Source organism: Bacillus carboniphilus (assembly GCF_020524035.2).
Lineage (GTDB): Bacteria > Bacillota > Bacilli > Bacillales > JAIVKR01 > Bacillus_CC.
Genome location: NZ_CP129013.1, coordinates 3,038,014 through 3,095,000 on the forward strand (window position 1 = coordinate 3,038,014; position 56,987 = coordinate 3,095,000).

The 56,987-nt window shown below is 35.4% G+C and carries 65 protein-coding genes, 4 pseudogenes and 2 riboswitches (1 of these 71 running past the window's edge); of the genes and pseudogenes, 54 read left to right on the forward strand and 15 right to left on the reverse strand.

Features of this window, described 5'->3' with window-relative positions; translation table 11 throughout:
* On the reverse strand, positions 1-78 hold the 5' end (the start) of the coding sequence (locus tag LC087_RS15735; RefSeq protein WP_226543271.1) for a DUF817 domain-containing protein. Its footprint begins 696 nt before the window's first position; the window shows 78 of its 774 coding nt (coding positions 1-78); it begins with the start codon at positions 76-78; its stop codon lies beyond the left edge, outside the window.
* A gap of 189 nt (positions 79-267) precedes the next feature.
* Here LC087_RS15735 and LC087_RS15740 point away from each other — a divergent pair, with 189 nt between their 5' ends.
* On the forward strand, positions 268-2,091 hold the full coding sequence (locus LC087_RS15740) for a terpene cyclase/mutase family protein (protein ID WP_226543270.1): 1,824 nt from the start codon (positions 268-270) through the stop codon (positions 2,089-2,091).
* Position 2,092: 1 nt separating this feature from the next.
* Here LC087_RS15740 and LC087_RS15745 read toward each other — a convergent pair whose 3' ends face one another.
* Positions 2,093-2,851, reverse strand: a complete 759-nt coding sequence (locus tag LC087_RS15745; RefSeq protein ID WP_226543268.1) for a class I SAM-dependent methyltransferase — start codon at positions 2,849-2,851, stop codon at positions 2,093-2,095.
* Positions 2,848-3,225, reverse strand: coding sequence for a nucleoside 2-deoxyribosyltransferase (locus LC087_RS15750; RefSeq protein WP_226543267.1), 378 nt, complete (start codon positions 3,223-3,225; stop codon positions 2,848-2,850). The genes LC087_RS15745 and LC087_RS15750 overlap by 4 nt, the downstream gene beginning before the upstream one ends.
* Positions 3,226-3,294: 69 nt before the next feature.
* Here LC087_RS15750 and LC087_RS15755 point away from each other — a divergent pair, with 69 nt between their 5' ends.
* Positions 3,295-3,486: a DUF3885 domain-containing protein gene (locus LC087_RS15755; protein WP_226543266.1), complete on the forward strand. Its 192-nt coding sequence runs from the start codon at positions 3,295-3,297 to the stop codon at positions 3,484-3,486.
* Positions 3,487-3,611: 125 nt separating this feature from the next.
* Here LC087_RS15755 and LC087_RS15760 read toward each other — a convergent pair whose 3' ends face one another.
* Positions 3,612-3,959, reverse strand: coding sequence for a hypothetical protein (locus LC087_RS15760; RefSeq protein WP_306019627.1), 348 nt, complete (start codon positions 3,957-3,959; stop codon positions 3,612-3,614).
* Positions 3,956-4,870 carry an IS4 family transposase gene (locus LC087_RS15765; RefSeq protein ID WP_306019628.1) on the reverse strand — a complete coding sequence of 305 codons (915 nt, stop codon included), beginning with the start codon at positions 4,868-4,870 and terminating at the stop codon, positions 3,956-3,958. The genes LC087_RS15760 and LC087_RS15765 overlap by 4 nt, the downstream gene beginning before the upstream one ends.
* 455 nt (positions 4,871-5,325) lie before the next feature.
* On the opposite strand from LC087_RS15765, the gene LC087_RS15770 reads away from it, so the two are divergent.
* The 3 genes from LC087_RS15770 to LC087_RS15780 all read left to right on the forward strand — a co-directional run bounded on the left by LC087_RS15770 (position 5,326) and on the right by LC087_RS15780 (position 6,988).
* On the forward strand, positions 5,326-5,721 hold the full coding sequence (locus LC087_RS15770) for a DUF3885 domain-containing protein (protein WP_443111816.1): 396 nt from the start codon (positions 5,326-5,328) through the stop codon (positions 5,719-5,721).
* Positions 5,722-5,783: 62 nt separating this feature from the next.
* The gene (locus tag LC087_RS15775) at positions 5,784-6,242 is read left to right on the forward strand and encodes a MarR family winged helix-turn-helix transcriptional regulator (protein ID WP_226542780.1); all 459 of its coding nucleotides are present in this window, start codon (positions 5,784-5,786) and stop codon (positions 6,240-6,242) included.
* A gap of 110 nt (positions 6,243-6,352) precedes the next feature.
* Complete coding sequence (locus tag LC087_RS15780) at positions 6,353-6,988, forward strand: FMN-dependent NADH-azoreductase (RefSeq protein WP_226542778.1); 636 nt, start codon at positions 6,353-6,355, stop codon at positions 6,986-6,988.
* A 51-nt stretch (positions 6,989-7,039) separates the two neighbouring features.
* Here LC087_RS15780 and LC087_RS15785 read toward each other — a convergent pair whose 3' ends face one another.
* A complete protein-coding gene (locus tag LC087_RS15785; RefSeq protein WP_226542776.1) occupies positions 7,040-7,432 on the reverse strand; it encodes a VOC family protein in 393 nt (130 codons plus the stop codon).
* A 68-nt stretch (positions 7,433-7,500) separates the two neighbouring features.
* Positions 7,501-10,524, reverse strand: coding sequence for an efflux RND transporter permease subunit (locus LC087_RS15790; RefSeq protein WP_226542774.1), 3,024 nt, complete (start codon positions 10,522-10,524; stop codon positions 7,501-7,503).
* 269 nt (positions 10,525-10,793) lie between these two features.
* Here LC087_RS15790 and LC087_RS15795 point away from each other — a divergent pair, with 269 nt between their 5' ends.
* From LC087_RS15795 to LC087_RS15815, 5 genes are all read left to right on the forward strand, one after another.
* A complete protein-coding gene (locus tag LC087_RS15795) occupies positions 10,794-12,560 on the forward strand; it encodes an ABC transporter ATP-binding protein (protein WP_226542772.1) in 1,767 nt (588 codons plus the stop codon).
* Position 12,561: 1 nt separating this feature from the next.
* Positions 12,562-13,122 (forward strand): GNAT family N-acetyltransferase, encoded by a 561-nt coding sequence (locus LC087_RS15800; protein WP_226542770.1) that lies wholly within the window; start codon positions 12,562-12,564, stop codon positions 13,120-13,122.
* Between the two features lie 125 nt (positions 13,123-13,247).
* Positions 13,248-14,264, forward strand: coding sequence for a serine hydrolase domain-containing protein (locus LC087_RS15805; protein ID WP_226542768.1), 1,017 nt, complete (start codon positions 13,248-13,250; stop codon positions 14,262-14,264).
* A gap of 73 nt (positions 14,265-14,337) precedes the next feature.
* On the forward strand, positions 14,338-14,553 hold the full coding sequence (locus tag LC087_RS15810; protein WP_226542766.1) for a hypothetical protein: 216 nt from the start codon (positions 14,338-14,340) through the stop codon (positions 14,551-14,553).
* 178 nt (positions 14,554-14,731) lie between these two features.
* On the forward strand, positions 14,732-15,043 hold the full coding sequence (locus tag LC087_RS15815; protein ID WP_226542763.1) for a hypothetical protein: 312 nt from the start codon (positions 14,732-14,734) through the stop codon (positions 15,041-15,043).
* A 500-nt stretch (positions 15,044-15,543) separates the two neighbouring features.
* Here the strand turns inward: LC087_RS15815 and LC087_RS15820 are convergent, their stop codons facing one another.
* Entirely contained in the window at positions 15,544-17,718 is a 2,175-nt protein-coding gene (locus tag LC087_RS15820) for a malate synthase G (RefSeq protein WP_226542761.1), read from the reverse strand.
* A 167-nt stretch (positions 17,719-17,885) separates the two neighbouring features.
* On the opposite strand from LC087_RS15820, the gene LC087_RS15825 reads away from it, so the two are divergent.
* From LC087_RS15825 to LC087_RS15860, 8 genes are all read left to right on the forward strand, one after another.
* Positions 17,886-18,773: a LysR family transcriptional regulator gene (locus LC087_RS15825; RefSeq protein WP_226542759.1), complete on the forward strand. Its 888-nt coding sequence runs from the start codon at positions 17,886-17,888 to the stop codon at positions 18,771-18,773.
* A gap of 116 nt (positions 18,774-18,889) precedes the next feature.
* Positions 18,890-19,264, forward strand: a complete 375-nt coding sequence (locus LC087_RS15830) for a nuclear transport factor 2 family protein (protein ID WP_226542757.1) — start codon at positions 18,890-18,892, stop codon at positions 19,262-19,264.
* A gap of 289 nt (positions 19,265-19,553) precedes the next feature.
* Positions 19,554-19,784 (forward strand): hypothetical protein, encoded by a 231-nt coding sequence (locus LC087_RS15835; protein ID WP_226542756.1) that lies wholly within the window; start codon positions 19,554-19,556, stop codon positions 19,782-19,784.
* A gap of 13 nt (positions 19,785-19,797) precedes the next feature.
* Positions 19,798-20,568, forward strand: coding sequence for an alpha/beta hydrolase family protein (locus tag LC087_RS15840; protein ID WP_226542754.1), 771 nt, complete (start codon positions 19,798-19,800; stop codon positions 20,566-20,568).
* 425 nt (positions 20,569-20,993) lie between these two features.
* Complete coding sequence (locus tag LC087_RS15845) at positions 20,994-21,743, forward strand: GNAT family N-acetyltransferase (RefSeq protein WP_264190012.1); 750 nt, start codon at positions 20,994-20,996, stop codon at positions 21,741-21,743.
* A gap of 20 nt (positions 21,744-21,763) precedes the next feature.
* Complete coding sequence (locus tag LC087_RS15850; protein WP_226542752.1) at positions 21,764-22,552, forward strand: class I SAM-dependent methyltransferase; 789 nt, start codon at positions 21,764-21,766, stop codon at positions 22,550-22,552.
* Positions 22,553-22,766: 214 nt separating this feature from the next.
* Positions 22,767-22,937: an NUDIX hydrolase gene (locus tag LC087_RS15855; protein ID WP_226542751.1), complete on the forward strand. Its 171-nt coding sequence runs from the start codon at positions 22,767-22,769 to the stop codon at positions 22,935-22,937.
* Positions 22,938-23,118: 181 nt separating this feature from the next.
* The gene (locus LC087_RS15860) at positions 23,119-23,628 is read left to right on the forward strand and encodes a 2'-5' RNA ligase family protein (RefSeq protein ID WP_226542750.1); all 510 of its coding nucleotides are present in this window, start codon (positions 23,119-23,121) and stop codon (positions 23,626-23,628) included.
* Between the two features lie 267 nt (positions 23,629-23,895).
* Here the strand turns inward: LC087_RS15860 and LC087_RS15865 are convergent, their stop codons facing one another.
* The gene (locus tag LC087_RS15865) at positions 23,896-24,405 is read right to left on the reverse strand and encodes a hypothetical protein (protein ID WP_226542749.1); all 510 of its coding nucleotides are present in this window, start codon (positions 24,403-24,405) and stop codon (positions 23,896-23,898) included.
* A 142-nt stretch (positions 24,406-24,547) separates the two neighbouring features.
* On the opposite strand from LC087_RS15865, the gene LC087_RS15870 reads away from it, so the two are divergent.
* Positions 24,548-25,297, forward strand: coding sequence for a hypothetical protein (locus tag LC087_RS15870; RefSeq protein WP_226542748.1), 750 nt, complete (start codon positions 24,548-24,550; stop codon positions 25,295-25,297).
* 146 nt (positions 25,298-25,443) lie between these two features.
* Here LC087_RS15870 and LC087_RS15875 read toward each other — a convergent pair whose 3' ends face one another.
* Together LC087_RS15875 and LC087_RS15880 are read right to left on the reverse strand one after the other, a co-directional pair.
* Positions 25,444-25,641 carry a hypothetical protein gene (locus LC087_RS15875; RefSeq protein ID WP_226542747.1) on the reverse strand — a complete coding sequence of 66 codons (198 nt, stop codon included), beginning with the start codon at positions 25,639-25,641 and terminating at the stop codon, positions 25,444-25,446.
* An 11-nt stretch (positions 25,642-25,652) separates the two neighbouring features.
* A complete protein-coding gene (locus tag LC087_RS15880) occupies positions 25,653-25,877 on the reverse strand; it encodes a hypothetical protein (RefSeq protein WP_226542746.1) in 225 nt (74 codons plus the stop codon).
* A gap of 255 nt (positions 25,878-26,132) precedes the next feature.
* Here LC087_RS15880 and LC087_RS15885 point away from each other — a divergent pair, with 255 nt between their 5' ends.
* From LC087_RS15885 to LC087_RS15920, 8 genes are all read left to right on the forward strand, one after another.
* Positions 26,133-26,690, forward strand: a complete 558-nt coding sequence (locus LC087_RS15885) for a cysteine hydrolase family protein (RefSeq protein ID WP_226542745.1) — start codon at positions 26,133-26,135, stop codon at positions 26,688-26,690.
* Between the two features lie 358 nt (positions 26,691-27,048).
* The gene (locus tag LC087_RS15890; protein ID WP_226542744.1) at positions 27,049-27,561 is read left to right on the forward strand and encodes a GNAT family N-acetyltransferase; all 513 of its coding nucleotides are present in this window, start codon (positions 27,049-27,051) and stop codon (positions 27,559-27,561) included.
* Between the two features lie 85 nt (positions 27,562-27,646).
* On the forward strand, positions 27,647-27,874 hold the full coding sequence (locus LC087_RS15895) for a hypothetical protein (protein WP_226542742.1): 228 nt from the start codon (positions 27,647-27,649) through the stop codon (positions 27,872-27,874).
* A 198-nt stretch (positions 27,875-28,072) separates the two neighbouring features.
* Positions 28,073-28,813, forward strand: a complete 741-nt coding sequence (locus LC087_RS15900) for a metallophosphoesterase family protein (protein ID WP_226542740.1) — start codon at positions 28,073-28,075, stop codon at positions 28,811-28,813.
* Positions 28,814-28,830: 17 nt separating this feature from the next.
* Complete coding sequence (locus LC087_RS15905) at positions 28,831-29,637, forward strand: DUF6544 family protein (protein ID WP_226542738.1); 807 nt, start codon at positions 28,831-28,833, stop codon at positions 29,635-29,637.
* Between the two features lie 127 nt (positions 29,638-29,764).
* On the forward strand, positions 29,765-30,898 hold the full coding sequence (locus tag LC087_RS15910; RefSeq protein WP_226542736.1) for a serine hydrolase domain-containing protein: 1,134 nt from the start codon (positions 29,765-29,767) through the stop codon (positions 30,896-30,898).
* Positions 30,899-30,970: 72 nt separating this feature from the next.
* Positions 30,971-31,429 carry an NUDIX hydrolase gene (locus LC087_RS15915; RefSeq protein ID WP_226542734.1) on the forward strand — a complete coding sequence of 153 codons (459 nt, stop codon included), beginning with the start codon at positions 30,971-30,973 and terminating at the stop codon, positions 31,427-31,429.
* Between the two features lie 87 nt (positions 31,430-31,516).
* Positions 31,517-32,332 (forward strand): hypothetical protein, encoded by an 816-nt coding sequence (locus LC087_RS15920; protein WP_226542733.1) that lies wholly within the window; start codon positions 31,517-31,519, stop codon positions 32,330-32,332.
* 119 nt (positions 32,333-32,451) lie between these two features.
* Here LC087_RS15920 and LC087_RS15925 read toward each other — a convergent pair whose 3' ends face one another.
* Both LC087_RS15925 and LC087_RS15930 read right to left on the reverse strand, forming a co-directional pair.
* Entirely contained in the window at positions 32,452-32,712 is a 261-nt protein-coding gene (locus LC087_RS15925) for a cytotoxin (RefSeq protein WP_226542732.1), read from the reverse strand.
* A gap of 5 nt (positions 32,713-32,717) precedes the next feature.
* Positions 32,718-33,035 (reverse strand): AbrB/MazE/SpoVT family DNA-binding domain-containing protein, encoded by a 318-nt coding sequence (locus tag LC087_RS15930; protein WP_226542731.1) that lies wholly within the window; start codon positions 33,033-33,035, stop codon positions 32,718-32,720.
* A 324-nt stretch (positions 33,036-33,359) separates the two neighbouring features.
* Here LC087_RS15930 and LC087_RS15935 point away from each other — a divergent pair, with 324 nt between their 5' ends.
* The 12 genes and pseudogenes from LC087_RS15935 to LC087_RS15990 all read left to right on the forward strand — a co-directional run bounded on the left by LC087_RS15935 (position 33,360) and on the right by LC087_RS15990 (position 40,028).
* Complete coding sequence (locus tag LC087_RS15935) at positions 33,360-33,524, forward strand: hypothetical protein (protein WP_226542730.1); 165 nt, start codon at positions 33,360-33,362, stop codon at positions 33,522-33,524.
* A 216-nt stretch (positions 33,525-33,740) separates the two neighbouring features.
* Positions 33,741-33,962 carry a hypothetical protein gene (locus LC087_RS15940; protein ID WP_226542729.1) on the forward strand — a complete coding sequence of 74 codons (222 nt, stop codon included), beginning with the start codon at positions 33,741-33,743 and terminating at the stop codon, positions 33,960-33,962.
* Positions 33,963-34,054: 92 nt separating this feature from the next.
* On the forward strand, positions 34,055-34,411 hold the full coding sequence (locus LC087_RS15945) for an alpha/beta fold hydrolase (RefSeq protein ID WP_306019694.1): 357 nt from the start codon (positions 34,055-34,057) through the stop codon (positions 34,409-34,411).
* A 26-nt stretch (positions 34,412-34,437) separates the two neighbouring features.
* Positions 34,438-34,759: pseudogene (locus tag LC087_RS15950) on the forward strand (NUDIX domain-containing protein); the annotation flags it as partial.
* A 196-nt stretch (positions 34,760-34,955) separates the two neighbouring features.
* Positions 34,956-35,456 (forward strand): GNAT family N-acetyltransferase, encoded by a 501-nt coding sequence (locus LC087_RS15955; protein ID WP_371932707.1) that lies wholly within the window; start codon positions 34,956-34,958, stop codon positions 35,454-35,456.
* 44 nt (positions 35,457-35,500) lie between these two features.
* A complete protein-coding gene (locus tag LC087_RS15960; RefSeq protein ID WP_226542725.1) occupies positions 35,501-36,601 on the forward strand; it encodes a hypothetical protein in 1,101 nt (366 codons plus the stop codon).
* A gap of 35 nt (positions 36,602-36,636) precedes the next feature.
* Positions 36,637-37,158: a GNAT family N-acetyltransferase gene (locus LC087_RS15965; RefSeq protein WP_371932613.1), complete on the forward strand. Its 522-nt coding sequence runs from the start codon at positions 36,637-36,639 to the stop codon at positions 37,156-37,158.
* A gap of 173 nt (positions 37,159-37,331) precedes the next feature.
* Positions 37,332-38,078 carry a hypothetical protein gene (locus LC087_RS15970; RefSeq protein ID WP_306019695.1) on the forward strand — a complete coding sequence of 249 codons (747 nt, stop codon included), beginning with the start codon at positions 37,332-37,334 and terminating at the stop codon, positions 38,076-38,078.
* Between the two features lie 89 nt (positions 38,079-38,167).
* A complete protein-coding gene (locus LC087_RS15975) occupies positions 38,168-38,518 on the forward strand; it encodes a transposase (RefSeq protein WP_306019696.1) in 351 nt (116 codons plus the stop codon).
* A gap of 209 nt (positions 38,519-38,727) precedes the next feature.
* A complete protein-coding gene (locus tag LC087_RS15980; RefSeq protein ID WP_226543320.1) occupies positions 38,728-39,267 on the forward strand; it encodes a GNAT family N-acetyltransferase in 540 nt (179 codons plus the stop codon).
* Between the two features lie 2 nt (positions 39,268-39,269).
* Complete coding sequence (locus LC087_RS15985) at positions 39,270-39,776, forward strand: NUDIX domain-containing protein (protein ID WP_226543321.1); 507 nt, start codon at positions 39,270-39,272, stop codon at positions 39,774-39,776.
* 54 nt (positions 39,777-39,830) lie between these two features.
* Complete coding sequence (locus LC087_RS15990; RefSeq protein ID WP_226543322.1) at positions 39,831-40,028, forward strand: hypothetical protein; 198 nt, start codon at positions 39,831-39,833, stop codon at positions 40,026-40,028.
* A gap of 15 nt (positions 40,029-40,043) precedes the next feature.
* Here LC087_RS15990 and LC087_RS15995 read toward each other — a convergent pair whose 3' ends face one another.
* Entirely contained in the window at positions 40,044-41,279 is a 1,236-nt protein-coding gene (locus tag LC087_RS15995) for an MDR family MFS transporter (protein ID WP_226543323.1), read from the reverse strand.
* Positions 41,280-41,382: 103 nt separating this feature from the next.
* On the opposite strand from LC087_RS15995, the pseudogene LC087_RS16000 reads away from it, so the two are divergent.
* From LC087_RS16000 to LC087_RS16015, 4 genes and pseudogenes are all read left to right on the forward strand, one after another.
* Positions 41,383-41,835, forward strand: a pseudogene (locus LC087_RS16000) (GNAT family N-acetyltransferase).
* Positions 41,836-41,970: 135 nt separating this feature from the next.
* Entirely contained in the window at positions 41,971-42,294 is a 324-nt protein-coding gene (locus tag LC087_RS16005) for a hypothetical protein (RefSeq protein WP_226543324.1), read from the forward strand.
* A 118-nt stretch (positions 42,295-42,412) separates the two neighbouring features.
* Positions 42,413-42,982 (forward strand): amidohydrolase, encoded by a 570-nt coding sequence (locus LC087_RS16010; RefSeq protein WP_306019697.1) that lies wholly within the window; start codon positions 42,413-42,415, stop codon positions 42,980-42,982.
* Entirely contained in the window at positions 42,939-43,520 is a 582-nt protein-coding gene (locus LC087_RS16015) for a M20/M25/M40 family metallo-hydrolase (RefSeq protein WP_306019698.1), read from the forward strand. Before LC087_RS16010 ends, LC087_RS16015 begins: the two co-directional genes overlap by 44 nt.
* A gap of 150 nt (positions 43,521-43,670) precedes the next feature.
* Here LC087_RS16015 and LC087_RS16020 read toward each other — a convergent pair whose 3' ends face one another.
* Positions 43,671-44,024, reverse strand: coding sequence for a hypothetical protein (locus LC087_RS16020; RefSeq protein WP_226543328.1), 354 nt, complete (start codon positions 44,022-44,024; stop codon positions 43,671-43,673).
* A 361-nt stretch (positions 44,025-44,385) separates the two neighbouring features.
* Between LC087_RS16020 and LC087_RS16025 the strand changes: the two genes are divergently transcribed.
* From LC087_RS16025 to LC087_RS16075, 11 genes and pseudogenes are all read left to right on the forward strand, one after another.
* Positions 44,386-44,577 carry a helix-turn-helix transcriptional regulator gene (locus tag LC087_RS16025; RefSeq protein WP_226543330.1) on the forward strand — a complete coding sequence of 64 codons (192 nt, stop codon included), beginning with the start codon at positions 44,386-44,388 and terminating at the stop codon, positions 44,575-44,577.
* A 5-nt stretch (positions 44,578-44,582) separates the two neighbouring features.
* The gene (locus tag LC087_RS16030) at positions 44,583-45,056 is read left to right on the forward strand and encodes a DUF6773 family protein (RefSeq protein ID WP_226543333.1); all 474 of its coding nucleotides are present in this window, start codon (positions 44,583-44,585) and stop codon (positions 45,054-45,056) included.
* 98 nt (positions 45,057-45,154) lie between these two features.
* Positions 45,155-45,478: a LapA family protein gene (locus LC087_RS16035; RefSeq protein WP_226543335.1), complete on the forward strand. Its 324-nt coding sequence runs from the start codon at positions 45,155-45,157 to the stop codon at positions 45,476-45,478.
* A gap of 132 nt (positions 45,479-45,610) precedes the next feature.
* Positions 45,611-46,312: a DsbA family protein gene (locus LC087_RS16040; RefSeq protein WP_226543336.1), complete on the forward strand. Its 702-nt coding sequence runs from the start codon at positions 45,611-45,613 to the stop codon at positions 46,310-46,312.
* A 513-nt stretch (positions 46,313-46,825) separates the two neighbouring features.
* The gene (locus LC087_RS16045) at positions 46,826-47,938 is read left to right on the forward strand and encodes an RNA-guided endonuclease TnpB family protein (RefSeq protein WP_306019699.1); all 1,113 of its coding nucleotides are present in this window, start codon (positions 46,826-46,828) and stop codon (positions 47,936-47,938) included.
* A gap of 201 nt (positions 47,939-48,139) precedes the next feature.
* Positions 48,140-49,102, forward strand: coding sequence for an AAA family ATPase (locus LC087_RS16050; RefSeq protein WP_226543319.1), 963 nt, complete (start codon positions 48,140-48,142; stop codon positions 49,100-49,102).
* Entirely contained in the window at positions 49,099-50,289 is a 1,191-nt protein-coding gene (locus LC087_RS16055) for a DUF58 domain-containing protein (RefSeq protein ID WP_226543317.1), read from the forward strand. Before LC087_RS16050 ends, LC087_RS16055 begins: the two co-directional genes overlap by 4 nt.
* On the forward strand, positions 50,286-52,457 hold the full coding sequence (locus LC087_RS16060) for a transglutaminase TgpA family protein (RefSeq protein ID WP_226543315.1): 2,172 nt from the start codon (positions 50,286-50,288) through the stop codon (positions 52,455-52,457). Before LC087_RS16055 ends, LC087_RS16060 begins: the two co-directional genes overlap by 4 nt.
* A gap of 40 nt (positions 52,458-52,497) precedes the next feature.
* Positions 52,498-52,599, forward strand: a riboswitch (purine riboswitch).
* A 91-nt stretch (positions 52,600-52,690) separates the two neighbouring features.
* Positions 52,691-54,227, forward strand: a pseudogene (guaA, locus tag LC087_RS16065) (glutamine-hydrolyzing GMP synthase).
* Positions 54,228-54,314: 87 nt separating this feature from the next.
* Positions 54,315-54,416: riboswitch (purine riboswitch) on the forward strand.
* A 120-nt stretch (positions 54,417-54,536) separates the two neighbouring features.
* Positions 54,537-55,857: pseudogene (locus LC087_RS16070) on the forward strand (NCS2 family permease).
* A 350-nt stretch (positions 55,858-56,207) separates the two neighbouring features.
* Positions 56,208-56,954, forward strand: coding sequence for a creatininase family protein (locus tag LC087_RS16075; protein ID WP_226543308.1), 747 nt, complete (start codon positions 56,208-56,210; stop codon positions 56,952-56,954).
* Positions 56,955-56,987: the final 33 nt, after the last annotated feature.

Here is a 56,987-nt window from a genome sequence, read left to right on the forward strand (position 1 = left end):
TGCAAGGGTCAGGAAAATGACGACTGGAAAAAGACAAGATTTTGCTTGCTCAATGCCAAAAATAATAAAAGACTTCATAAATTCACCCTTATAATTTTTTATTATAAGTGTCAAATTATATAGCTTATTTGATTTGATAAAGTAACAAAATAGATACAAAACAGAAAGTCCTTTGTAGTTACAGGGTAAATCTGAAATTGATATAAAAGAACAACTCACAGCAAACCCCCATAACATAAAGAAAAGCGAAAGAAATGGGGGATGAAATTGATCGATCAAGATAGATTACTTGTGGAGATGAGAAGACGTGTGAAAGAGATCCAAAGTAAACAGTCATCCAATGGTGCATGGTATTTATGTTGTGATTCGGGTGTATTGTATAACGCGTTTTTTCTTATCACCCTTCGGTCGGTACGTGATCAGGATGAGAAGTTTATAAAAAATTTGGCAGAATATATTTATAGCAAGCAAAATGATAATGGAGCTTGGAAGCTTTATGAGGATGAAAGCCCTGGTAATATTACGACAACGGCTTCAGCATATAATGCCCTTTTATATTCAGGTTACTTTAAAAAAAGTGATCTCAATATGAAAAAAGCGGAACAGCAAATCTTATCAATGGGTGGAATAGAAAAGGTTCATTTTTTAGCAAAAGGCTTGTTTTCGGTAAATGGACAATATAATTGGAAACTGCCTGTCCCGATCTATACCATTCTCCTACCTCAATATGCACCGCTAAACTTTTTTGATTTAAGCTGCTATGCAAGAGTTCACTTTGCTCCATTAATGGTCTTTGCAAACTTAAACTACTCTATACAAACGGAGTTCACTCCAGATTTATCAAACTTAATCATATCTTCTAGGAATATAAAAAAGTCTTCCCCATCTAATATTAAACGATTGAAAAATCCCATTCGAAAAAAAGCTCTTCTACAATTAGAAAAGTTCATGATAGACAGAACAGAGGAAGATGGTACGCTTTATAATTACGCTTCTGCGACAATTTTAATGATTTATAGTTTGTTAGCACTCGGTTATCATCGAAAGGATCGTATTATCCGAAAACCAATCGAATCCTTGAAAAAATACGCTTGTGATTTAAAGGGTTATAAAGTGATTCAAAATACGCCATCTACTAATTGGGATACAGCATTACTATCCTATAGTTTACAAGAATTGGCTGTACCTGAGGCTGATTTGACTATAAAAAAATCAGTGGACTACTTAGTCAACCAGCAACATATGAAAAAGACGGATTGGTCTATTCATAATCAAAATGTCCTTCCAGGAGGATGGGGGTTTGCAGAAGAGAATACGAAGCATCCAGATATTGATGATACGACAGCTGCACTACGCGCTCTAAACCATCAATCAAAAAAAGACCCGGAAATCGATCGAATATGGAAAAAAGGGTTGCATTGGGTCATCTCGATGCAAAATGACGATGGAGGATGGGCTGCTTTTGAAAAAAATGTGGATCACTTTTTCATCGCCCGCCTACCAATTGAAAATGTGAAAGATGGGGCATTAGATGCTTCTTCGGCTGATTTAACGGGGAGAACGCTAGAGTTTTTAGGAAATTATGCAGGCTATAAAAAGGATGATTTCCCCATAATGAAAGCCATTAAGTGGTTAATACGGAACCAAGAAAAGGATGGTTCTTGGTATGGGAAATGGGGAGTTAGTTATATTTATGGAACCTGGACTGCAATAACCGGGTTATGTGCAGTCGGCATGTCTATTGACAATCCTTGCGTAAGAAAAGCAAACGATTGGCTTTTGTCTATCCAACAAACGGATGGTGGTTGGGGTGAATCTTGTTCTTCTTCTGTTAATAGGAAATATAAAAGCCTTTCAAATAGTACAGTGTCACAGACTGCATGGGCATTAGACAGTTTAATCGCGATTCACCCTACTCCAACGAATGAAATTGAAAAAGGAATCCAGCTTTTATTAAGGAACACCTTGAATAACAGTTATCCAACAGGTACTGGCTTTCCGAATCTAACGTATTTCAGGTATTATAGTTATCAAGAAATCTATCCTTTATTAACCTTAAGTCATTATTATCATAAATACATTAAACCTTAATTTATGATTCAGGAGTGCAAACGTAAATCATATTGTGGCTTTCTTTTTCCAAAGGTCTCTTATCCCAATCACCATAGCAATGAAGAATGTTGAATCCATTATGTTTTAATGTACGTTCCATTTCTTGTGGGAAGACATAACGTAAACGAATTGCTTTTGTTCTTTGGAAACCCCGATCATTTTTATGTTTTTCTTCACATGTTTGAATTTGTGTTAATGGGTCATATGAATCTGTCGTATATACCTCCACTTTTTGTTTCGTCTTTGAGTCGATGTAAGAACGCCAATACTCTTCCTTATTACTTGATGGGAGAAGCTCCTCTGCATTTGGGAAACGGGTGCCGAAAATGAAAACTCCCCCACTTGCTAAATGTTTTCGAACCGATGTTAATAGTTCGTTTTGGGCTTGATTCGTTAAAAAATGTTGAAATGAGTTTCCAACCATATAGATAAGAGGACTTTTCAGCTTTAAATGTAGCTTTGTGCAATCTTGTTCTATCCATTGAATGGATAGATTTGCTTTCTTTGCTTTCTGATTAGCAAAGCCCAGCATTCCTTGATGAATATCAACACCGATTAACTCGTAGCCTTGCTTGGCTAACGGGATGGTTACTCTTCCCGTTCCACATGCTAGGTCGATTATGGGACCTTTTTTGATTTTTTGTCCCCATTCTTCTATAAGAGGAATGTCTTTTGTATATTGATTGTTTTCATCGTCGTATTGAATTGGATCTTCGTAAACTTGTAAGTTATTATTCATTTAAACCTCCTAATAAACTCATGAAAAGGACCTGTAACGATTTGAACACCTTGATCATGATAAAAGGTAGTCGTATTTTCAAAATCAAAGTATTCTTGTGAAGGTGCATAAATGTAAATAGTCTTCTTTAGAGCGAGAGCCATTCCTAGTTCAACGTGGCTGCCAATTCCACCAGGAAGGAGTAGAATAAACAGGTCACAATCAAGAACTGCCTGCTTTTCTGCTTCTCCTATTTCTGTTAAGGCTTTTAACGAGTTGGCCCGCTGATTTTTTGTCCAGTCGTACGTATGAAAATGACCGTTCTCTTTAAGGATAGAAGAAAGCTCTATCACTTGTTGTTTATTTTGAAAGCTAGATGCGATGTAAAACTTCATCAAAATCACCTCTACCTATAAAATATAGTAAAATTACTAGTAATGTCCATAGGAAAGAAGGAACAGTTAATGACCATAAAGGAATTGAATTATTTTTTGAATAATCACTTTGATGATTTAGTCCTCCGTCCACCATTGTTTCATCTTTGGGACATTGGAATTCGCTTCGATATTGCTGATTCTTCCTTAGATTTTTTTGAAGAAAAAAATATCTCTCAAATGTATAAAAGAACATTAACGTTGCATAAAACTTCACAATAAAAATCAAGCAGCTTTTGATTCGCAAATACTATTAATAACTGAATTTTCCGTCTTTTTAAAATTAAAAAAAGATAACCTCTGCATCAAGTAGCCTTTATCCATATTTTTAAATAATTATACTTTTATTATGAAAAATGCACAAAAAGAGGTTCGCCTGTTGGCTCGTCTAAAAAGTCCACCTCCCCTCTAAGTACTTGTTGCTCGAGCATCCTGTATTCTACTTCCCAATTTTGCTTCCTTCGTCCTATGGAGGTTCTGGTTTTTTCTTTGAACAGCGCTTTAACAAATGTATGAAACGGCTGATATAATAAGGTTTCCAGTCTTCTCTTAAAGGTTAGTAGCGAACCGTCATCATTTAAGGAAAGCTTCAGTAATACCTCTAGGCAATACGTAATAAGAGCGATCCAAATTTGATTATAAACGGCGTTTGGACTCTTTCCATAAAAAGAGGTGATGTTAAGATGTTGCTTCATCCATTTGAAAAAGTTTCGATTTTCCAACGATATCGATAAAGGTCACCGATTTCTTTTGCGGTTAAGTCAAAACAACTTGTAATGAGGATAACTTCATTACCTTCACGATCCTTTGTTTTGATTAAACGAACCGTGTGCATCATCTTTGTCCCTGTTTGTTCACCGCCAAGATACACTTCAGCGTCTTGAAAAATGAGATTTTCGGGATCCGGCACTTGTTCATTTAAATACTCGATTTTGGCGTTCTTCTTTAACCTTGTAATAAATCGAATGTCTTTAAAACAATAGTGATCAAGCTGTTTATAATCCATATACCCACGATCAAAAAGATAAAGGCAATCAGGGTCTAATTCCACTAACGAATCCATCTTAGAACGATCAGAATGGTTCGCAGGAGATAACACGACCTCATCTGGAATGGTCATTTCTTTTGTCACAACGACTTTAAGATGCAGCTTAATACCGGCTTTTGTTTTTCGAAACGTGGCCCATGGATACTGAGATAGAGACATGGTCATCGTAGAAGAATCGATCACATGTAAACGACTGATCTCTCGAATAATAGGCTTGTTTTTTAATCGAGAGTGAATTTTCATCAAAAGGTGGCGAAAAACCTTTTCAAAAACAGAAGAAGGAATGGCTTTAAGCCTTCTGGATAATTGAGAAGTACTAATGGAATCAAGTTTGATCATTTCCTGCAGTTGTTTCTCGTCTTCTAAATAAAGAGAAACATGGGTTAAACTTTCAATCTCTCGAATATGAGCAACAATGGAAATCTGAAATAAACAGTAGGTCGTCAGTTTCTTTATGTACTTATCTAAATTGTGAACGTTGGTTATTTTTTTAAACGTATCTTCATCTAAAAATTCTAGTAGTTTATTTAAAGTAGGATGTGTGCTACAATTGTCCATGCTTGTTTCCTTTATAGTTTGGATTTGGACATGTGCTACTTGTTCTCCAAATTATAAAGGATTTTTTTATACCTAAAAAGACTTGTATTTTCCATAATTTCAATAATATTTAAGTTTTTTCTTTCAATAAAGGTATTGACATTTTGAAAAATAGTTAATGCAAAGCTAATGATAAAAGAAGAATGCAGTTATTTCATCAATCATTTTCCAATGAGGATCAAATTTTGTTTGTAACAGATGTTCATAGTGAAGAAGCTATTCCTCTAAAAAAACCATTAAATGTTTACAGAAAATATATAAGTGCGTGTTCAAAAAGTAGGGAAAAAGGACGCTGAAGAACGAGGCGGTGTAGCTTTGAGCACTCACAGTGTACGTTCTTGGTACATGAGGAGCGGAAAAGCAAACCAACAAAGTTATTCAACCGACATTTTTTTAGGACTTTTTGAACAACCTCTATAAAAGATAAAAATTTGCTATATGGGTTACAACATACACATATACCAAGTGTTTTTCAACATGATAAAGTCGGTTATGAAGATTATTGGACGAACCGATTTGTTCTTCGCTGTCTGAAAGGTGATTTTCGATATGCTCGTCTTTTGGAAGCTATTTGCTATAAAGATTTTGGATTCAATCATCGAATATTGAAATCAGTACCAAAACATAGTTGTTCCTCTTATGATGTTTATTTCATTAATCTAAGTAAAAAACGAATCTTTCATCTTTATGACGATCGTGGTTGTGACATCATCGCAACGAATACGGGGGCAATCAGGCCAATTTATGTGAAGTTCTATCGTTGGATACACGAATATGATCGAGAAAAAATAGACAATTTGTTTTTAAGTTGACAGAGATCCTGTCATCTTATATAATAATCTTGAATTCAAGATATATATGAAGGGTGTTAAAAATGGACAGAGAGAGAAACATGAAGGATGCCGATTTGGCACTAAAGCTATTTGTTGTCTTTTTTCGATCGAATAAAGCAGTTGCCCAAACAGTTGCCGAAGACGTTCGGTCCAGCGGGTTTAATATGACTGAGTTTGCTGTTTTAGAGCTACTTTATCATAAAGGCGATCAGCCAATACAAAAAATTGGTGAACAAATCTTAATTTCAAGTGGAACCATTACTTATGTTGTTGATAAGCTTGAAAAAAAAGGTTTACTTAAGCGTATATCATGCGAGAAAGATCGTCGAGTAACATATGCTTCTATTACAGAACAAGGGGAACAGGTAATGAAAGAAATCTTTCCTAAACACCAACATCTTATTGAACAAATATTTGCAGAACTATCCAATGAAGAGAAAGATACAATGATCGATTTATTAAAGAAAATTGGATATAAAGCGGAAACACTTCAACTCTAACAAAGAAGCCTAGCTTCTTGGACTATATATCTTGAATTTAAGAAATATGTATCAAAGATTTTAGTTAAGAAAACAATAGATAAGAATATATTTGAAAGGGATGTTTTAAAATGGCAAAAGTACTTTATATTACAGCTCACCCGCATGATGATACGCAATCATACAGTATGGCGGTAGGAAAAGCATTTATCGACACATATAAGCAAAAAAATACAAGTGATGAAGTGATCCACTTAGATTTATATAAAGAAGGTGTTCCCGCTATAGATACGGATGTGTTTAGTGGTTGGGGAAAGCTTCAATCTGGTAAAGGTTTTGAAGAATTATCAGAACAAGAAAAAACTAAAGTATCACGCTTAACAGAATTATGTGATCAATTTATTGCTGCTGATAAATATGTATTTGTATCTCCAATGTGGAACTTTTCTTTTCCACCTGTACTGAAAGCTTATATTGATTCTATTAGTATAGCGGGAAAAACCTTCAAGTATACAGAAGAGGGACCGGTTGGGTTGTTGACAGATAAAAAAGCTCTTCATATTCAAGCAAGCGGTGGAGTTTATTCTGAAGGACCTGCGGCTGATATAGAGATGGGTCATCGATACCTAAAAATCATTATGAACTTTTTAGGTGTACCTTCCTTTGAAGGGCTGTTTGTAGAAGGGCAAGCGGCAATGCCTGATAAAGCAGAGCAAATTAAAGAAGACGCGATTAAAAGGGCAAAGGATTTGGCGCATACGTTTTAATGATAAAGGGAAGGCATATGGTTTTTTACCGTATGCCTTCCTCGATTTAGTTTAACTAGCCCCTACTATTTCTTGCATTCTCTTCTTTTCTTCTTCTTTATCCAAGTACTCAAAAAGGCCTATTCGATTTCCCCAAGGGTCTTCAAAAGTTGTCCATTTTACGGGGACTTCCTCTCGAGAAAAGATTTCAAAAGCAGCTAGATTCAATTTATCCATTAGTCGCTCTTTCTCTTTTTCAATATTTGTCACACCTAAACGTAATGGTCCATTCCCTTTTGTTGGGGTTCCTTCTGCTACTTGTAACCAGCAGCCGGGGATGATTTCCCACTCCGCAAAGCCTTCGTGAGGGATAAAATCAGGTTTTTTGTTTAATAATGTTTCATACCATGCATGTCCTTCAGATATATTCGTCACTCGAACTTGAAAAGTCATTTCAAAAATCATGTTTCACACTCCTTTAAAAAAATAGCTCACATGTGTATAGTTTCCACATGTAAGCTAAACCTCGTATTCTATATTTCCAGTTCCTTACTTGCTGTAGGTAAGGTTTTTCGTTTTTCTTTAAAGCTGAATAAACGATAAACGGCTGGAATTAATAATAAGGTAATAAATGTCGCAAACAATAGTCCAGATATAATGACGGTTGCAGTTGGCGCCTGATAATTACCGGAAGTACCTGAAGCTAAGGCAAGCGGTAGCATCCCTCCTGCTGTAGTTAATGTTGTCATAAAAATCGGACGAAGTCGATTTTTTCCTGCCTCAACAAGTGCTTCTTTAACCGTATATTCTTGTTTGCGTAGTTGGTTGGTTCGGTCAATTAAAAGGATGGCATTGTTTAAGACGATCCCGATGAGCATAATCACACCCATTCCAGATAGAATGGTTAGCTCTCGTTGGGTAATTAACAGACCTAAAATGACCCCAACAATCGTCATTGGAATAACAGACATGACAATGAGTGGGTGACCGAGATGATTAAACTGAACAGCCATCACAAAGTAAACTAAGAAGATAGCTACACCTAAAATGATTAGCATTTCAGTAAACAATTCTGTTTGCTGCTCTAAGCTTCCTGATTTGGAGATTTGATAGCCAGCAGGTGTTTCAAAATCCTCAATGATTTCTTGCACGTCACGATTGATCGAGCCTAGATCTCTTCCTTCCACATCAGCCGATATGGTGGTATAGCGATTTCCGTTTGTATGGCCAATTTCAGTTGGTGTGTCAACGCTAGTCAGTTCAATAAAGTTTGAAAGTTTTTTTGTTCCTTCTGCAGTTGGAACACTCAAATCTAAAAGGTCCTCTGTCGTTGTAGTATCTTCTTCCCACTTCACTTTTATTGGGATCTCATGATCTTCTTGTTGAATGGTACTGACTTCAATATTTAAAAAGGACTGTTCGATAAATTGTTTAATTTGTCCTTTTGATAGGTTGGCTTCATCAATTTCATCTTCTTTCAGGGTGATGATTTGTTCTATTGATGTTTTATCAACAGAGTTATTGACTTCAACAATTCCCTCTAGTTCTTCTAATTCCTTCGTGAATTCAGAAGAAATTTTCTTGATTTCTTCAAATTTTTCTCCTTCAATTTGAAGCTGAATCGCCTGAGAAGCGCCAGCGGAGGTTGGTGTTTGGAACCCTTTAATGGAATCGCTATCAATTCCTCGTAAGTTTTTAAGTATCTCCTCGTTAACTTGTTTTTGTTCCATCGTGATGTCATCGTCTTTTGTCATGTTAATCATGACATAAAGGCTTTGACCAAAGTCCATTACATAATTGGTTTCTACATCGTTGATTCCGTTTACGGCCTCGTGGATTTCTTCTGCTAATTCTTCTTTTTCCTCTAGTGTAGCACCTGGTTGTAATTGAACATTAACTTCTGTATAACGGTTGAGCATATCAGGCATGATCGCCATCGGGATCTTTGTGATAAATAATAACGATGTCACTAAAATGGCAATGAATAATCCGATAATTGATAAGCTATAACGTTTCTTTTTGACCGTCCAGGAAACTAATTTTCCGTAAAAGCTTACAATCGGACCTTCTTTCGATTTTTCTCGTTGCTTTTTATGAACTTTCAAAAACTTTTCTGAGAGTGAAGGAATCACTGTGAAAGAAACGAGAACAGAACTGATTAGTGTGATTGCTATGACCACTGAAAACATAATCATAAATTGCCCTGTTTCTCCACCTAAAAGACCAATTGGTAAAAAGACAACAATGGTGGTCAACATGGAGGCAAGAACAGCAGATGAAACTTCCTTCGTTCCTTCTAATACAGCATGTAAATTTGAGAGACCTTGTTCTTTCTTCCGATAGATGGATTCCAATATGACAATCGATGCATCCACCATCATTCCTACTCCTAATCCTAAGGCGATGAGAGTTAAAATGTTAAAACTGTAGTCTAATAACCACATAGTTAAAAAGGTGAGCAGAATGGAAGTCGGAATAGAAATACCAATAATAATAGTGGCGCGGAGATTGCGTAAAAAGATGAACATGATTACAAAGGCAATTACCGCTCCTATTAAAATATTTTTTGTAACACTATCGAGGGAGTCCTGAACATAATCTGCCTGAGCGACTAACTCATTTAAAGTAAACCCGTCAATTAAATTTTCCCCTTTTATGTTTTTAACTTCCTCTCGAATAGCTTCGGCCATTTCGATTTGTGTGACGGTGCTACTACGGGCAATTTGAATAAAGATCAAATCCTTTGCCCCATTTTTCCAAACAAATGCTTGATTTTCAATTGGATCAAGGCTAATCTTTGCAATATCTTTCAGAGTAATAAAGCCCGATTCTGCGGGAATCTTAATGGACTCCACATCTTCAATACTATTCAGTTTTGAGTTCCAGCGAAGCGTAGTTGAGCCCTCTTCTTCACTTAGGTTCCCAATTGTAGATTCAGTATTGACTTGTTGAATAATCGAAATAATATCAGTGATGAGTAACCCTTTCTCTTGGATTTGATCTTGATTAAACGTCACATTCACTTCATTTTCAAATAAACCAGAAAGGTTGACTTCTTTTACTTCAGGAAGTTCTTCTAATCGAGGTTTGAGAATATCTTCAGCAAACGCCGTCATTTTTTCTTGATTGTCACCAGATATATCCATGAAGAATTCATATTCGAGTCCAAACCCGTTGGAGATGACAAAATCTTGAATGCGATCATTTTCTGAAATAAAAGAGTTAATGGTGGCTTCAATGTCTTTTGTTAACTCATCTCCTTTGCCACGTTCAAATGTAAAGTTGAGCATGACATTTCCATTAGACGTGGTAGAATTGATTTCTTCAACGCCTTCCATGTCAATCAGTTGTTTTTCTAAAGGGGTTGTAATGGTCCGTTCAAGTTCAATGGCGGAAAGATCCTCTGTTTGGATGGCAGCAAAGGCCATATCGAAGGAGACATCAGGCATTAATTCTTTATCAAGCTTAAATGTGCTGTATGTACCGACGAAAACAATAAACAAAACCGATAGCATAACTAAAATTTTTCGTTGAACAATAAATTTTAATAGCTTCATATAATCCTCCTTTAAATGTGTGTTCGAAAAGGTAGAAAGTGGGGATTGGATTTAGATATAGTTCTTCGTTTAGACATCCCTCATCATTTGACTTTTTGAACTAAAATGGTCTCAACATATATAGTATACTTGATTAGTAGAGAAAATATGACATAATTAGGTCGTTGTTAATAATTTGTTAATATAAAGGTAATATCTAATTTACAAATAGGTGCTGTGGAAATGGGCATTTATTCCCCATTATGCGATAATGAAGGTAAGTTTTCTACATGAGAGGAACGATGACATTGGAAAAAGCAGCAAATCAACCTATTGGTATTAAACGATTTTGGAACATGATGAATACATTCTTGCCGTCAACATGGTTACTCGTATTCGCGGTCACTTTAGTCATTATCGAGACGTGTCTTTCTTTAATTGTTCCACTCATAACGATGAATTTTATTGATGAAATGAACTTAGACTCTCTTAACCAGCAAACCATAATTTTATTAGCTGTTGTGTTCATTCTTCAACTTTTAATGTCAGGGTTTGCGCTTTATACGATGATTTATATTGGACAGCGTGTCGTTCTTTCGTTACGAGAAGAAGCTTGGAAAAAGATTTTACATTTACCGATTTCGTTTTTTGATCGCCACCCATCTGGTGATACGATGAGTCGAATGACAAATGATACATTAATTATAAAAGACTTCATCACATCTCAGTTGATTCCCTTTATTTCAGGAATTATTTCAATAGTAGGCTCAATTGTATTTTTACTTGTAATTGATTGGAAAATGACGATTTTAATGGTAGTTATCATCCCGGTTGCAGGTTTCATTATGATTCCTTTAGGAAGAAAGATGTATAAAGTGTCACGTGCCCTTCAAAGTGAAACCGCTTCTTTTCAGGGAGATTTAGGTCGTGTGCTTTCGGATATTCGCCTTGTAAAAGCTTCTTTAGCAGAAAATCAAGAAAAGAAAACAGGGTTAAAACGCATGACGCAACTGTTTCAGTTTGGTTTAAAAGAAGGAAGAATTTCAGCGGTCATTCAGCCTTTAACGATGAGTTTAATGTTATTTTTACTTGTTGTGATTTTTGGTTACGGTAGTATTCGCGTTTCAGCTGGAACATTATCGGCTGGTGCTCTAGTTGCGATCATTTTTTATCTTTTTCAAATTTCCATTCCGTTTGCTCAACTGGCCACCTTTTTCACGCAATTTCAAAAAGCGTTAGGAGCGAGTGAGCGTTTAGAACAAATTTTATCAGCAGAGCCTGAACCGAGCGTTGAGAGTACTGACAGTTTAATAAAAGAAGATGATCTTTTATCTTTTCATGATGTTTCCTTTTCTTATTCAGAGAGTAAGCAAATTTTACAGTCTGTGAGTTTTGGGGCGGTTATTGGTGAAATGACAGCTTTTGTTGGTCCAAGTGGGGCTGGGAAAACGACACTCTTCTCATTACTCGAACGATTTTATGAACCGAGTCAAGGCGCTATTACGTATAAAGGAAAATCCATTTATGACATGTCTTTATCCGATTGGCGTCAGAAAATTGCTTATGTTTCCCAAGAATCACCGATCATGTCTGGAACCATTCGATCCAACTTAATTTATGGATTAGAAGATGTTTCTGAATCACGTATAAAGGAAGCTGTAGCAAATGCGAACTTGGAGAGTTTTATCGCTTCTTTAACAGACCAACTTGAAACAGAAGTGGGTGAGCGAGGCATTAGGTTGTCAGGAGGACAACGTCAACGTTTAGCCATTGCAAGGGCCATGATACGTGATCCGGAAATCTTATTGTTAGATGAAGCGACCGCTCACCTTGATAGCACTTCTGAAAAGCTAGTCCAAGAAGCATTGGAGAAGTTGATGCAAGGTAGAACCACACTCGTTATTGCTCATCGGTTAGCGACAGTGAGGAACGCAGACCAGTTAATTGTTCTTGAACAAGGTGAGGTGACAGGTAAAGGGAGTCATCATCAGCTGCTGAAATTCCATTCATTATATAAAGAATTGGTTGAACAGCAGTTATCAGTAGAAGGGAGCTAATATGAAGCCAATATTGATAGATTTTCCAAATGAATTTTATACCGACAGATTACTCATTCGAAGACCCGATCCAGGAGATGGAAAGGTTGTATTTAATGCCATTCAAGCGTCCATTCAAGAGCTTAAACCTTGGATGGAGTTTGCACAAAAACAGCAAACGGAAGAAGATCTTGAAGTGTTTATGAGAGAGGCTCATACTAATTTCATTAATCGTGAAGACTTACACCTTCTTGTCTTTGATCGGAAAACAGGCGATTTTATTGCGTCATCTGGTCTTCATCGAATCAATTGGAGTATTCCTAAGTTTGAAATTGGCTACTGGATTGATTCTAGGAAAAGTGGAAAAGGATATATGACAGAGACAGTAGAAGGAATAACGAACTTCGCTTTTGAGACATTAAAGGCGCGAAGAGTGGAAATACGATGTGATTCTGATAATGAAAGAAGTCGCCGTGTAGCCGAACGTTTAGATTTTCCGCTAGAAGGAATTTTGAAGAATAGTGCACGATCAATGGATAAAAGTGGGTTGAAAGATACGTGTATTTTTGCTAAAGTTAGGTAACTATTAATTCCATAAATTTCTTTGAAGGAGGTGCTCGCAATGATTTTAACTAGAGCATAAAGAGATTGCTAGTCATAGGCAATCTCTAAACAGTAGATAAGAATAAAATGTGAAGGAGATTGACAATGACACTAAATCAACAATTATCGAAAATTCAAAAGGACATCGACTTTTCTGGTTCTATTAAGGTGAATAAATATAAGAAAACCGTTATAGAAGAAAGCTACGGTTTCGCTAATCGTTCTGAACAAATTAAAAATCATCTGCATACCCGTTTTGGAATTGCTTCAGGCTGTAAGCTTTTCACGGCGATTTCTATTTGTCAGCTTGTTGAAGCAGGAAAGCTTACGTTTGAAACGAAACTGAAGAATTGCTTAAATATAGACCTTTCTCATTGGGATGAAGAGATTACGGTTCATCATCTTCTGACGCATACGTCCGGTATTCCAGATTACTTTGATGAAGATGAAATGGATGATTTTGAAGAACTTTGGGTGAAAACGCCGATGTATCATATTAGAAGTTTACAAGATTTCTTGCCCCTTTTTATGAATAAAGGAATGAAATCAAAGGTAGGCGAAAAATTTCATTATAATAATGCGGGCTATATATTACTAGGCTTAGTGGTAGAGCAGGTTAGTGGACAATATTTCACCGATTATATTGAAGAAAATATATTTAGACGAGCTGGGATGAACGATTCTGGTTATTTTGAAATGGATCGCCTTCCGGAAAAAACAGCTTTAGGGTATATTGATTTTCAAGATGGATCTTGGAAGACAAATACTTACTCTCTACCAGTTAAAGGTGGCTCTGATGGAGGAGCTTATGTCACTGCGTGTGATATGATCAGGTTTTGGGAAGCGCTTATTAACCATCAACTGTTAAATAAGTCCATTACTGATTTGTTGCTGAACTCTCATGTACAAGTCAGGGAGGAAGGCTATTATGGATATGGAGTATGGATTAAGAGAAAGAACAATCAACTATTAAAATATCATGTGATGGGATATGATCCAGGAGTGAGTTTTCATTCCGCTTATTATCCTAGTTCTTCTCATACACTTGCTGTCTGTTCAAACAAATCAGATGGAGCATTTGATATGATGAAAGTAATGGAAGAAGAATTAATCGTGAGGTAAAACATTTCATGATAAAATAAGACGAGTGAGGGAATCCTCGCTCGTTTTTTAAAACTTTTAAGGAGTGAAAATAATGGCTAAATCAAAGGCTAAGAAACTACGTGATAAGTTAGGCAAACAAGGAAAAAGAAATCCAGAAACAGGAAGGAGTCCATATGCTTTTACGGATATGAGAACAAGAAAGACGAAAACGAAAAAAGATAAACTGTATGCAAATAAATTTAAAGGACGATCATCTCACACTAATTATGATGGAGATGGTTGTCCTTTTTTAGTGTGTTTTTGTTGAAACGCATTTTTAACAAAAACTATCTTTTCCTTCCCATCATCAATTGTATTTCTCCCTTAAAAATATAGAATTTCCAATATAAATACTAATTAGGAATTTATAGTTTTAAAAAAATGGTAAAATTAAATAGATAATTTACATGAAGTAGTTTTAGGTGAGCTGGATGGAGATGATTGTAATGAAAAAGTTTTTAAATCTATTTTTTGAAGAGGAAAGAAATCAAAGTAAAGGTTATAAAACTCTTGTTTCAATATCTATGGTTTTATTTTCAATAGAGGCTATCAATACATGGGTGCTACATATTCAATGGTTGAGTTCAATTGTTGTATTAATTCTATTTTTATTAGGGGTTGTTTTTGCGATTCTAGCGATAATGGAAAAAGGAAAAAAAATAAGGATAAATGTGATGAAAATCAAGGAATCAACTAAAAATGACCTTTCTCAACTAGCTGGATTAATGGAACAGCTTGCTTGGTTATCCAACGTCTGATAAAGAAATGGCTAAAAGGTTTGATCATTTGAAAGAAAATCCGGACTATTTAACATTAGTAGCTACTGATAATGAATAAGTGATCGGTACGAGTGGGATGGTGCAGAAAATGTTTAGCTGTTATTAATAATTGGGTCTTCGTCATTTAGAATGATCATTTAGGATTTTCAAAAGCGGACAAGGGAATGAGTTCAATTTCTTGCTCAGTATTCTCCACTTGTTACAAGTTGAAAAAACAAGCTCTGTAAGGAAGAATACACTTCTTTATTAATTGAGTTGGTTGGTTTCAGATGTTTTAAGTTAAGCACTTACTTTACACTTTAAGTAGGGAAGAAGCTAATAATTCCTAGTTCTACAAGATTTTCTTTAAAGATAGAAAAAAGAGGAGGTGCGATTCGTATCCCCCTTTTTTCATTGTTGGTGCAAAAAGATAATCCTTTAGTCCTTTTCTTACTTCCTTTTAAAGCTAAACTCATATTTATTAATACTAGCCTTCTTTGTTAGTTAACGTGTGCTTTCGTCTTTGCTTCTTTTCTACGACGATGAAGAATTGGTTCAGTATAACCGTTCGGTTGATTTACACCTTCAAACACTAATTCACATGAAGCTTGGAAGGCAATAGAGTTATCAAAGTCATTTGCCATAGCTCTATAATTAGGATCATGTTGATTTTGTTTATCGACTAATTTGGCCATACGCTTAAACGTTTCTAATACTTGGTCTTCACTCACTACCCCATGGTAAAGCCAATTGGTAATATGTTGACTAGAAATTCTTAAAGTTGCTCGGTCTTCCATTAACTCAATGTTGCTGATATTTGGTACTTTCGAACAACCGATCCCTTGTTGAATCCAGCGAACAACATAGCCAAGAATACTTTGGGCATTATTATCTAATTCTTCTTGGATCTCTTCTGGCGTCCAATCCGTGTTAGGAACCGTTGGAACTTGTAACATGTCGTCTAAATAATCCGGAAGATCTTTACCCATTTCTTCTTGTATGGTTAAAACATCGATGTCTAAGTAATGAAGCGCATGTAAAGTAGCAGCCGTTGGGGAAGGAACCCATGCTGTATTCGCACCTGCTTTTAATTGGCCATCTTTTGTTTTTAGCATTTGTGCCATTAATTCGGGCATTGCCCACATTCCTTTTCCGATTTGAGCTTTACCGGAAAAATCGCTTTCTAGCCCATTTTTCACATTGGATTTTTCGTAGCTAGTAAACCATGTCGAATTTTTCATATCACCTTTTCGAATGACGGGTCCTGTTACCATAGAAGTGTGGATCTCATCTCCTGTTCTATCTAAGAACCCTGTATTAATGAAAGCGACTCGATTTTTAACTTCCTTTATGCACGCTTTCAAATTAAGAGAAGTTCGGCGCTCTTCATCCATCACACCAATTTTTAACGTGTTGCGAGAGTAATCAAATAGATCCTCTACTTGATTAAATAGTTCATTAGCAAAAGCAACTTCTTTTGGACCATGCATTTTTGGTTTTACGATATAAACAGAACCCTTTGTAGAGTTTTGATATTTTCCGTTTTTTAAGACATCTTGTTTGGCAATAAGCCCCGTAACAACTGCATCTAAAATACCTTCTGGAACTTCTTGTCCATTTTTATCTAAAACAGCATCACTAGTCATTAAATGACCGACATTTCGTACAAACATTAACGAACGTCCAGATAATGAAAGTTCCGATCCATTTGGAGCTGTGTACAGACGATCAGGATTTAACGTACGAGTGATTGTTTTGCTTCCTTTTTTGAAGGATACAGAAATATCACCTTTTAGCAGTCCTAAATAATTTCGGTACACATGTACTTTATCTTCTGCGTCTACAGCAGCTACAGAGTCTTCGAAATCCATAATTGTAGTGATCGCTGATTCCACAACAATATCTTTCACGCCTGCTGTATCATTTTTTCCAATAGAATCATTTCGGTCGATTTGGATTTCAACATGGAGACCGTTGTTTTTTAACAATATCGCACTTGGTTTTTCTGGTAGACCATTATAGCCAACAAATTGATCTTCCATTTTTAAGCTAGTGGATGTTCCACCATTTAAAATGATCACTAACTGACCATTTTCTACTTTGTATTCTTGTACTTCTTTATGAGAATTTTCCGTTAGAGGGAAGATCTTATTCAGAATTTGTTTTGTATAAGCAAAAACTTTTTCACCACGAATAGGATTATATCCGTTGCCAGCTTCTGCTCCGTCATCTTCACTAATGACATCTGAACCATATAGGGCATCATAAAGACTTCCCCATCTAGCATTAGCGGCATTAACGGCATATCGTGCATTACTAACTGGAACCACTAATTGAGGTCCTGGTTTTATAGCAATTTCGTCGTCAATGTTTTTAGTATCAATCTCAAAATCTTCAACCTCTGGTTCAATATAATTAATTTCTTTTAAGAAAGATTTATATTTTTGTTGATCATACGTCTTGTTATTGGTGTACCAATCCGTAATGCTTTTCTGCAATTCTTCACGTTTGGACAACAATTCTTTGTTTTTAGGAGATAAATTGTGAATGATTTCATCTAAACCAGCCCAAAATGCTTCACTAGAAACGCCACTATTAAGTATAGCCTCGTTTTCAATGAAGTCATAAAGAGTTGAATCTACTTGGATATTACCGATATTTTTATATTCTTCCATCTTAACACCCTTCCATTTATAAGACGATTTTATAATCGTTTGAAATTTATTCTATTCATAATTTACCTTATACTATAATTAGACATAACAAAAATATATATATTGAATTAATATCATGCACAAATGACATAATCGCTTAGTTTAGCAATTTCCAAGAGGGGGATTCGATGGATATTAGACATTTAGAATATTTTTCAGAAGTTGCAAAGCATTCTAGTTTTACTAAAGCTGCCTTAACTTTACATGTTTCTCAACCTTCTCTCAGTAAGGCTATTAAACAATTAGAAGCTGAGTTAGAAGTACCTTTATTTTATCGTTCAAAAACATTAGAATTAACAGATGCAGGAAAAGCGCTTCTTGTGAATGTGAAAGAAGTATTAAATTCCTTCCACAATCTGAATTCTGAACTTAATAGAGTGATAGACTTGAAAAAGGGAGAAATCAACATAGGGATTCCACCAATTATAGGCGCTTCTTTTTTCTCTAAGTTAATTAGTCAATATGTAGAAGAGTATCCTCTAGTAGACCTGAAATTAGAGGAAGTGGGTTCTAAAATGATTAAACAAGGTGTCGAAGATGGGTCATTAGATATTGGATTGGTATGTAATGTCCCTAGTAGAAATGGTAAATTTGAAATGATGAAGATCGTGGATGACCCTCTAAAACTGGTTGTGAATAAATCAAATCGGTTATCCTTAAAAAATTCGGTCCATATGAAGGATTTACAGCATGAAGGGTTTATTCTTTACAGAGAAGATTTCACTTTACACGATCGCATTATGGAAGAATGTGCTAATCATGGTTTTTATCCTAATGTTGTTTGCCATAGTTCTCAGAGAGATTTTATGATTGAAATGGTCGATGCTAGATTAGGAATTGCGCTATTACCTAGTAAAGTAGCAGATGAAATCATGAATCCTCACATCAAATCAATTCCTTTAGTCAATTCTTCAGCTAGTCTGGAGCTAGGTATGGTTTGGAAGAAAAATAAGTACATACCTCATTCTGTGAGAGAATTTATCAATATGGCCGAAACTCACCTGAGCTATAATTGATCCTTATCGTTCAAGCTGTCAAGTTTAAACAAACGTTTGTTTAAAAGTGTGGTTTCATGTTAAAAGTTCAAATCAAAATCTGTTGTTTTTGTAAAAAGATTAGAAAGGTGATCTATATGGAAAAAATAAAGGAGCTTGAAATTCACCTGCAAGAATTAGAAGAGAAGTTGTTAAGGACGGAAATCCGTTCTTCTCAAATAGAATTAAAGAAATTATTGGCAGATGACTTTTTTGAGATTGGTAGTTCAGGTAGAATACTCTACAAAGGTGAAGAAATCGGTGTTGAAGGAATAGGTGAAGTGAAAATGACGATGAGTGATTTTGAAATCCACCCATTGTCTAGCGATATCATTTTAGCAACATATGTAATTTGCAATGAAATAAAAAAAGAGTACACATTGCGAAGTTCAATTTGGAAGCGTTTTAATGAAGGCTGGAAGATGGTTTTTCACCAAGGAACGAAGACGAATGATCAGAACGTATTTAAATGAATTTGTTTTTTGAGGTTAATAGAGTGAAGGATAAATACAAGAAGAAGGAGAAGAACTATAACATCCATTTATAAACAAACGTTTAATTAACTATAGCAAGTGTGTTGCTGACAAAGACTAAATGGTAGATGATGATAATCAGAAGAACAACCCATATTGTGGAATTAAAATAGAGATTTAGAAGTATCTTTTTTTTAGAAATGTCTATTTTATCAAATTTTGAAACTAAATAAAACCTTGTACGTATAGAACTATATAATCAGCAATGTACATGAAAGGATGGGTAATTATGTTATGGATCGTTACACAAAACAATGATAGCTTCGTAAATGTGAAAGAAGTAACTGTTAAAGGGAAAAACATAATAGGAATTATAGGTAGTGAGGCACTAGATCAATGGAGTAAGACTTTGGGGAAGTATGAATCGAAGGAAAGAGCACTAGAAATTTTGGAAGAATTATTTATGAAAATGGATGAAAATGATGGTTTCTATATAACCTTTACTATGCCTGAAAAATAAGGGGAGAGGTTAGATGTTTAAGGAAATTAACATTCATTATGGAGCACATGAATCTCAATACGGTGTATTACGAATCCCTGAGAATTCGCAATCTTCCCAATTAATCGTTTTAATACACGGGGGGTTCTGGAAAGCACAATATAACTTAGAGGAAAACACGGCGATGGCTGAGGATTTGACAAAAAGAGGATTCACCACTTGGAACATCGAGTACAGGAGGGTTGGTGAGGACCGAAAAGGATGGACGGATTTATTTAATGATGTTATTGATGCAGTTAATCATTTATCCAAGATAGAGGAGTCCTATCCCATAGACATTAGCAATGTAACGGTTATTGGTCATTCTGCAGGTGGACATCTAGCTCTTTGGTTAGGTTCGAGAAATGAAAAGAGTACTAACGATGGAACTTTTCATGAGCTGAGAGTTTGTATAAACAAAGTGATCAGTTTAGCTGGTGTGACGGATTTAGTTAAAATGTGGGAATTTCATGAACAAAAGAAGATGGAAAGTCGTGTAGCTCCTTTATTAGGGGGAAGTCCAAAGGAAGTACCTGAACGATATGCCTGGGCTTCTCCTATTGAACGATTGCCTATGGGAGTGGAGCAAGTTTTAATACATGGGGAGCAAGATCGTCATGTACCAGTTGAGTTAAGCGATAATTATTACCAGAGGGCGATGGAAAAAGGCGATAAGGTTTCGCTAGTTGTTTTATCAGAGATCGAACATTTTAAAGTCATTGATCCAACATCATCAGCATGGAATTCAGTTATAGAATCAATTTAAATTTTATAGTAAATATTCTAGAAGTGCGTGTTCAAAAAGTAGGGAAAAAAGGACGCTGAAGAACGAGGCGGTCTGCTTAATGAACACAGGCTAAGTACAGCCACGTCGCGAGAGCAACGCCTGCGCTAGCCCGTCCTGGGCGTCGAAGCACTCACAGTGTACGTACAGTATGGTTCACGGGCTAAGAACGTCCCCATCCTAGGGACAACACCCGTGCTAGCCAATCCTGGCGTCGGAGTGTCGGAAAAGCAAACCAACAACGTTATTCAACCGACATTTAATGAACATCATCTAAGTACAGCCACGTCCTGTGGCTAACGATGATGCTTGGCCATCCAGGCCATCGTAGGACTTTTTGAACAACCTCTTTTAGTTGAAATTTGATTCAAGCGAGCAGAGACTATACATATTAGGAGAATATAATAATGAAAATCACATTCGAAGATATATACAAGCCGGGAAACATTGTTGCTGAAAATGATCAATATAGACATTATCATTATCCGGAGATGCTCATTCGGTATGATAGTAATTTCTTGCAATTTAAAACAATGCCTTCATTAATAGAATTTAAAAAGGTTGAAAACTATTTAAGAGAATTTCATCTGAAGAACGGACAAAAACATGTGAAATTTGTTTTTCCTGAAAATAAAAAGCCAACAGGAGAACTACTGACACACTTAACTGATAAAGGTTATGATATAGGCTTTTTAGAATTGTATGCTATTGACCCTAAAGACTTTCCTTCAGTGAGAGAAGACGCAAATATACATATTCGAGAAGTGACAACTAAAGATTTAGACACTTTATTGACCATTCAATATCAGCACGACCTAGACTTTGGGATTGAATTTGCGAAACAGAAGAAGGGACTTATAAAACGTCAATTTGAGAATCAAAACATTCGTCAAATTTTAGCTTATTATAAAGGGTCTCCAGCAGGCTATGTAGATGTCATTATCTCTAGTAAAACAGCAGAAATTGATGGCTTAACGGTTGCCGAAACGTTTCGAAATAAAGGGATAGGAAGTAGATTACAAACATTTGTAATGGAGTCATTCCCCGAGAAGACGGTAATTTTAGTGGCTGACGGAGAAGACACGCCTAAAGAAATGTACAAAAGACAAAACTATCAATATCGTGGATTTCAATACGAAGCACTAAAAGTATTCTAACAATAGGAGGAGTCCTAGCTGTGAAAAATGCAAAAGACATTCTAGAACAAAATAAAAAAGGGTGGAATACAGTTTCCCATCACTTCAATGGAAAGGATGCATTGCCTAGTTATGGTCCTTTTGCCCAAACAGAAGACGAGCTACAGCTGTTTGAAAATATAAAAGATAAAAAAGTCCTTGAAATTGGATATGGTAGTGGACACTCTTTAAGGTATATGGCATCTAAAGGAGCAAATGAACTATGGGGTGTTGATTTCTCCCAATCACAAAAAAAAGCTGCGGAAGAACTACTAACAGGTTTGGGTCCTCATTTATTTTGTGCACCTATGGAAAAGGAAATTGGTTTGCCAAAGCAGTATTTTGATTATGTTTATTCCATTTATGCAATTGGGTGGACAATAGATTTATCGACTACTTTTAATCTTATTTACTCTTATTTAAAGGTAGGAGGGACGTTTATATTTAGTTGGGACCACCCTCTATACGCTCATTTACATAATGAAAATGGTAAGATTTATTTGAAAGAGTCTTACCAAGACGAAGGAATTAGAGTCTTTGAAAATTTTAAAGGTGAAAACGTTAGTATGACTATTCATCGACGAAAAATGGCTACCTATATAAATGAGCTAATTAAAGCAGGATTTCAGATTGATTCAGTGATAGAAAGTGACGTATCAACCTGTTATAAAGATGAGGAAGAGGAGATATCAGATCGCTATTATTCTTTATATAAAGCTAAAAATTTTCCTGCAACGATGATTATAAAAGCAACGAAAAGTGTAGAGGAGAAATGGGATCATGCGAGATAGAGGCTCTGTTGTACTTATAGAAAATAAATAAGTAGCCTCATTAAACGAATAAGAAACGATTCTATTTATTACGTTTTTTCCTGGTGGTGGAATAGTAGAGGGAGAAACACCTTAAGAAGCAACAAGAAGGGAAGCCTATGAGGAATTAGGAGTTAAAATAAAAATCAATGAGTGTATCGCAAAAGTTGAATTCAATGGTACTCAATATTTTTTCTTGTCTGAAATGACAAGCGGTGTATTTGGGACAGGTGCGGGTGAAGAATATACAGCGAAAAGGACAGAAAGAGGAACGTACTTGCCTGTGTGGGTAGATGTTAAAGATTTAATCTCTTTTGATGTTAGACCGAGTGAAGTGACCTTGAAACTTCAAAGTTTATTCGGTTAAAGACTTGTCTCAGAGGATTACGAATGGATTGAAAGGGTATAAAGAGGTGAAGGTATTGATTCTTCCTCGCTGTAGTTGTTTACTATGGAAAGGATCGAACGCTAAATATATCTCTAAGTAAAATCGAGTGACTATAACTAAGTAGGAAAAGACCCAAATAAAAAATAAAGGATCAATCATTATGTTAGTAAAAAGATCGTTATGTATTTTTCCTGAATTTAAAAATATGGAGAAAATAAATCAGCTACGAGAAAGCTATGACCCCTTACATCAAAAGGTTGCGCCGCACATAACACTAGTCTTTCCATTTGAAAGTCAAATTCAATTGGAGATTTTGAAGAAACATGTTGAAGGTGCTCTAATTAAGGTCGAACCATTTAAGGCTTGTTTTCAAGGAATCACAGGTAGCGATTATAGCTATCTTTTCTTAAATGTTAAAGAAGGAAATGATAGGTTAATAGAACTTCACGATCGTTTATATAGTGGTATATTAAGTGGTTACCATTTAAGAACGCTTACATATATCCCCCATTTAACTGTCGGTAGATTAGATAATAACGAAGAATTTGTAAAAGCTATAGAACAAACTAGTGATATCCAAGAAACGTTTGAATTTACAGTGGAAAAAATAGTATGTGAAATTCTCGATGAAAACGAAAATTCTACGGTTGAATTTACAGTAGGGTTATAGAGTGCAGTGCATTCACATGATGTGGAAGTAGTTAGTAGAGTTTCTGATTTATTAATGGTTGAGGGTGTTTATTTTCTTTACCTAGCTTTAGCTTACGGAAGCACCTGCCTAGCAGGAGGTGTGGTATAAAACCACCTACTTTTAGTAGCATTTCTTTTAGTCGGCTTTGGCCGATAAAACTCGTAGGCGTTCAGTCCGCCTACGAGAAACCTCCGTACTTTAGTGCGAAGTCGTTTATTTGATATAATGAATCTTTTTAAAAACATTTTACTCACTTATGGCGCGAATAAGATCGTTTACTTCTATCACCACATTTTCTACTTTATATTCATTATTTAAATTCGCTTGACCAGTGACCGTTTCCACTTCTGATAATTCACTGCCTTCTTTTTGGTACTCTACATCTACTGTAAAATTATAAATGATCTCTTCAGAATGGGTGTTTTCAAATTCGATGTTATTGACCTTTAACTGGTAATTGTTTTGCATAGGTTCATACCATAATCCTGACCCATATCTACTGACGTAAGATAGATAGAAAGAATCATTTGCAAAATAATCACTGTATAAATTTTCTTCATATTGACGCAAATCCTCTACCCAATTCTCTTTCTCCATAATTTTTTTAAATTCCTCATCAGGTCCTGTGAAATTAGTTTTTAATACAGCCTCAATCGTCTGTATATTTTCATCATTAGCTTCATCTGAAGAGCAGCCTACTGTTAATAAAATAAGAGCAACTATCATTGAAAAGATGATCGTCTTTTTAACATACATTTCGCTTACCCCCTTTATACGTATATACGACCAAAAAACCCTATAGTTTCAAGAATTTTCGTTTTTTTCTTTTTATTAAAAACTAATTTTTCTATTCATCTTAACTTTTCTACGGTACGATATGGTAATAGGAGGGGATTTAATGAAGAATATTTTTGCTTTTGAAAGAAAAGAGGAATATGAAAAATACTATGGGATCATAGAACGGTTTAAAAATAAATTAGAAAATTATCAAAGGATTCTTCAGAAAAATTATGCTTTGAGAGATTTACCAAAAGGAATAGTCTGGACGAATGAAGAATTAGCAACAACTGTTTTCTCTGAAATACCTATTCCTGCCTATACTAGTGAAGAGTTAATTTATATGTGCCCAGATATAGTGACATGGAGAAGTATTCTTTTAAAACAACTGGATGGAAGAGAAAGTACAGAAGTAAGAAAGTTTTATGAACATTATTCAGAAAACCAAGTCTTCATTATTTTAGCCCATGAATTAACCCACCATTCTGATTTGTTTATGGATGAGTTTGAAGATGATAGAGAAGATAGTATTTGGTTTGAGGAAGGAATGTGTTTCTACTTACCTAGAAAAATATTATTAAGTGAGAAGGAATTCAATGACATTACTTTTGCAGAAATGGAGCTAGTTGAAATCTTCAAAGATAATTATGGGAATCACTCCATTGATCATTTTGGGAGTCATTCTTACCAAGGTAATTTATCAAGTATTATGTTTGATTATTGGAGGAGTTATCTCTTAGTAAAATATTTAGTGGAAGTCCGTGCGGAGAATAATGTTAAAGCTGTTTTTGAGGATTATCATAATTGGCATAAAGAAGGGCGAAAAATACCATTAACAAAGTACTTTGAGTTAACCTCTTTCTTTGAGTAACATGTTGATAGAAAAATTCTAAAAAGATTTATTAGTGCGTGTTCAAAAAGGAAGGAAAAAAGAGCCGAGAATTAGAAAAGCGTCATCGACTTGAACAACCACGACAAGCATAAGATGCGATTACCATGAAAGGTGCTCTTTACCTTTCATGAAATCCTAGTCACTTGATCTTGATTGACGGGCTTTTCATCTACTAAAAATGTATACTCAACGCTTTCTTCTCTAAAAAAATCAAACTCAGCTTCTTTGAAAAAGGTGTTTTGTGATTTACTCCCTATTACAATTGGTATAATAGGAGTGGTGTTATCTATCGTAAAGGAAAGTTCAGAAGTTTGTTCATTCACCACTTTTTTGCTTAGATTGTAAGTTCATAGTCACTGTTTTTACTAACTTGATGACCTGATTCAATCTGTTCTCCATTTAGAACCATTTGGTATTTACCTGCTGCCTCTTTATCTAGTTTTATGATTTGTTGTGAGGCATATACCTTCTCGTCCTCTACCCCTTCAATAATAATGTTTGGTTCAAGGTCACATCCCGCTAATAATAGGAAGATAGCTAACAATAATATTTTTTTCATAAGTAATCACTCCCTCCCCTATTATAAGAGTAAAAAAAGAGGTGTTGACGTAATTAAAGGACAATGTTTTACCCATCTTTTGATAAAAGCCTCTATTATTAGATAAATATGTTATAATCCCCTCATGTTTTACATTGAGGGAAATTTTATGGGGGTAGATATTATGACAACTTACAAAGGAAATAGACGAGTGAAAATATCAAGGGGATGACGAAGCTATGAGTTCTCCCCACTATTTTGAGAGGGGATAGAATATTGAATCAAATGTTATTAATCATTGATGCACAACAAGACTTAATAGAAGGGAATCAAGAAGAGAAGGAGGTTTTTAACAAACAAGAACTTATTATAAATATTAACAAGGCGATTGAAAAAGCTACTAAACAGGCTATTCCAATTTTATTTGTAAGGGATCTGGATGTGGCTGAGGGGAAAGGTAGCGGTTTTCAAATTCATCCAGATATTCATGTCCCGAAAGAGTCAATGGTTTTCGATAAAGCTGCAACGAATTGTTTTCATGGAACTCCTTTATTAGATTATTTACATTCTCAAAAGATTGATCACGTTGTAGTGATGGGTTGTAAGACTGAGCATTGTATCGATAGTGCAGTTCGGACAGCTACCATTAACGGATTAGATGTGACATTAGTTGGTGATGGTCACTCAACAACTGATAATGATGTATTAAGTGCTGAGCAAATGATAAACCATCATAACTGCATTCTTCATGGACACTATAATGTCGAACATTTTTCTATAGTTAGAAATGTGGAGGAAGATTTGTTTCGTCCCACTCATTACTTATACAGGTGAATAGGGTGAAACGTGTCATTATGGGGTAATGAGTTTGCTATTATGATAGGTTAAATATTGAACCATCCTGAAAATTCTTAAGTGTTTAAACTTCCGTACTATTGCTGTAGTACGGAGTTATTTTAAAGATAAGGATAAACTTTAGAAAGAAGAGTGATCCAATGTTTACATACAAAATTGATGAAGATGTTTCATTAAGAATGTTTAAAAAGTAGGGAAAAAAGGACGCTGAAGAACGAGGCGGTGTAGCTTTGAGCACTCACAGTGTACGTTCTTGGTACATGAGGAGCGGAAAAGCAAACCAACAAAGTTATTCAACCGACATTTTTTTAGGACTTTTTAAACAACCTCATTAAGAATGTTTAATGAGAGTGACGCTGAAAAGTTCTTTACATTAATTTCACGTTCACGAGAGTATTTAAAGGAATGGATGGCTTGGCTTGACAATATTAAATCTGTAGAAGATGTATCTAAAAATATACAAGGTAGATTAGAAGCTTTCGTCGAAAACGGTGGTCATCCTAAATCTTTTGCCATTATTTATAAAGGTGATATTGCCGGAACGATCGGTTTTAATGAGATTCATAAGAAGGATCGAATCGGTCTTGTTGGTTATTGGCTTGGTGAAGAGTTCCAAGGAAACGGGATCATGGCAAAAGCATTAAATACCTTAATTGATTATGGTTTTAAAGAGCTTAAATTAAACCGAGTTGAGATTCATGTAGCGGTAGAAAATAAAAAAAGTCGAGCACTCCCTGAACGATTTGGGTTTGTTGAAGAAGGTAGATTCAGGCAAGCAGAATGGTTAAATGATCATTATGTAGATCACATTATTTATGCCCTTTTAGCTGAGGAGTGGAGAACTAAATAATGTTAACCTGGAAAAAGATGAAATAACGAAAATAAAAATTGTCATCATTATTATATTGATAAATACAGGGAGTGAAGAATAGATTATGGAACAAACAATATCTGGTCATGAATTGAACACGTTACATGACATGAAAAAACTAACGATCGTAATAACTCAAGCAATATTAGACCAGCTTCAAGAAGGAATTGAGAAAGGAAGGAAGATCCAGATATACACTTCTAACACATTATTAGTTGCTGATAGAATTGAGACTAAAGAGCCTGAAAAGGAAAGTTCTTCTTTATTATATAATGCTCTACTTGAATCCTAAGATACTACATTTAAACTAATTAATGATAAGAAAGTAATAAATGTATATGGGATATTAATATTAAACAATGTAAAGATCATTCCGTTTGCAAATCCCGAAAAAATAATAGAACGTGAAAGCTTTGCTGTATTTACGGATCATATTATGGGAATATCATTGACGGATTAATCAAAGTCTATAAAAGGAGGTTTTTACTAAATGAAAATCGCCATCATTACGGATGTTCATGGAAATGCTCCAGCTTTAAAGGCCGTTTTAGAAGAGCTTGATAGAAGAGAAGAAATCGAGCATATTTATTGCCTTGGCGACATGATAGGGATCGGTCCTGACACAAATGAAGTACTCAATCTACTATTCTCTCGAAACGATCTATCAATGATGACAGGAAACCATGATGAAGCGATTATCGCATTGTCAAAAGGACAAATCTACCCCAAAAGTCATGCTCATTGTAGAGAGCACCACCAATGGATTGCGGATCGACTCGATGAGACCTTTTTAGTAAAATTAGCTGAATTACCTCGAACAATAAAGACAACGATAAATAACTTTTCGATAAGATTTATTCATTATTCTATCCCTAAAGGAAAGGAGGAAGACCCAATCAGTAACGATCCTTTTGCTCCGATCGTTGATCCTAATCTACAAAATATAGAGAAGTTATTTAGCCATTATTGTGAGGATTTGATTGCTTTTGGTCATCATCATCCTATTCACAATTTTAAAGGGGAAAAGACGTATTACGTAAATCCTGGTTCATTAGGGTGTAATCATAGACCAACTGCGCCGTTTTCAACCGTTCATATTGAAAATGGAAAAATAGACGTTAGCTTTGAAGAGGTGTCCTACGATAATTCTGATTTTTTTAAATCATATCATCAATTACAAGTGCCAGACCGTGAATTTATTTTGAAGGTGTTTCATGGCAATCAACTATAATGGGAGTGATTGGTTGAGTGGGGTCCTATATTATTTTTTTACTATTATTGCTGATCGTTGTATTAATGGTGAGTAAGGTCGTCAATCAGAGGATACTTAAAAGAAAAATTCACCAAATTAATAGAGATAAGGGTAAAGTTGAATTACTTTTTAGAGAGCCAAATGATTTACCACAACCGCTAAAAAACTATTTGAAATACACAAACTTTCTTAATAAAAAGTATATAGACAAGGTTGAGATCACACAGGGAGGTTTATTCCGAACAAAATTAGATCAAAAGTGGATGCCTATTAAGGCCAAACAGTATATAAATACTTTAACACATTCGTTTATTTGGATTGGAAATGTAAATATGGCAAATGTTCTACCTGTTCAGGCAGTTGATCATTTTATAGAAGGAAAAGGTAGTCTTACTGTCAAACTATTTTCATGGTTAAAAGTGCAGAAAGCGACAGGACAAAAAATTGATCATGGAGAGGAAATGCGCTATTTTACAGAAATGATATGGTACCCTACTAGCTTTCTAAATTCTATTATTAATTGGGAGCTAATAGATTCAACAACCGTTTTAGGGGAATGTAAGTATTTTGAAAATGATGTTCAAGCATACTTTTATTTCAACGAAGACGGAGCGTTAACAAAGATTCATGCTAAAAGGTATCTGAATGAAGACCGATTGTTAGATTGGGAAATCTCTTCTTTTGAATATAAAACGTTTGACGATGTGAAAATTCCCTATAAGGCAAATGTAAGTTGGAAATTAGAAAACGGACGAGAGTTCACCTATTATCAATTGGAAATTTTAAAGATAAAATATGAGTAAGTGGCATTTGTTCATAGTAGGAGAGCGAGTAGTATGAACCCCATATTTGATTTTATATAACCTAAGATTAGAGGACCTCCTCCATGATTGATAATTAAAAAAATCAACAATATATGGAGGTTATATTATGAACAAAGTAAATAAAAGATATGAACAATTGGATAAAGTCTTTGATTTCTTAGAACAAAATCGTTTGTTTAGTGGAACGGTCTTATTGTCTGAGGGAGGAAATTCCTTTTATAAAAGAGCAATTGGTAAAAGGTCATTTCAAGAAAAACAATCGGTCGATTCTATTTTTGAAATCGCGTCCATATCAAAATCGTTCACAGCAACTGCTATAATGCTATTAGCTGATAATGGGTCAATTCGTATTGATGATCCAATAAAGAAGTTTTTTCCTCAACTACCTTATAGAGGTATATCAATTGAAAATCTATTGAATCACACTTCGGGACTAAAAGATTATATGGAATGGTTTGAAAATGAAGAAAACTGGAATCATCACAAAATAGTCAATAATCAGGATGTAGTCAATTTCTTGGAAACTATCCAGCCAAAAGAATTATTTACTGTGAACAAAAAATGGGAGTATTGTAATACAGGGTATGTTTTGCTGGCAGAAACCATTCGACTAGTGTCAAACAAAGAATATGGTGAGTTTTTAAATGAAAATATATTTACACCTTTAAATATGGTGAACACATCAACTTATTCACAGTTTCTAGACGGAAATTTGAAAAGGTTCGCATTGGGGTTTATGTATGATCGGAAAAAGGATATGAATTTTCTTCCAAACGAAATAGACTCACATAAATATGTTTACTTCCTTGATGGTGTGAAAGGCGATGGAGGAATAAAATCAACCGTAGAGGACCTTTTCAAATGGGAAAAATCATTTTACACAAATAAGATCTTGTCAAAAAAGTCGGTAGATTATATGTTAAAGCCTGCTAGAATCAAAAATAAAACAACTGGTTATTGTCCAGGTTTGCATAAAGAATACGGTGGCTATGGATTCGGTTGGGCGCTAGAAGAACATTCTCATTATAAAAAAATCGTATTCCATGACGGATATTGGGCTGGCTATGGGACAGGGTTAATAAGTTATCGAGATTATCACAAATCGATCATTTTATTAGGAAACCTAGACTTTACTAAAGAAGAACTTAATAAAACCTCGCATATTTTAGCGTTAACTCTAGAAAAAATATTTTTTCATGAAGAGGTTAATTTAGAACCTTTTGAACAATTGATCCAGTAATTGATAGGGATAAGAAGGGGGGCGATCCCCTTTTTTTTAGCACAAAGAAATAAAAGAAGTGAAGGAGAATCAGTGGTGAACATTTTAGAGTTAAGGAAAGTGGTTGGAAATGTCCCTTTAACTGTATGTGCAGCAGGAGTACTCATCTTGGATGATCAAAATAGGGTTTTATTAATTAAAAGAGGGGATGACGGAAATTGGTGTATCCCTGGTGGAGTAATGGATACAGGAGAAAGTGTATATGAATCGACTAAAAGAGAAGTCTTTGAGGAAACAAATATGACCTTGAATCAAATGGATCTTTTCAATGTTTACTCTGGGCAGGAACAGCATCATATTTATCCAAATGGCGACGAAGTTTACTTTGTAAATATTGTGTTTATAACAAAATCCTTTAGTGGTATGGTACAAACTGATGGTATAGAAAGCAAAGACTTTCGCTTCTTTGAATTGAAGCAGATACCTCTGGATTTATCACCAACGAATAAACCTTTTTTAGAGGATTTAGGTTTGTATCTTGAGGGGAATTGATCGATGTTCCCGAAAAAATTAGTGACTACTTAGAAGGATTCGGTAAAAGTAATTAATACAAAACTGAATGAAAGAAGGTTTGTGAAGATGAAAAAGATACTAGTTGGATTCATTTTTCTTTTGATCGTTTTTTCTGGATGCGAAATAATGAATGATAAATCGTCCGAAGCTACTTCAAAAGGTATGAATCAAAGTGTAGAAACATTAGAAATGCAATCTGGCAGTTCAACATCTTTAGAAACATCAAAGGAAAAAGTGATTGTTGAGGGTGTCTGGATGGCAATGGGGAAAGAGGATAGGGTAAAGAGCACTTGGTATTTTAATAGAGGACAGTTAGTAGTGAATTATGTGAATGATTTTTTTTATGTGGTCGAAAAAAATATGGATTCTAATGGGTATACGGTTGTTACGATAAAAAATAATAATGAAAAAAAACATGCCTTGTTGTTGAAGGGCAATGGTCCTAACCTTGAAGGTATTACTGTAGAAGATGAAGAATATGACCAATATTTAGCTGATGGTACGGTACCAGATGGACAATTAATCGAATTTAATCTTCTTCAAAATGGATGGGGAAGTATGGAGGAAGCAATTGAATTTTGGGAGAATACATATAAGAATAGTGATAATGAAATCTCTAAAAATATAACATGGGAAAATTATCACCCTGATTTGTGGAGTATAGTTAAGGATGGAACATCAGGAAACACGATCACGTTACACTTTACTAATATTAGTGGAGCTGGTGGTAGCTATGTTCAACTTGTTAAAAATGAGGAGACTACAGTTATCACTGACTTTGGTGGAAATGCTGCGTATCCAAATGATCCTAGCAATAGATATACTGTACAGAATGATGATTATAAAGTGATTAAGGCAGAAGAGTTGTGGAAGAAGGAATAAATATAAATAGGTATTGGGTATAAATGTTACATATAGTAGTAACATAAAACAATCTTAAAACGGTCATGCTATAGTTAAAAGTTAAGTGCGTCACAATGAATTTCAGAAACAAGAATAAACTACGGGTTCCTTAAAGTATCGTCATGGTGCCCACAGTTTCGCATTATAAACGTGTTCGGTTTCTCCCATTTAAAAGTAATTCTTAAATCCATATTAGCACTAATTTCCCAAAGGTCATTGTATCCAGTCATTTTTTTCATTCTTAAGGAAGGATGCGAGAAGTCGGTATCGAACTGAATTAAAGCTTTTTTAATAAGCTTTTGAGATTGAAGGTCTAATTTTTTGTAGTTTTTCTTAAAACGCTTAGATAAAATCAACATTAAATCTATTCCTCTTCGTCTTTCTCATCATCGCTATCTAACCAATCAATAGCATCATGAGCATTTTCAAACACATAAACGTGGCCTTCTTCTATATCCTTTTGAGCTTCTTTATCTTCTTTTTGCCATTTTTCGGTAAAAAACCAAGCTTGATCTTTAGGTATCTGTACCGTAGGAACTAAGGTCATTACCCCGTTATTATCTAATCTTAATTCTAGTGTATCACCCTCGTTGACATCCAATTCTTCCAAGAAAGCTTTCGGTAAAGTAACTTGTCCCCGGTTTCTTAATTTTATATTGGCTTTTTTCACTTCATTTTTCATGTCTTCTAATCCCCTTTCGGATCTTTTTGAAGTAAGTATAAATATCTTTTCTTTTTATTATATAGGAAAGTCAGGGGTCCTTCCTTTTTTATTTACATATTAACACGCTTGTTCGTTTGCCATAATGTTTATCTTTATATGTTACTAATATCGGTAATATTAGTGAGCTTGAATCATTAATACCTAAATAAATTAGCTTTTCGAAATAATAATGGGTAGTCAATAAATATATTTCAAAAAATGGTCAATCTACTGTAATCCATATTTCGATCAAAATCGAAATATTTAGACATTACAATAATACAGCATAGGGGGAGTGATTAGGTGAAACAATTATCAAAAGATATTGAAACAAAAATGATTAACCCAAAAATTTTATATTATGGTACGCCTGTTATTCTACTTACTACATTGCTATTAATGCACTGTCTGATAATTGAATTTTTCTTAAGTGTTAATTTCGGCTTTCTCCAATTAATTCGATCTTAACCACCTGCTTATATTAATAGATTGGATATAAGTGTTAAGTTATGGTGGTTTCAGCGTATCATAAGGAGGAATTTTTGGAAATAAACAAATGGTTGTAGTGTAGCTTTTTTTCTATTAGATTTAAGGGTTTTTTATATAAAAAGGGTTGTAATATTAGTGATTTTTTGGAATGATTGTATTTATATTTATTTGAAATTTCCAACTTTGGAGGCTGAAATGCAAAACATATATTTTTTACACGGCTTTATGGGAACGGCGCAATCACATTTTTCTCACCAAATCGAACACTATCAAAATAAATATGAAATAAACACAATTGATTTACCAGGACATGGTAAGTCTTCAATGGAAGCTTCGGAAAACTATTTTGAACAAGCCATTCAGTATGTAATAAAGAGAATAAAGGAACAAGGACCAGGAGTTAAGGTGCGTCACTAGCGATACATATTGCTATACGAGAACCAGATCTAGTAAAAGGGATTGTACTAACTGGTTATACTCCTTTTATTCCTGAAGAGTTAGAAGAAGTAATGGAAAACCGATATCAATATTTCATGAATATTGAAGAGAATGATCAAGAAATAGCTAACCTTTTTAGGCAACTACATGGTGATAAGTGGAGGGGAACCATGAAAAATGTTCTCCATGAGATGACGTTTCATTATCCTGTTGTTAGTGAGAGGGATATACGAAATTTACAGGTTCCAATGATGCTGGTTAACGGAAGTAATACTTTGCATGAGGTAGAATCCGTTTCTTATGTCAAGAAAATCAACAGCGATATTGAGATAGGACTTGTGCCATATGCCGGTCATACAGCAAATATGGAGCAACCACAACTATACAATCAAATTTTAGATGCTTTTTTAAACAAAATACGAGATTAAGAGAATGGGAGATTAGGATGGGTTAGATAGAGGAGTTACGAAAACTAGTTGAAACGAAACCTTTAAATTTAGAAGGTGTCGCCGTAGCTGTTATCAATGAACAAGGTGAAATTTTATTACAAAAAAGACAGGATGGATTTTTGGGGAGTTCCAAGTGGATTCATTGAATTAGGATAATCAACCAAGGAAGCACGCATAAAAGAAATGCTTGAGGAAACAGGTATTGAAGTAGGTAGGCTTGATTTATTGAATGTGTACTCTATGGAGATGAGTTTTTCCAATTACGGTTGCCCATTTGTCAGAAGAGATTAAAGATGGTCATTTAAAGATGATGGCAATGAAACTTTGTAAGCAAAATTCTTTGATTCTACAAGTCTACCAGACAACCTTAAGCCCCTTATATAAAATATAGTCAAACAATACTTTGCATGATAACCCCCAAAAAACTTTTTGAAGGTAATTGATTGAGAGGACGAAGGAGGAGTGGGTGAATATGACAATGATAAATCGTTTTACTTACAAGTCTAAAAGTGGGAAAACTATTATGGTTAGAGAAGCGAATGAATTAGATGAAGAAAAGTTCCTTGACTATACAACTCAAGCTTTACGAGATGCTCCTTATATGCTGACGACTTTGGAAGATATAGAAAATATGACCGTACAAGAAGGGAGAAGCGTAATAAAAGGAGTGAAAGAACTACCTAACTATGCACTGTTTATTGCGGAGATAGATAACCATATAGTTGGATCAATTGATTTTAAAAACGGGGATAAAGAAAAAATGCGTCATCAAGGTTCTATAGCAATGACGGTACATCCTGACTTTCGAAATGATGGAATAGGTAGAGCACTTCTTGAAACATTACTTGGATGGGCAAAAAATAACACAGCAATTGAAAAAGTCTCCCTTAGAGTAATGGAAAGGAATGTAGGAGCCATTCGTCTATATAAGAAATTCGGTTTTCTTGAAGAAGGAAGAGAAGTAAGGGGGATAAAAGAAAAGGAAGGATATCAAGATTTAATATTAATGGCTATTTTTGTTTAGGTTGTCCAAATTAATTACTCTTATGATTGAAGGAGTTTACTGAAATGAAATTCCTCACAACAGAAAAGATATCAGAGCTTGAGCTTATTAACTATGCGTTGAAGAAAGAAGGGGTGAGAGAACTTTCCCATAAAACGGAGATTAATAAATTAGGAGAAGGGGCATGGCATTACGCCTATTTAATTGAAAAGGAGCAACTTGTTCTTCGAATTCCTAAAAGAACTGCCTACGATCAAGCAGTCGTGTTTAACCGGGAAGAATTGATGGTAGAGTATGCCTCAACAAAAGCGTTTTATCAGCATGCTAACAAAGCTAAAGAAGGCGTATGTCCAACGTATTTTAATTACTTTGTACAAGCAGAATTGACCTATACGATGGAATCTTTTTTGGGGGAATCTATCGCAATCGGAAACCAAACGATCGAACAGTCCAAGTATTATGGAAGAGAGTTAGGAGAGGTATTTCTCGCTCTTGAAAGTCTAGATCCTCCTTTTGAAGGAATAGGTTACTTACAAATGGGGGGGAATGGTGAATTAAAAGGTCAAATTGATATGGATTTGAAAGAGTTCATTCTTCAAGAAACAAAAGATTACGTGAATGAACTGAATTCCTTAATTTCAAGTGATTTCGAATTTGATAAAGAAAAAGTGTTGGAAACAGCCCGGAAAATATTTTTAAGTCGTTCAATAGAAAGTGAAAAAAGGGTATTGACGAATCAAGATACGTCTCCAGAAAATATTATTTTCGCCAAGACAGGAGTCAAGATCATAGATCCTTATCCACTTATATATTCAGGAAGTTCGCTAGCTGCCAATCACGTTTTCAATTACTCTACCTTCTTTCCCACGGCTAATGACACGATTAGGTATGGAAGAGGAAATTATCATTTGTATAAACATCATTTACAAGCCAACGCAGAAGGATTTATTGAAGGCTATACCGATGGCTCTTTACAGAAACGAAGAAATATAAATGCTGAATGTTTTTTTAAACTCGTTTCTATGGCTGATATCCACTACCAATTATTAAATGAAAAGTCCCTCAATCGTGAACAAACCATTCGCTTTGGCACAAAAGAACAAATAGAAAAACGTTTAAAGTTATACCTATATGAACTTGAATGCTTTTCTTTAAGCATGATTTAAAGAATAAATAGGCTAGTTATGAAGAGTGATTTCATATGCGAAAGAAACGGGTGATGTTTATGATAATTAGACAATTGAAACCACAAGATGCGGAAAACTATCTTTACTTAAGACTAGAAGCTTTATTAAATAATCCTGAATCTTTTGCCTCTAGTTATGAAGAGGAAAAGACTCGATCTATCGAAAAATATAAGAAAAGGTTTGAATCCTCTGGTTCTTATACATATGGTGCTTTTCAAAATGATGAATTAATTGGTGTCGTTACTTTAGTGGAAGAAAGAAGTGTAAAACTTAGTCATAGAGCAACGATTGTAGCCATGTATGTTTCTTCATCAAGACGCGGGCTCGGAATAGGAAAGAACTTAATGAAGAGAGCGATTCAAAAAGCACGAGAGTTAGAAAGGATAGAGCAAATATATTTAACGGTTGTTTCTACAAATAATGCTGCTAGAAGCTTATACTCATCTTTAGGTTTTGAGGTTTATGGAATTGACAAGCGGGCATTAAAAGTAAATGGTATCTATTTTGATGAAGAGCTCATGGTTTTATTTTTATAGTACAGTTGATATGCAAAAATCTCTAAAAGTACGTGTTAAAAAAGTAACTTTAAATGAGCAAATTCAGATCAAAAAAAATTCCATTAAATTAAATAGAAAAAGACATGACCACTAACTTGGGTTAAAATTAAAGTTCCAACACCATAACCCTAACCAAGGAGTGTTCATGTCCAATGACTAGATTATCACATCAAGAAAAAATCCACAATATTTTAGAGGAATGGCGTTTACCACTTTATTTTTCCAAGCCGTCTATGAACCATCTTGTTTCTATGATTGATGGGATGCTGAGTTTCGGTTTCACAGGAAAGATATCGCAAATTCATGCGCTAAGCTTTTGTAAAAAACATCGTACAACATTAAGCTATTTTTTAAATAAAGGTGCTTGGGACGAAACCTATTTAAATCAAATTACAAAACAAAAAACCGCCCAAACCATTCACAAAAACGCAAGAAAACAAAAGGAACCTGTATTCCTTCTCTTTGATGACACCATCGGACAAAAGACCAAACCTTCGTCACAGGCTCAGTCTCCTATTGAATCTTGTCAGTACCATTTTTGTCACAAAGAAGGAAAACCTGTTTACGGACATCAAGTCGTTGGAATGATGATGCAAAGCGGGGATTTAGCGTATCCCTATGATTTCGCCCTATATAACCAATCGAAAGAAAAGAGTAAAATTCAAATGGCCGTTGATATGATTGACTCTTATGTAAAGCGAACTGTATCAACCTATATCCTTTGTGATAGTTGGTATACCTCTAAACGTATCATTGAAGCTGGACTAGGGAAAGGAATTCATACGATAGAGCTCTTAGAAGAAGCAATCGCATCTTTTTCCAAAAGGCGAGCGAAAACAAATCAAACAGTTTGTTCCCGATATTTCAATGGAAGAAACCGACCTTGTGACCGTTGGTGATGAAACCTATCGAGTCTATCGTTACGAAGGAAAACTGAATGATTTAGAGCTTTGGTGTTGTATTGCTTTGCTTCAAAGAAGGCGAACCAATGGAGCCTAAAAACGTACATGACTTCCTATGTACAGATATACAGCTATCCACAAAGAAAATCTTAGACTACTACTCCAAACGATGGTCAATTGAAACGTATTTTAAACAAATAAAAGGATCGTTAGGTTTTGATGGATATCAGATTCGCAGTGAAAAAGCGATCTTGAGATATTGGACAATTTTAAACTTCACCTATATTTTCGCAAGCCTTTTAAAAGGCACAAAATTTTGCGAAGCTCTCCATGAAATCAGGAATCAAAAGTTTGGTAGCATCATTAGGTTTGTATATGATCAAGCAACTCAAGGAGAAGAACTTGAAAAGATTAAAAAAGAGCTTTTAGTTGCCTAGGGTACTTGTCATTTCATTTTTACTGGTAATTTTCGTATTGATTTTTGCTCAATTAGAGAAGTAAGGAAAAAAGAGCCGAGAAGAACGAGAGGCCTAGTTAAAGGATCACAGGCTAAGTTCAGCCACGTCGACAGAGCAAAGCCTGCGCTAGCCAGTCCTGGGCATAGTAGGGCTTTTTGAAAAACCTTTAAAAGAAAGGTGGTTGAGAGATGATCCGAATAGCAACAGAATCTGATGCTGAATCGATAATTGAAATAAGGAAGGGCATTATTTTATCAGAAAATACAACTAAATTCTTTTTATCTTCTCCTAACAATATCCCTGTTGATGTGAATAAAGAACAGGAAAAGATTAACACAAGTCAGTCGAAAGGAAACCTTAATATTGTTTTTGAAGTGGATGACCAAGTGATCGGTTTTCTTGTTTTTTATCGTTTTGAACAGGAGCGGCTGCGACATGCAGGAACTCTTGGAATGGGGATAAAAGAGGAATATTGCAACCAAGGTATTGGGACGAAATTAATTCAAGATTTACTAAAGTGGGCCACAAAACAAAACGGCTTGGAAAAAATCTGCTTAGGGGTCGTTTCTGTAAATGAAAGAGCGATGAAGTTGTATAAACGAATGGGCTTTGCAGAAGAAGGAAGACAACGAAATCAAATAAAGTATGAAGATGGTACTTATGCAGATGATCTATTAATGGCGTATTATCTTGGAGATAAAATTTCAACCCGAAACGGGAGGAATTGATTTTGTCTTATCATTATAGAGTAAGAGCAGGAGCGTTCATTATTGAAAATGATTCGATTTTATTAATTGAATTCAACGACGAAAATGGCCTGCATTATAATTTACCAGCAGGTGGGGTTCAACCAAACGAAACGGTTAAAGAAGCCGTTCGAAGAGAAGCGATGGAAGAAGCATCAATAGAAGTAGAAGTGGGTCCATTGGAATTTGTTTATGAATATGTTCCACATTTAAATCATGATAAATTTGGCGATAATCATTCGTTACAGTTGATCTTTGAATGCAGTATAAAAGAAGGGTGTAAACCTCAACTCCCAAAACATCCTGATCCGAATCAAACGGATGTAAGATGGATTAAACTAACGGACTTAAAAGGTATCGTTTTATTTCCTGACATGAGTAAGTATATCTTGAATTACATCGAGAATAAGAGAACTATCGAAATCATTGAGGAGCATTTAATCGAAAATCAAACACTACAAGAAAAATTAAAGGAATTGCCTCCGTTATAACGAAATAAAGTAGATTAAGGATATGAGATCTTTTTAAGGAGGTGTTAATGAAGCTTGAAACTCTTCAGAACATCGGAAGTAAGCTTAGTGATAATCGTTACAGTTATTACTGCCTCTGTCCTCATGTTAAATGAAGATTCAACTTTTATGATTGTTACCCTAGGTATTTATGTTGCTATTGTTTTAACATGGTTTAGAATTTTATCTCAGCGTAAACGAGCAGACAAAACCAATCAAGAAGTAGAGAAATGAGAAAAGGAACCTGTATCAGGCTCCTTTATTAGCAGAAATTATTTGATTCTTTTTTTGTTGTAAAAGCTTACTCGCTAATAAAAGTATGGGGAATCCACTTGAAGAACAAATAGCAAGAACAGAGAAAATCATTTTGCCGCTATGAAATCCTAAAGATTGCATAAGGAAGCCTCCTACTACAGGAGCTAGAACACCACCGATTGTCATGAAACTCATCGCTCCAAAATAAAATCCTTTTCGATCATGAGGAGCAATTTCATCAATTAACACATCCACCATTGAAAACATCATCACTTCGCCAATTGTAAATACAATCATTGATATGAAAAGCATCACTGGATTTGAAAAGAGGCCGAACAACATTAATCCAACACTCACCATTGTGGTTCCGAGCATGACAGATAGAAGAGGAGAAAAATGTTTTCCGATCCTTGTTACGGGAAACTGAACGACAATGACAGTAATCGCATTCGTCACTAGTAAAATGGCAAACAAGGATACGCCATATTCAATGGAAGGTGCATGGGCGAAATATTGTGGCAAAGTTGAATTCATGTGCGAATACCCAAAAATCCCAATGGAACTTCCAATTAAAACGAGTAAAAAAATCGTATCTTGCTTTAGAATGGATAAGGATTGAACGAAAGTGACTTTCTCTTTGGCTTCACTTTCATTATTAATATCCTCGTGGTAATGACTAAAAGTGATTAATAATGATAAAGCATAAAGTGCGTTGATTATGGCGATAAACCAGAAGCCGATTGTTGATTGGGCAGTACTTAATTGTAATCCGATTAAAGGACCAGCGGCAGCTCCTAAATTGATAGCCGTATATCTTAAATTAAATACGAGTAATTTATTCTTCGGTTTCGTGACATCAGATAGAGCGGCTTTAGAAGCAGGTTCAAAAAAGGAAGAGCAAAGACCACTTAGAGAGTTCAAAATAAGAAACATAGGAATGGTGTCTGCTAATGCAAAACCTATGTAAACAAAAGTCCATATAGAAATGGAACTTAACATTACTTTTTTTCGTCCAAACCGGTCCGTTAAATGTCCTCCAATAAATCCACCGAATAAACGAAACAGTGCACTTATGCCAATAACGGCACCTGCTGCTGTAGGGCTTGCTCCTTTAACCGTTGTTAAATAAACCGTTAAAAAGGGAAAAGTCATAAATGTCATCATTCGAACAAATAGTGTACCGATAATAATATTTAGACTAAGAGGGTGGATCGTGAAAATCTTTTTCATAAGAAGAATCCTCGTTTTCATAGAATAGTAGTTTTTGTTTGTATAGTATATAGTATATTCATAACAACATCTGTCGTATTTAATGACAATATGGAGAATGACAATGGCTCACGTTAGAAAAGCGAAAAAAGAAGAGGCAAGTGATTTGAGCTTGCTAGCCCTTGAATCCAAAGCACATTGGAATTATAGTAAAGCGTTCGTTCAAGCTTGTAAAGATGATTTGGAATTGACAGAAGATTATGTTAGTAGTAACGCTGTATAATTTAGTAGAGAATGAACAATCAATCATAGGGTTTTACTCCTTTACAAAAAACGAAAACAGTACTCAATTAGACTACTTTTATGTACATCCCCGCTTCATAGGAAAAGGATATGGAAAAGAAATGTGGCTTAACGCAATAGCTACGGCAAAAAAAGAGAGGATAAGCAGCTTCACCATTGATAGTGATCCAAATGCCCAATCTTTTTACAAAAAATGGGTGCAGTTCAAATTGACTTTGTTCCTTCGACCGTGTTTAAAGATCGACAGCTTCCTTTATTAAAATATAATGTGTAGGAATAATTAATAACGACTTAGGAAACCTTAACGTTACGTGTTCAAAAAGCTCGATTAAGCATAAGAACTTCATCATGAAAAAAGAGTCTTTTTGAACATTCGCTCACATATTATTTAATGATAAGGGGTCATACGATGGGGATGTTAGAAGCGAAAAAGGTCAGAGGGATCTTTACGAATGATAAACTCAATATTGAAAAGCTTGCTAAACTGACAAATGAAGAGTTTTCGGAAGAGTTACAAGAGGATTTTAATCGAATGAAGCAAAATGAACAAGTGGCCACTCAATGTGTGAGAAGAAGTGGAGTCAATTCTTTAGGCGATACATATGATTTATACGAAATTAGTATTGGAAATCCGGTATTTAGTCATCATTATACGTTCGTCCCTTCAAAAAACCATTGGTATAAAACCGTTATTAATCAAGACTATTATAAAAATGTAGTAGAACCTTTTTAAAAAAATTTTCAACAAGAAGAATCGTAAACACTTCATCTTGAAGTGTTTTTTATATGATTAAGGGAAAGGGAATTATCACTAAAAAATAGAAACTAAGATTCACAAGGGAGAGGTTACTATGAGAATTAATGATTATGTTTATGAGCAACAACAGTATCTCCATTCTATACCAGAGCCGGCTTTTGAGGAGAAGAATACAGCTACGTATATTGCAGAGCAGTTAAAAGGTTTGGGCTATGAGGTGACGGAACATATTGCAAAAACAGGGGTGACAGGTAAATTAGTCGGGAAGAAAGAGCATCCTTGTGTAGCAATCAGAGCCGACATGGATTGTATTATTCATGAATTATCAAATGAAACATTTTATCGGCATTCTTGTGGTCATGATGCCCATTGTAGCATTGCTTTAGGGATAGCGAAGTTGTTAAAGGACAAAATGGAAGAGCTAGACGGAAGTATTAAGTTTATTTTTCAACCGGCAGAAGAAATCGGTGCAGGAGCAAAGGCGCTTGTCGCAGAAGGAGTCATGGACGATGTCGATTACTTAATTGGCTATCACTTACGAACTGCCTCTGAATGTCCTTATGGAAAAATGTCGCCTGCGCTAATGCATAGTGCTCGCTGCGCAATTACTGGAGAAGTTTTTGGAACAACGGCTCATGGGGGGTCGTCCTCATTTAGGGATTAATGCGATTGATGTATTATCCTCCTTGGTGAATACAGTCAATACGCTTCGTTTCAATCCTAAAAAGGCGACAAACGTAAAGTTCACACAACTAATGTCAGGGAAAGGGTCCGTAAATGTTATTCCTGATTACGGAACCTTTGCGATTGATGTTCGCAGTGATTCCAACAAAGAACTAAAAAAGGTACTTGATAAGATCGAAAAGATGATCAATTATACCGCTGAAATGTATGAAGCAGAAATTAAGTATGACATTAAAGAAGGTGTACCAGCTCCTAATTATGATGAAAGGTTAGTAGAGATAGCGAGTCAATCAATTATCGAGGTTCTCGGTGAAAAAAACCTCGTTGATCCTATTTTTACACCAGGAGGAGAAGATTTTCATCAATATGCAGCACGAACGGGTGTTAACTCTATTTACCTCGCGATTGGAGCAGATGTGTCACCAGGATTACATGATCCAAATATGACCTTTGAAAAAGGTGCTATGATGAATGGAGTCCATGTAGTAACAAAGATGGTGGAAAAATTACTTTCATGAATTTTTTCAATCAGTGGGAAATTAAATTTTCCCACTGAACTCTTTATAGATGAGTGTTAAGTAAATAGATCATTAAGGCAATATTCAATAGAAGAGTAAAAAGAGACTTAGTGTATACTAGTTGGGGTTATTTTGATTAGATTATCTACTTTAAGTTTTGTTCTCCAGAAAAATATAACCTGCCAAAACAGTAACTATGAATATAACCCACCAAAATAACAAATACAAATAACCATAAATAACAATAATAGACCAAGTAGCACCACGTTCAAAGTGACTCAATAAATGTTCTAGTTCATTCCCTTCTGGTCTTCCTATACCAGCTAGCATATTAATAATCGGAACTGTTAATGTGATTAGGATGGCTATAATCGACAAACCATTTATTAGAATGGACATCCCTTTTGGTTTCCTCATTCCAAGGCCAACAAAGGTGGTACCTAATGTCGTTAATAAAAATACATAATATATTACCCAAAACCAAGCAGGAAGAGTTGCCCACATTTTCTCACCCCCTTAACTAAATAAAAGTAACTGAAAATTCTCTTTTTTATATAAAATATTGTAACAGAAATGGATTATATTATATTCATTTTAGAATTGATACAGGTCTGCGAGTTAGTGTTTTTTTGAAACATTGCTTATTTTTTGAAGGTTGTTTGTGATTGTCTCTTTAAACTAGAGAGGATTTACCTCTAGACGAAAAAGATGAATGCATTCAAAGAATCATTTCTGAGAAAAGATTTAATGTGTTTTAAATATGGTAAAAAAGACTTAGGATTGGTGTATATTTGCATTTCTACGTCTCGTAAAGTAATATATAGATTACATAAAGTAAAGTATAGCAGTCTTGGATGGTGAAGGCATGAATAATCGAATAAAGGTTGCAAGAGTTGAAAAGTCTCTCACTCAAGCTGAACTAGCAAAGAAGGTCAATGTAACACGTCAAACAATCGGATTGATTGAAAAGGGAAAATACAATCCAACTCTTCGTCTTTGTCTATCGATTGCAAAAGCGCTAGATAAAACGTTAGATGAATTATTTTGGGAGGATTGATAAATATGAAGAAATCATGGGTTTCAAGGTTCTTGCCAGAGGATGAATACAAAGAAAAAATGATGCTGTATTTTATAGCTGAAGCTTCCTTAATTCTCATGTTGCTATTGATTATTTATGGAATTTTTGATCATTATTTGTTCAATGGAGATCTTCTTGGTGTCCTTGTGGCTATGTTTTCTATCGGGGTTTTTAGTATATATGTCCTCATAAGATACACCTTTTCAGGTGTTGAACATCCTGAAGTGACGAGTGAAAAAGAGTTTTCAAAAAAGAAAAAGATGATTCGAAAGGGCAGTTTAGTTTTCATGTTTGTATTTTTGACTTTTCTATTGTTACAAAAGGGAATTCCCTCTAATCTATTAGAAATTGTTGATTTAATAGGTCCTACGATTATTGCAGGTGTGTTTTGGTTTGTAGTTAGCTATTTCTCACTTAAAGCATCGTTTAAGAAAAATAGAGAATTGTTAGATGAGTAACTCATTTTTCAATTGTTGAATCCAAGAGAGCACTTAATAACGAGGGTCTTTTTGTTCACTCATAAGCTATAATAGTAATGATAAGGAGGTTATTAGTTATGAAAATTCAAAGAACATTACTTCTTGCTTTTATATTTGCCCTCATTGTTGCTATTTTTGCAGTTGTGAACGTAGATGCAGTTGAAGTGAATTATGTGTTCGGTACAGCAGAATGGCCATTAATATTAGTCATACTAGGCAGTGTTTTAATGGGTGGATTGATTGTAGGGGCGGTCGGAATTGTAAGAGTATTTAACTTACAACGAGTAGTCAAACAAAAGGAAAAAGAGATTATGAACTTAAACGCTAAAATTGAAGAATTAGAAAAAGACAGACCTGTTTCCTTAGAAGAACCTATAAAAGAAGAATCTGCTGAAACTTGATAAACCCTCGATTGAGGGCTTTTTTTGTTTAGCGAAAATGTGAGGTAAATCATTGTAGGGTTTTTGAAAATGATGTACGTTTAGTTTGTTCAATGGTGAGCAATAATAAAAAGACATCAGGGGGACATACTCATGAAGAAGAAACAAGTAATTATTCTACCGATTATTGCATTATTAATTATGGGTTCATTATTTTTAGTCAATAAAGCAAACTCTTCTAATGAAAAGGATAATGAGGTTACTGAACAAAGCTCAGAAAATAATTTTATTGATATAGAAAATCAACCTATATTAGGGGAAGAAGATGCGACTGTTACGATTGTGGAATTCGGGGACTTTAAGTGTCCTGATTGTGGTGTGTTCATAAATGACATTTTCCCACAATTAAAAGAGGATTATATAGATACAGGAAAAGTAAACTTTGTTTCCATGCACTTTCCGTTTGTTCATGAAGATTCTACAAGAGCAGCTATTTTTACTGAAGGTGTGTTTCGTGAGTTAGGAAATGATGCGTTTTGGGAGATCAATGAGCAACTATATCAAGTTCATCAAGAAATATATACTGAAGATGATCGTTCAAATGTGCGTGCAGATATTTATACAGAAGAATTTTTAATGTCAATGGCAAACGACTTATTTGGAGATGATGCTAGTGAACTAGATAACATTCTAAGTGATGCGGAGCTAAAAGAAGAAGTCAACCGTGATTTTCAAATAGGGGAATCTTTGGAGGTGAGTAAAGTCCCAACTTTGTTTGTCAATGAAAAAATAATAGTAGAAAAGATTGACTACGAGAGCCTTAAAGAAACGATTGAAAATGAACTAAACAAATAAAAGAAAGACCTCTTCCTATTGGGAAAAGGTCTTTCTTTTGTACTTTTAACAGTTCAACACAACTCTAAACGAGTTCCTAGTAATATAGTAACAATTCCAACAGCTTTCGACAATAAAAATTAAAAATATGTCGAAAGAAAAACTATTTTAAATTATCTGTTAATATAAAGGGGAGAATGATTACTAAAAGTTTAGGGCTTTTTCAAGTTAAGGAGAATAAAAATCTACCTTTATATGTCTGGCTCTTTGATTACTGTCTAGCTTCAACATTCAGGGAATCCGACGCACATGCTTCTAGGATGTTGCTGTATTTAGTAGTTTATCTGCTTTTGGGCTTTTCGTGTTTCCTTTACTTTGCGTCGCTAGACGGGCGCTTGCGCCTTTCTTAATTACATATATTCGTTTAACCTAATTGCCGAGAAGTCGCCCACTTCTAAATGAAGAGAAAGTGGGTGATGAATCGGTTCTTTTTTTGTATAATATTGTTATAGAATGTCAAGGTAGGTGAAAATCGTGACAAAGCTAAACAAGGCGTATAAATTCCGTATCTATCCTACACGTGAACAAGCTTCTCTTATTCGCAGAACCTTTGGTTGTGTGCGTTTTGTGTACAACAAAATGTTAGATGACCGTAAGAAAACCTATGAGAAATATAAGGATGATAAGGAAACCTTGAAAATGCAAAAGTTCCCGACACCTGCCCAGTACAAAAAAGAATTCGAATGGTTGAAGGAAGTTGATTCACTCGCTTTAGCGAATGCACAAATCAATCTTCAAAAAGCGTATCAAAACTTCTTTGCTAAAAAGGCTGACTTTCCTACCTTCAAAAGTCGTAAATCGAGACAATCCTATTCAACAAACGTTGTAAATGGAAATATTGAACTTATAGATGGATTGATCAAACTACCAAAACTGAAATGGATAAAAATCAAACAGCATCGCCCAATACCTGATGGACATAAGATAAAAGCGTGTACGATCTCCATGACCAAAACAGGGAAGTTTTTTGTGTCCATCTTGACTGAATATGAAAAGAAAATTGTAGAACAACCAGCTCATTTATTGATTGGTCTAGACTTTGTGATGAATGGCTTATTTGTCGATAGTGAAACAGGTAAGAAAGCCAATTACCCTCGTTTTTATCGTCAAATGGTAGAGAAGCTAGCCAAAGAAAGCCGCATATTAGCTAGACGAACAAAAGGCTCTTCTCGTTGGCATCAACAGCGCTTAAAAGTAGCGAAAATTCATGATAAAATCGCCAACCAAAGAAAAGACTTTCTTCATAAACAGTCTTATAGACTCGCAAATCAATACGATTGCGTCATTATTGAAGACCTCGATATGAAAGGGATGTCTCAAGCATTGAAGTTTGGTAAAAGTGTAGCTGATAATGCCTGGGGGAGGTTCACATCCTATTTAGAGTACAAGTTAAAAGAACAAGGAAAGAAACTAATCAAGATTGATAAATGGTTTCCTTCTTCAAAAACGTGCTCAAATTGCGGTCAAATCAAGGAAGAATTGCCGCTTTCTGACCGAGTTTTCGATTGTCATTGTGGATTCTCGTCCGATCGAGATTGGAATGCCTCTATCAATATCAAAAACGAGGGTATTCGAAAGCTTACATAAAGGAAACAAGAACTCTTGGTTCACGAGGGATCGCCTAGTCCATTAGAGACCATTAGGTTTCTGTACCTAGGAAGCATCCACCTCTAAGCGCTAGCGTAGGTGGTATGTAGTTCACTATGTTACCAATGTCCATATTTTCTAGTAAACTAAAAGAAATATAAAAAATTATTATAATAGATAGAATAGGGGAGGAATCACTCAATGCAATTAGAAGATATGCATCCATCTTTAGGGAAAGTGATTGAAAATATAGAGAAGGTGATGGTTGGTAAACGCGATGTATCTGTTTTAAGTTTAGTAGCTCTATTAACGAATAGTCATGTTTTACTAGAAGATGTTCCAGGTGTAGGGAAAACGATGATGGTCCGTACTTTAGCAAAATCGGTAGGGATTGATTTTAAGAGAATTCAATTTACTCCTGATTTACTTCCTTCAGATGTAACAGGTGTTTCTATTTATAATCCAAAAACATTACAATTTGAGTTTAGGCCAGGACCTATCATGGGGAATGTTGTATTAGCGGATGAAATAAATCGGACATCGCCAAAAACGCAATCCGCTTTATTAGAGGGAATGGAAGAAGGAAGCGTGACTGTTGAAGGGGAGGCTGTTAGCTTAAACAAACCATTCTTTGTAATGGCGACTCAAAACCCTGTTGATTTTGAAGGGACTTATCCTCTTCCAGAGGCACAGTTGGACCGCTTTTTATTCAAATTGAGAATGGGTTATCCATCTTTTAACGACGAAATGGAAGTCTTATCAAAAGCCCAGGCTAACAAACCGATTGAAGAAGTAGAGCCTGTCATGTTAAAGGAAGAGTTATTACATTTACAGCAAGAAATCCACCAAGTATATGTTGATGATTCGATAAAGGAATACATCGTTGATATGGTCAATCGTACGAGAAAACATCCAAGCGTCTATTTAGGAGCAAGCCCTAGGGGTGCCATTGCTTTAATGAAAGCAGCGCAGGCCTATGCATTCTTATTTAATCGAGATTATGTGATTCCGGATGATATCCAATATTTAGCACCTTTCGCTTTGGCTCATCGAATCATTTTAAAATCTGAAGCGCGCTTTGAAGGCAAATCCTCAGAAATGCTTGTAAAGGAACTCATTCAGAAATGTCCTGTTCCTGTACAAAGGACGTTAAATAAAATATGAAAAAATCGCAAAAGCCATTGAAGATACTATTGGTATTCGTGTTACTAATCACTACTTTTGTGTATGCGATGTTTCAAGGTGGGTTTGTTAGTTGGTTTTTATTTTATAGCTTTTTACCATTTGGTTTGTATTCGGTTTTAATCATGATTTATCCGATTCATCATTTTCATGTGACTCGTCAAATCAATCAAGATGAATTTGCTGTCGGTCAAAAGTTTATTGCTCATGTACGTCTTGAAAGGAAATTCCCTTTTCCTTTGTTTTTTCTGATCTTAGAAGACGTTTTGCCAGAAAGTTTAATGAAAAAACAAAAAATCCATACAAGTAAAATCGTATTTCCTTGGTTTAAAAGAGTGATCTCCTATCAGTATGAGCTTGACTCTATGCCAAGAGGGGATCATCATCTTAGTGTGATCAGGGTGAAAACAGGGGATTTTTTAGGATTAATTGAGAAAGAAAAAACGTATCAAGTTGATGATCGGTTTCTTGTGTACCCTCAATTTGTTTCCCTTGCCTATAAGCAACAAGATCGGGCGTTAGAAAAAGGAGATACAGCGGCAAAAGGTCAATTTATTAAAGATACAACAATTGCTATAGGCGTTAGAGAATATCAACCTGGTGACAGAGTTGCTTGGATTGATTGGAAATCCTCTGCTCGAAAAGATTCCTTAATGACAAAAGAATTTGAGCAGCTTCATAGTCATGATGTGGTTGTTATGATGGATCGTTCAACAACACCTGCATTTGAGCCATTAGTTACGTTTACGGCATCTTTAACAAGGTCAATTATAAAAAGCGGTACAAAGATGGCCTTTCTTTCAAAAGGGAAAACTGACTTTCGGTTACCCTTAAAATCGAGTAACGAACAGCTTCATAAAGTGTTTTATCATCTTGCAAAAGTTAATTGTGATGCACAGTATCCTTTCGCTCAAATCATCCAATCTGAAATTGGAAAATGGAATAAGCATTACCTTATCATGATAATTACGAGTCAACTAACAGATGAAGTTGTTCATGTGTTAAGTAAAAACACGAAGAGTCAACCGATTATTTGGTTAGTAAAGGACGCACCACTTTCAAAAGAGGATACTTTAAGGATCGAACAATTGAAGAGAAGGTCCATTATCGTAAGAGTTGTTTATGAAGGAAGGTATGAAGAAGCGTTTTCAGAGGTGAATGCGATATGAAAAAACAAAACGTTCAATTTATCATTTTATATTCTTTTGCCTTCCTTTTATTATGGGAATGGTTGAGGCCCCTAGAGAGTATTACTGAAACAAGACATACGTTTCTTTTTGTCATTTTTTTAGGGTTGCAGTTTTTATTTGTTTACTTAAAGCCAAAATGGTATATCAGTCTTTCCGTAAATGTTGGCTTTATGTTCGTAGTGCTTCAAATGTTGTTTTATGAAGGTGCGTTTTTAGGACTTGAATGGATCGCGCTGTTTATTCAAGATGTGTTCAGTAACTTGATGTACATTGTTCAGTTTGATTTTTATAGCTTGACGAATTCTTTTCGCACCTTGTTGTTTTTTATTCTTTTATGGTTGCTTGTGTATCTCGTGCATTATTGGCTCATTCAAAAACAACGAATTATGTTTTTTGTTTTCCTGACGTTTATATATGTAACGGTGCTAGATACATTTACTCCATTTAGTGGAAAAACTTCAATCGTTCGCATGGTGGTTATCGGGTTTGCGATGCTCAGCTTTGTTTTTTTTCAACGACTTCAACAGAAAGAAATGCTAGAACGGCATTTTTACCTAAAGTGGATGATCCCCCTTGTCGTTTTAATTGGGACTTCAACGACGGTAGGAATGCTCGCTCCAAAAGCTGAACCGATTTGGCCAGACCCCGTCGCCTTTATTCAAACGTATGGAGAGAACGGGAACGGTGGTGTCAAAAAAATCGGGTATAGTCCGGATGACAGTCAGCTTGGTGGCCCCTTTGTCAAAGATGATACAGAAGTGTTTACGGTGATTGATTCTGAGGAACATTATTGGAAAATTGAATCGAAATACGTTTACACTGGAAAAGGATGGACAGGTGATGAAGAAAGGTCAATACCTGAGCTCACTTTTACAGAGGAAGAGTTCCGTTTACCCAATATAAATAATGTTTTTGTATCCACTACTTCACATCAAGCGGAAATGAAGGTGAATGAATCTTACCCTTATAACCATATTCCTTATCCAATCTATTTAACGTCTATAGAGAGTGATGCAGATTATTATGAAATGGGAGTATTAAAGGAATATTACGAATATGTAAGAGTGGATGATCAAAAAGTAACTGAGTTTCAATTGTCATATGAATATCCAAAATTTAACCGAAAGTATTTAGAGGCGGTGACAGGTGAATACGAAGGGACAGAAGTAGACTACTTACAATTGCCATTGTCGTTACCCGAAAGAGTTGTTGACTTAGCTGAGGAATTAACGAAAAATGAAGACAACTGGTATGATAAAGTTCGAGCAATTGAACAGTATCTTTCTTCTAGTGAATTTGAATACAATATAGAGGATGTAGCCATTCCTTCAGAAGATCAAGATTATGTTGACCAATTTCTCTTTGACACGAAAAAAGGTTATTGTGATAATTTTTCCTCTTCTATGGTCGTTTTGTTAAGATCAATTGGTATTCCAGCTAGATGGACAAAAGGTTACACGAGTGGTGAAATTGTTGAGGTTTTAGGAGATGGAACAAACAAGTATCAGGTCACCAATAATAATGCTCATTCATGGGTAGAAGTGTATTTCCCTGACGTAGGGTGGGTCCCTTTTGAACCGACAAAAACGTTTTCTGATCCTATACAATTTGCTTATGATATTGAAGAGACCGAATCGACCGTCCAAACGGATGATTCTGAAACTGAGAATACACCAGAAAAGCCAGATCCATTGGAGAAAGATCTTATGGAGGAAACCTCATCATCTAGTTCTACAGGCTCTAAAGAAAATTCTTTTGAGAAAATGTCCAACTGGTTGATTCAAGAGAAAAATGGAATATGGGTTTCTATTGTAATCATCTTAATCGGTTGTTTTGTCTATTGGACCCGGTATAAATGGTATCAGGTCATTGTTCTCTATAAATATCGCTTTAGCGGAAGTGATTCAGCCTTCTTTAAAGCTTATGCTTCTCTTTTAAAACACTATAGTCATCTAGGTTTGCCAAAGAAAGAAGGGCAAACATTAAGAGACTATGCAAAGTATATCGATGAGTTTTACGAGACCCATGATATGAGAAAGTTAACGAATAGCTATGAAAAAGTACTCTATCGAAATGAAAGTGCGAAAGAACAGTGGGAGAAGTCGAAAGAATTATGGGAAAATTTAATTAAAAAGAAACTATCTTGACCATTACTAGGAACATTGATATGATAGTGAAAATTTAAGATGAAATTGCTCGAATAACCTTCATATATCTTCGAAAATATGGTTCGAAAGTCTCTACCGGGTTACCGTAAATAACCTGACTATGAAGGGCAGTTGGATTGATTTATTCTATCTAGAAGTCTGCCTTTCTACGTGTTTAGTTGATTGGTTGACTTCTTTTTTGCATTTTACTTACAGAAAAATGAGGTGGAGAGATGCTAGAGATTGAAGAAAAGATTCTAGTCCTTGATTTTGGTAGTCAATATAATCAATTAATTACAAGAAGGATTCGTGAGCTTGGCGTTTATAGTGAATTGCGTTCTCACAGGTTAACAGCAGAGGAAATAAAAGAATTTAATCCAACTGGAATTATATTATCAGGTGGACCGAATAGTGTATACGATGAGAAAGCTTTTCGATGTGATGAGAAGATATTTGATTTAGGTATACCGATATTAGGAATTTGTTATGGCATGCAGCTTATGACTCACTTGCTTGGAGGAGAAGTAAAGCGTGCAACTCATCGTGAGTATGGAAAGGCGAAGATTTCCGCTAAACAATCGACCTTATTCAAAGAACTTCCAGAAGAGCAAATCGTTTGGATGAGTCACGGGGACCTTGTTTCTTCCATACCAGAAGGGTTTGTAACGGACGCTACAAGCCCAGGATGTCCTTATGCGGCGATCAGTAATGGTGAATCCCAATTTTATGGAGTGCAATTTCACCCTGAAGTGCGCCACTCCGAATATGGAAATGATCTATTGAAAAACTTTGTCTTTTCGATTTGTGGCTGTCACCAAACATGGACGATGGAAAACTTTATTGATCTAGAGTCGCAAAAAAATTCAGGACTTAGTAGGGGACAAAAAAGTTCTTTGTGCCTTGAGTGGTGGAGTGGACTCCTCAGTTGTCGCTGTTCTCATCCATAAAGCGATTGGCGATCAACTAACGTGTGTTTTTGTTGATCATGGGTTGCTTCGAAAAGGGGAGGCAGACAGTGTCATGAAAACCTTTAAAGAAGGATTTCATATGAACGTCATTAAAGTTGATGCAAAAGATCGTTTTCTATCTAAATTAACAGGCGTGTCTGATCCTGAAGAAAAGCGAAAGATCATTGGGAACGAGTTCGTTTATGTTTTTGATGATGAAGCTTCTAGACTTGAAGGAATTGACTATTTAGCCCAAGGAACTTTATATACGGATATCATTGAAAGTGGTACAGATACCGCGCAAACGATAAAGTCACATCATAATGTTGGTGGACTTCCTGAGGATATGAAATTTACGTTAATTGAACCCTTAAATACACTGTTTAAAGATGAGGTTCGCGCTTTAGGTTCTGAGTTGGGTATTCCAGATGAGATTGTTTGGCGACAACCTTTCCCGGGTCCTGGTTTAGGCATTCGCGTATTAGGAGAAGTATCGGAAGAAAAGCTAGAGATTGTTCGTGAATCAGACGCGATCTTACGAGAAGAAATCAAAAATGCAGGACTTGATCGTGATATTTGGCAGTACTTTACCGTTCTTCCTGACATCAGAAGTGTTGGAGTAATGGGGGATGCGAGAACTTATGACTATACGATTGGAATTCGTGCTGTCACGTCGATTGATGGAATGACATCAGATTGGGCGCGCATTCCTTGGGATGTCCTTCAAGTAATTTCTACTAGAATCGTCAATGAAGTTTCTCATATTAATCGCGTAGTTTACGATATTACTAGTAAACCACCTGCGACGATAGAGTGGGAATAATACGAATGATCAATAATAATTATGAAAAAGTGTTCGTATTTCGGTTGACTAAAGGCGTGTGGATTGATAGAATTTCTAGTATATTAAAACTAAATAAGAATAATCAATCGTATAAAATCAGGAATAGGGCCTGAAAGTTTCTACCAAGCTACCGTAAATAGCTTGACTACGAGGTATGATAAACATATTTAACAATTTGTCCTTATATGTTCATTTCTATTTGTTAAGTCTACCTTGTGTCAAGCGCTCCTGTAATGGGGCGCTTTTTCTATCTTGTAAATGAACCTGCAAATATAAGGAGGAAGAATGATGAAGAAGTTTTTTCATTTTGAAGAACTTGGAACAAATTATCAGAGAGAAATCATTGGTGGATTAACAACGTTTTTATCCATGGCCTATATTTTATTTGTCAATCCTTTCACTCTATCATTAGGCGATGTTTCAGATATTCCAGAGGCGATGAGAATGAATCAAGGAGCAGTTTTTACTGCAACGGCTATAGCGGCCGCCTTTGGAACATTAATTATGGGGTTGTTAGCTAAATACCCGATTGCTTTAGCGCCAGGAATGGGTCTCAACGCCTTTTTTGCTTACACCGTTGTGTTAACCTATGGAATTCCGTGGGAAACTGCACTAGCAGGTGTACTTGTATCAGGACTTATTTTTATCGTATTAACGGTTTTAGGATTAAGAGAAAAAGTAATTAATGCAATACCGGCAGATTTAAAGTATGCGGTTGGTGCAGGAATTGGTTTATTTATTGCCTTCATTGGTTTGCAAAGTGCAGGGATTATTGTCAATAATGAAGCGGTGTTAGTTGGATTAGGAGATTTTACGAACGGAAACACGCTTCTGGCCATTTTTGGTGTGTTTGTGATGATCGTATTGTTAACTAGAGGAGTAAAAGGCGGCATCTTTTACGGAATGCTAGCAACAGCCTTAGTGGGTGTATTTGTAGGATTAATTGATAGACCGACACAAGTTGTTGGTTCAGTCCCTAGCTTATCACCAACTTTCGGAGTAGCCATTGGAAATTTAGATCAAATTTTCACTGTTGAAATGTTCGTGGTTATATTAACTTTCTTGTTTGTTGACTTTTTTTGATACAGCTGGGACACTACTCGCAGTTACTGGACAAGCCAACTTGTTAAAAGATAATAAGCTTCCTAGAGCAGGGAAAGCGTTGTTTGCAGATTCTTGTGCAACAGTAGTTGGGGCAATCTTAGGTACGTCAACTACTACTTCCTATATTGAATCTTCAGCAGGAATTGCTGCAGGAGCAAGGTCCGGCTTTGCATCCGTTGTTACATCCGTATTATTTATTTTAGCTTTATTCTTCTCACCGTTATTAGGGGTGATTACACCTGCAGTTACGGCTCCAGCTTTGATTATCGTTGGTATTTTAATGGTTTCATCGCTAGGAAAGATCGATTGGAATCGATTTGAAATTGCTGTACCGGCCTTTTTGACGATTATTGCAATGCCGCTGACTTATAGCATTGCAACAGGAATTGCCATCGGGTTCATTTTTTATCCGATTACAATGATTTTAAAAGGACAAATTAAAAACATTCACCCAGTGATGTATGGGATGTTTGCCTTGTTTATTTGTTATTTTGTGTTCTTATAATAGAAAGAGGCGCCGATAAGGGCGTCTTTTTTGCAGAGTAAGAATGTATATAAATAGGTCCTTATTTAGCTTGCGGTTTTAATTCTTGTCTAGCTCCATTGCCTAGCAACTCCGACGCACACGATGTGCTAGCATAGGCGTTAACTCGCGCGACGTGGTTGTTCTTAGCCTGCGTTCCTTTAAGCAGTCGCTTCGTTCTTCTCGGCTCTTTTTCCCCTACTTTTTGAACACGCACTAAAAGTTTAACAGAAATGGATGTGAATGATGTGGATTTAGATTATAATCACTAGAAAGAAGAACCCGTTTTTTTTAAAAAAATCAGAAGTAATTGAGAAGATGGAGAGATAAATATGTTAAGTTATAAAAATTCAACAAAAATTATTGAGGAAAGTGGAGTAGACACGGCCATTATTTCTGTAGGTGCTACCGAACAGTTTGGTCCATACTTACCGATGCATTTGGATACATTGATAGCTGAAAAGTTCGCAGAAGCATTTGGGGATGTATTAAATGCTTATGTATTGCCAACTTTACCTTTTAACACTTCGGAAGAGCATGCAAGCTATAAAGGAACTATTACGGTAAGTCCTAATGTGTTAACTGGTATGTTGGAAGAAATGATCGTGAATCTATCAAAGCAAGGTTTTAAGAAATTCGTTTTATGTAATGGACATGGAGGAGCATATTGGGAGGCTGCATTTGTTAAACACTTGAACTACAAATACCCGGAAATGATCTTAATAACTGGACATCGTCATCAAGCATGGGAAGATGCTTTGAAAGAAACGGGGATTGAAGGGCTAAAAGAGAGGCATGCAGGTTTTTTATCCGTTTGTACTGCAATGTGGTTGTGTCCTGAATTAGTCAATGTTGCTTCAATGGGCTCTGATATACCAATAGAAAATAATAGATTTGCAGATTATGTTTCTTGGGATAGGCTAACAAAAGATGGTTGTTGGGGTAAGTTTGAAAAGGGTGTGTATACAGAAGAACAACTAGCTATGATTGGAAAAACATTTTGGACTTCGTTCATCGAAAAAAGAAGTGAGAGGTTGAAAGAGACTCTTGAAAATGCGTATCAAATAAAAATGTGTTGAATTGGTACGCTGGATACTCAGGGGGAATCGTTA

Coding starts and splice junctions, on each gene's coding strand:
- LC087_RS16075 (WP_226543308.1), top strand. CDS start 56,208: ATGTTAAGTTATAAAAATTCAACAAAAATTATTGAGGAAAGTGGAGTA.
- LC087_RS15960 (WP_226542725.1), top strand. CDS start 35,501: ATGAAATTCCTCACAACAGAAAAGATATCAGAGCTTGAGCTTATTAAC.
- LC087_RS16040 (WP_226543336.1), top strand. CDS start 45,611: ATGAAGAAGAAACAAGTAATTATTCTACCGATTATTGCATTATTAATT.
- LC087_RS16060 (WP_226543315.1), top strand. CDS start 50,286: ATGAAAAAACAAAACGTTCAATTTATCATTTTATATTCTTTTGCCTTC.
- LC087_RS15845 (WP_264190012.1), top strand. CDS start 20,994: ATGAAAATCACATTCGAAGATATATACAAGCCGGGAAACATTGTTGCT.
- LC087_RS15815 (WP_226542763.1), top strand. CDS start 14,732: ATGAAAAAGTTTTTAAATCTATTTTTTGAAGAGGAAAGAAATCAAAGT.
- LC087_RS15945 (WP_306019694.1), top strand. CDS start 34,055: ATGGAAAACCGATATCAATATTTCATGAATATTGAAGAGAATGATCAA.
- LC087_RS15910 (WP_226542736.1), top strand. CDS start 29,765: ATGAACAAAGTAAATAAAAGATATGAACAATTGGATAAAGTCTTTGAT.
- LC087_RS15955 (WP_371932707.1), top strand. CDS start 34,956: ATGGTTAGAGAAGCGAATGAATTAGATGAAGAAAAGTTCCTTGACTAT.
- LC087_RS15760 (WP_306019627.1), bottom strand. CDS start 3,959: ATGAAGCAACATCTTAACATCACCTCTTTTTATGGAAAGAGTCCAAAC.
- LC087_RS15975 (WP_306019696.1), top strand. CDS start 38,168: ATGGAGCCTAAAAACGTACATGACTTCCTATGTACAGATATACAGCTA.
- LC087_RS15920 (WP_226542733.1), top strand. CDS start 31,517: ATGAAAAAGATACTAGTTGGATTCATTTTTCTTTTGATCGTTTTTTCT.
- LC087_RS15870 (WP_226542748.1), top strand. CDS start 24,548: ATGAAGAATATTTTTGCTTTTGAAAGAAAAGAGGAATATGAAAAATAC.
- LC087_RS15930 (WP_226542731.1), bottom strand. CDS start 33,035: ATGAAAAATGAAGTGAAAAAAGCCAATATAAAATTAAGAAACCGGGGA.
- LC087_RS15795 (WP_226542772.1), top strand. CDS start 10,794: ATGAGAGGAACGATGACATTGGAAAAAGCAGCAAATCAACCTATTGGT.
- LC087_RS15980 (WP_226543320.1), top strand. CDS start 38,728: ATGATCCGAATAGCAACAGAATCTGATGCTGAATCGATAATTGAAATA.
- LC087_RS15825 (WP_226542759.1), top strand. CDS start 17,886: ATGGATATTAGACATTTAGAATATTTTTCAGAAGTTGCAAAGCATTCT.
- LC087_RS16025 (WP_226543330.1), top strand. CDS start 44,386: ATGAATAATCGAATAAAGGTTGCAAGAGTTGAAAAGTCTCTCACTCAA.
- LC087_RS15925 (WP_226542732.1), bottom strand. CDS start 32,712: ATGTTGATTTTATCTAAGCGTTTTAAGAAAAACTACAAAAAATTAGAC.
- LC087_RS15805 (WP_226542768.1), top strand. CDS start 13,248: ATGACACTAAATCAACAATTATCGAAAATTCAAAAGGACATCGACTTT.
- LC087_RS15745 (WP_226543268.1), bottom strand. CDS start 2,851: ATGAATAATAACTTACAAGTTTACGAAGATCCAATTCAATACGACGAT.
- LC087_RS15755 (WP_226543266.1), top strand. CDS start 3,295: ATGACCATAAAGGAATTGAATTATTTTTTGAATAATCACTTTGATGAT.
- LC087_RS16010 (WP_306019697.1), top strand. CDS start 42,413: ATGAGAATTAATGATTATGTTTATGAGCAACAACAGTATCTCCATTCT.
- LC087_RS15895 (WP_226542742.1), top strand. CDS start 27,647: ATGGAACAAACAATATCTGGTCATGAATTGAACACGTTACATGACATG.
- LC087_RS15940 (WP_226542729.1), top strand. CDS start 33,741: ATGCAAAACATATATTTTTTACACGGCTTTATGGGAACGGCGCAATCA.
- LC087_RS15820 (WP_226542761.1), bottom strand. CDS start 17,718: ATGGAAGAATATAAAAATATCGGTAATATCCAAGTAGATTCAACTCTT.
- LC087_RS15785 (WP_226542776.1), bottom strand. CDS start 7,432: ATGATTTTTGAAATGACTTTTCAAGTTCGAGTGACGAATATATCTGAA.
- LC087_RS15765 (WP_306019628.1), bottom strand. CDS start 4,870: ATGGACAATTGTAGCACACATCCTACTTTAAATAAACTACTAGAATTT.
- LC087_RS15880 (WP_226542746.1), bottom strand. CDS start 25,877: ATGAAAAAAATATTATTGTTAGCTATCTTCCTATTATTAGCGGGATGT.
- LC087_RS15840 (WP_226542754.1), top strand. CDS start 19,798: ATGTTTAAGGAAATTAACATTCATTATGGAGCACATGAATCTCAATAC.
- LC087_RS16005 (WP_226543324.1), top strand. CDS start 41,971: ATGGGGATGTTAGAAGCGAAAAAGGTCAGAGGGATCTTTACGAATGAT.
- LC087_RS15830 (WP_226542757.1), top strand. CDS start 18,890: ATGGAAAAAATAAAGGAGCTTGAAATTCACCTGCAAGAATTAGAAGAG.
- LC087_RS15810 (WP_226542766.1), top strand. CDS start 14,338: ATGGCTAAATCAAAGGCTAAGAAACTACGTGATAAGTTAGGCAAACAA.
- LC087_RS15780 (WP_226542778.1), top strand. CDS start 6,353: ATGGCAAAAGTACTTTATATTACAGCTCACCCGCATGATGATACGCAA.
- LC087_RS16035 (WP_226543335.1), top strand. CDS start 45,155: ATGAAAATTCAAAGAACATTACTTCTTGCTTTTATATTTGCCCTCATT.
- LC087_RS15970 (WP_306019695.1), top strand. CDS start 37,332: ATGACTAGATTATCACATCAAGAAAAAATCCACAATATTTTAGAGGAA.
- LC087_RS15865 (WP_226542749.1), bottom strand. CDS start 24,405: ATGTATGTTAAAAAGACGATCATCTTTTCAATGATAGTTGCTCTTATT.
- LC087_RS15995 (WP_226543323.1), bottom strand. CDS start 41,279: ATGAAAAAGATTTTCACGATCCACCCTCTTAGTCTAAATATTATTATC.
- LC087_RS16050 (WP_226543319.1), top strand. CDS start 48,140: ATGCAATTAGAAGATATGCATCCATCTTTAGGGAAAGTGATTGAAAAT.
- LC087_RS15890 (WP_226542744.1), top strand. CDS start 27,049: ATGTTTAATGAGAGTGACGCTGAAAAGTTCTTTACATTAATTTCACGT.
- LC087_RS15860 (WP_226542750.1), top strand. CDS start 23,119: ATGTTAGTAAAAAGATCGTTATGTATTTTTCCTGAATTTAAAAATATG.
- LC087_RS15965 (WP_371932613.1), top strand. CDS start 36,637: ATGCGAAAGAAACGGGTGATGTTTATGATAATTAGACAATTGAAACCA.
- LC087_RS15800 (WP_226542770.1), top strand. CDS start 12,562: ATGAAGCCAATATTGATAGATTTTCCAAATGAATTTTATACCGACAGA.
- LC087_RS15790 (WP_226542774.1), bottom strand. CDS start 10,524: ATGAAGCTATTAAAATTTATTGTTCAACGAAAAATTTTAGTTATGCTA.
- LC087_RS15750 (WP_226543267.1), bottom strand. CDS start 3,225: ATGAAGTTTTACATCGCATCTAGCTTTCAAAATAAACAACAAGTGATA.
- LC087_RS15900 (WP_226542740.1), top strand. CDS start 28,073: ATGAAAATCGCCATCATTACGGATGTTCATGGAAATGCTCCAGCTTTA.
- LC087_RS15775 (WP_226542780.1), top strand. CDS start 5,784: ATGGACAGAGAGAGAAACATGAAGGATGCCGATTTGGCACTAAAGCTA.
- LC087_RS16055 (WP_226543317.1), top strand. CDS start 49,099: ATGAAAAAATCGCAAAAGCCATTGAAGATACTATTGGTATTCGTGTTA.
- LC087_RS16020 (WP_226543328.1), bottom strand. CDS start 44,024: ATGTGGGCAACTCTTCCTGCTTGGTTTTGGGTAATATATTATGTATTT.
- LC087_RS16030 (WP_226543333.1), top strand. CDS start 44,583: ATGAAGAAATCATGGGTTTCAAGGTTCTTGCCAGAGGATGAATACAAA.
- LC087_RS15835 (WP_226542756.1), top strand. CDS start 19,554: ATGTTATGGATCGTTACACAAAACAATGATAGCTTCGTAAATGTGAAA.